The sequence below is a fragment of the Fundicoccus sp. Sow4_H7 genome, from assembly GCF_052115865.1.
Lineage (GTDB): Bacteria > Bacillota > Bacilli > Lactobacillales > Aerococcaceae > Fundicoccus_A.
In genome coordinates, this window is sequence record NZ_JBQKME010000004.1 from 1 (window position 1) to 57,671 (window position 57,671).

At 37.8% G+C, this 57,671-nt stretch carries 53 protein-coding genes, 21 tRNA genes, 1 rRNA gene, 1 other RNA gene and 1 other annotated feature (1 of these 77 running past the window's edge); of the genes, 62 read left to right on the plus strand and 14 right to left on the minus strand.

The genetic code is table 11. The annotated features are described in order from the left end of the window. The 26 genes from rrf to ACTQ54_RS05230 all read left to right on the plus strand — a co-directional run. Window positions 1-105 (plus strand): 5S ribosomal RNA (gene rrf, locus ACTQ54_RS05105); the annotation flags it as partial. Between the two features lie 17 nt (window positions 106-122). Continuing rightward, window positions 123-195, plus strand: a tRNA-Val gene (locus ACTQ54_RS05110). A gap of 4 nt (window positions 196-199) precedes the next feature. Further along, window positions 200-272, plus strand: a tRNA-Lys gene (locus ACTQ54_RS05115). Window positions 273-296: 24 nt separating this feature from the next. Continuing rightward, window positions 297-378, plus strand: a tRNA-Leu gene (locus tag ACTQ54_RS05120). Window positions 379-409: 31 nt separating this feature from the next. Continuing rightward, window positions 410-482 (plus strand) — tRNA-Thr (locus ACTQ54_RS05125). Between the two features lie 4 nt (window positions 483-486). Continuing rightward, window positions 487-558, plus strand: a tRNA-Gly gene (locus ACTQ54_RS05130). A gap of 29 nt (window positions 559-587) precedes the next feature. Then, window positions 588-673: transfer RNA gene (locus ACTQ54_RS05135), tRNA-Leu, on the plus strand. Between the two features lie 30 nt (window positions 674-703). Next, a tRNA-Arg gene (locus ACTQ54_RS05140) sits at window positions 704-777 on the plus strand. Window positions 778-788: 11 nt separating this feature from the next. Continuing rightward, window positions 789-862 (plus strand) — tRNA-Pro (locus tag ACTQ54_RS05145). A gap of 16 nt (window positions 863-878) precedes the next feature. Beyond that, window positions 879-951, plus strand: a tRNA-Ala gene (locus tag ACTQ54_RS05150). 14 nt (window positions 952-965) lie between these two features. Then, window positions 966-1,039: transfer RNA gene (locus ACTQ54_RS05155), tRNA-Met, on the plus strand. A 20-nt stretch (window positions 1,040-1,059) separates the two neighbouring features. Further along, window positions 1,060-1,133: transfer RNA gene (locus ACTQ54_RS05160), tRNA-Ile, on the plus strand. Window positions 1,134-1,147: 14 nt separating this feature from the next. Further along, window positions 1,148-1,237: transfer RNA gene (locus ACTQ54_RS05165), tRNA-Ser, on the plus strand. Window positions 1,238-1,257: 20 nt separating this feature from the next. After that, window positions 1,258-1,330 (plus strand) — tRNA-Met (locus tag ACTQ54_RS05170). A 19-nt stretch (window positions 1,331-1,349) separates the two neighbouring features. Then, window positions 1,350-1,420: transfer RNA gene (locus tag ACTQ54_RS05175), tRNA-Gly, on the plus strand. Between the two features lie 12 nt (window positions 1,421-1,432). Continuing rightward, a tRNA-Ile gene (locus ACTQ54_RS05180) sits at window positions 1,433-1,506 on the plus strand. 29 nt (window positions 1,507-1,535) lie between these two features. Continuing rightward, a tRNA-Ser gene (locus ACTQ54_RS05185) sits at window positions 1,536-1,624 on the plus strand. 16 nt (window positions 1,625-1,640) lie between these two features. Next, window positions 1,641-1,712 (plus strand) — tRNA-Glu (locus tag ACTQ54_RS05190). 28 nt (window positions 1,713-1,740) lie between these two features. Beyond that, a tRNA-Ser gene (locus ACTQ54_RS05195) sits at window positions 1,741-1,830 on the plus strand. 21 nt (window positions 1,831-1,851) lie between these two features. Next, window positions 1,852-1,924, plus strand: a tRNA-Met gene (locus tag ACTQ54_RS05200). 10 nt (window positions 1,925-1,934) lie between these two features. Beyond that, a tRNA-Asp gene (locus ACTQ54_RS05205) sits at window positions 1,935-2,007 on the plus strand. 6 nt (window positions 2,008-2,013) lie between these two features. Further along, a tRNA-Gly gene (locus ACTQ54_RS05210) sits at window positions 2,014-2,084 on the plus strand. 450 nt (window positions 2,085-2,534) lie between these two features. Next, entirely contained in the window at window positions 2,535-2,717 is a 183-nt protein-coding gene (locus ACTQ54_RS05215; protein ID WP_441755253.1) for a helix-turn-helix domain-containing protein, read from the plus strand. After that, window positions 2,695-3,177 (plus strand): hypothetical protein, encoded by a 483-nt coding sequence (locus ACTQ54_RS05220; RefSeq protein ID WP_441755085.1) that lies wholly within the window; start codon window positions 2,695-2,697, stop codon window positions 3,175-3,177. The genes ACTQ54_RS05215 and ACTQ54_RS05220 overlap by 23 nt, the downstream gene beginning before the upstream one ends. Before the next feature lie 289 nt (window positions 3,178-3,466). Then, complete coding sequence (locus ACTQ54_RS05225) at window positions 3,467-4,735, plus strand: Y-family DNA polymerase (protein ID WP_441755086.1); 1,269 nt, start codon at window positions 3,467-3,469, stop codon at window positions 4,733-4,735. Window positions 4,736-4,750: 15 nt separating this feature from the next. Beyond that, the gene (locus ACTQ54_RS05230; protein WP_441755087.1) at window positions 4,751-5,101 is read left to right on the plus strand and encodes a hypothetical protein; all 351 of its coding nucleotides are present in this window, start codon (window positions 4,751-4,753) and stop codon (window positions 5,099-5,101) included. 58 nt (window positions 5,102-5,159) lie between these two features. Here ACTQ54_RS05230 and ACTQ54_RS05235 read toward each other — a convergent pair whose 3' ends face one another. Together ACTQ54_RS05235 and trhO are read right to left on the minus strand one after the other, a co-directional pair. Continuing rightward, window positions 5,160-9,566 (minus strand): transglycosylase domain-containing protein, encoded by a 4,407-nt coding sequence (locus tag ACTQ54_RS05235; RefSeq protein ID WP_441755088.1) that lies wholly within the window; start codon window positions 9,564-9,566, stop codon window positions 5,160-5,162. A 35-nt stretch (window positions 9,567-9,601) separates the two neighbouring features. Next, window positions 9,602-10,573: an oxygen-dependent tRNA uridine(34) hydroxylase TrhO gene (trhO, locus tag ACTQ54_RS05240; RefSeq protein ID WP_441755089.1), complete on the minus strand. Its 972-nt coding sequence runs from the start codon at window positions 10,571-10,573 to the stop codon at window positions 9,602-9,604. Between the two features lie 227 nt (window positions 10,574-10,800). On the opposite strand from trhO, the gene ACTQ54_RS05245 reads away from it, so the two are divergent. Beyond that, window positions 10,801-11,691 carry a diacylglycerol/lipid kinase family protein gene (locus ACTQ54_RS05245; protein ID WP_441755254.1) on the plus strand — a complete coding sequence of 297 codons (891 nt, stop codon included), beginning with the start codon at window positions 10,801-10,803 and terminating at the stop codon, window positions 11,689-11,691. 97 nt (window positions 11,692-11,788) lie between these two features. Further along, entirely contained in the window at window positions 11,789-12,163 is a 375-nt protein-coding gene (locus tag ACTQ54_RS05250; RefSeq protein ID WP_441755090.1) for a DUF2187 family protein, read from the plus strand. Window positions 12,164-12,197: 34 nt separating this feature from the next. Here the strand turns inward: ACTQ54_RS05250 and ACTQ54_RS05255 are convergent, their stop codons facing one another. Then, window positions 12,198-13,166, minus strand: coding sequence for a hypothetical protein (locus ACTQ54_RS05255; protein WP_441755091.1), 969 nt, complete (start codon window positions 13,164-13,166; stop codon window positions 12,198-12,200). Between the two features lie 35 nt (window positions 13,167-13,201). Here ACTQ54_RS05255 and ACTQ54_RS05260 point away from each other — a divergent pair, with 35 nt between their 5' ends. Beyond that, complete coding sequence (locus ACTQ54_RS05260; protein WP_441755092.1) at window positions 13,202-13,597, plus strand: ribonuclease HI family protein; 396 nt, start codon at window positions 13,202-13,204, stop codon at window positions 13,595-13,597. Window positions 13,598-13,654: 57 nt separating this feature from the next. Here the strand turns inward: ACTQ54_RS05260 and ACTQ54_RS05265 are convergent, their stop codons facing one another. From ACTQ54_RS05265 to gpsB, 3 genes are all read right to left on the minus strand, one after another. Further along, window positions 13,655-14,782, minus strand: a complete 1,128-nt coding sequence (locus ACTQ54_RS05265) for a THUMP domain-containing class I SAM-dependent RNA methyltransferase (protein ID WP_441755093.1) — start codon at window positions 14,780-14,782, stop codon at window positions 13,655-13,657. 72 nt (window positions 14,783-14,854) lie between these two features. Further along, window positions 14,855-15,222, minus strand: an RNA gene (gene rnpB, locus ACTQ54_RS05270) — RNase P RNA component class B. A gap of 13 nt (window positions 15,223-15,235) precedes the next feature. Next, the gene (gpsB, locus tag ACTQ54_RS05275) at window positions 15,236-15,589 is read right to left on the minus strand and encodes a cell division regulator GpsB (protein ID WP_441755094.1); all 354 of its coding nucleotides are present in this window, start codon (window positions 15,587-15,589) and stop codon (window positions 15,236-15,238) included. Between the two features lie 292 nt (window positions 15,590-15,881). On the opposite strand from gpsB, the gene ACTQ54_RS05280 reads away from it, so the two are divergent. The 6 genes from ACTQ54_RS05280 (at window position 15,882) to dtd (ending at window position 21,567) form a co-directional block, all read left to right on the plus strand. Further along, window positions 15,882-16,397 (plus strand): DUF3013 family protein, encoded by a 516-nt coding sequence (locus ACTQ54_RS05280; protein WP_441755095.1) that lies wholly within the window; start codon window positions 15,882-15,884, stop codon window positions 16,395-16,397. Continuing rightward, window positions 16,397-17,344, plus strand: a complete 948-nt coding sequence (prmA, locus tag ACTQ54_RS05285; RefSeq protein WP_441755096.1) for a 50S ribosomal protein L11 methyltransferase — start codon at window positions 16,397-16,399, stop codon at window positions 17,342-17,344. Before ACTQ54_RS05280 ends, prmA begins: the two co-directional genes overlap by 1 nt. Continuing rightward, window positions 17,344-18,108 (plus strand): 16S rRNA (uracil(1498)-N(3))-methyltransferase, encoded by a 765-nt coding sequence (locus ACTQ54_RS05290; RefSeq protein WP_441755097.1) that lies wholly within the window; start codon window positions 17,344-17,346, stop codon window positions 18,106-18,108. Before prmA ends, ACTQ54_RS05290 begins: the two co-directional genes overlap by 1 nt. 15 nt (window positions 18,109-18,123) lie before the next feature. Further along, a complete protein-coding gene (gene deoC / locus ACTQ54_RS05295; RefSeq protein WP_441755098.1) occupies window positions 18,124-18,783 on the plus strand; it encodes a deoxyribose-phosphate aldolase in 660 nt (219 codons plus the stop codon). Window positions 18,784-18,876: 93 nt separating this feature from the next. Then, the gene (locus tag ACTQ54_RS05300; protein WP_441755099.1) at window positions 18,877-21,075 is read left to right on the plus strand and encodes a RelA/SpoT family protein; all 2,199 of its coding nucleotides are present in this window, start codon (window positions 18,877-18,879) and stop codon (window positions 21,073-21,075) included. Between the two features lie 45 nt (window positions 21,076-21,120). Then, complete coding sequence (gene dtd, locus ACTQ54_RS05305; RefSeq protein ID WP_441755100.1) at window positions 21,121-21,567, plus strand: D-aminoacyl-tRNA deacylase; 447 nt, start codon at window positions 21,121-21,123, stop codon at window positions 21,565-21,567. 506 nt (window positions 21,568-22,073) lie between these two features. On the opposite strand, the gene ACTQ54_RS05310 is transcribed toward dtd, so the two are convergent. After that, window positions 22,074-23,435: an N-acetylmuramoyl-L-alanine amidase gene (locus ACTQ54_RS05310; protein WP_441755101.1), complete on the minus strand. Its 1,362-nt coding sequence runs from the start codon at window positions 23,433-23,435 to the stop codon at window positions 22,074-22,076. A gap of 213 nt (window positions 23,436-23,648) precedes the next feature. Then, window positions 23,649-23,847: a binding site (T-box leader), on the plus strand. Between the two features lie 38 nt (window positions 23,848-23,885). On the opposite strand from ACTQ54_RS05310, the gene hisS reads away from it, so the two are divergent. The 9 genes from hisS to ACTQ54_RS05355 all read left to right on the plus strand — a co-directional run bounded on the left by hisS (window position 23,886) and on the right by ACTQ54_RS05355 (window position 34,225). After that, window positions 23,886-25,211: a histidine--tRNA ligase gene (gene hisS, locus ACTQ54_RS05315; RefSeq protein WP_441755102.1), complete on the plus strand. Its 1,326-nt coding sequence runs from the start codon at window positions 23,886-23,888 to the stop codon at window positions 25,209-25,211. Continuing rightward, window positions 25,208-26,989 (plus strand): aspartate--tRNA ligase, encoded by a 1,782-nt coding sequence (aspS, locus tag ACTQ54_RS05320; RefSeq protein ID WP_441755103.1) that lies wholly within the window; start codon window positions 25,208-25,210, stop codon window positions 26,987-26,989. Before hisS ends, aspS begins: the two co-directional genes overlap by 4 nt. A gap of 16 nt (window positions 26,990-27,005) precedes the next feature. After that, window positions 27,006-27,905, plus strand: a complete 900-nt coding sequence (locus tag ACTQ54_RS05325) for a deoxyribonuclease IV (protein WP_441755255.1) — start codon at window positions 27,006-27,008, stop codon at window positions 27,903-27,905. 281 nt (window positions 27,906-28,186) lie between these two features. After that, window positions 28,187-29,353, plus strand: a complete 1,167-nt coding sequence (gene nagA / locus ACTQ54_RS05330; RefSeq protein ID WP_441755104.1) for an N-acetylglucosamine-6-phosphate deacetylase — start codon at window positions 28,187-28,189, stop codon at window positions 29,351-29,353. Further along, the gene (locus ACTQ54_RS05335; RefSeq protein ID WP_441755105.1) at window positions 29,334-29,936 is read left to right on the plus strand and encodes a 3'-5' exonuclease; all 603 of its coding nucleotides are present in this window, start codon (window positions 29,334-29,336) and stop codon (window positions 29,934-29,936) included. The genes nagA and ACTQ54_RS05335 overlap by 20 nt, the downstream gene beginning before the upstream one ends. A 264-nt stretch (window positions 29,937-30,200) precedes the next feature. Next, entirely contained in the window at window positions 30,201-31,391 is a 1,191-nt protein-coding gene (locus tag ACTQ54_RS05340) for a glycine C-acetyltransferase (RefSeq protein WP_441755106.1), read from the plus strand. 18 nt (window positions 31,392-31,409) lie between these two features. Beyond that, on the plus strand, window positions 31,410-32,369 hold the full coding sequence (locus ACTQ54_RS05345; RefSeq protein ID WP_441755107.1) for an NAD-dependent epimerase/dehydratase family protein: 960 nt from the start codon (window positions 31,410-31,412) through the stop codon (window positions 32,367-32,369). 813 nt (window positions 32,370-33,182) lie between these two features. Continuing rightward, on the plus strand, window positions 33,183-33,332 hold the full coding sequence (locus ACTQ54_RS05350; RefSeq protein ID WP_441755108.1) for a hypothetical protein: 150 nt from the start codon (window positions 33,183-33,185) through the stop codon (window positions 33,330-33,332). 17 nt (window positions 33,333-33,349) lie between these two features. Then, window positions 33,350-34,225 (plus strand): hypothetical protein, encoded by an 876-nt coding sequence (locus tag ACTQ54_RS05355; protein WP_441755109.1) that lies wholly within the window; start codon window positions 33,350-33,352, stop codon window positions 34,223-34,225. 390 nt (window positions 34,226-34,615) lie between these two features. Here the strand turns inward: ACTQ54_RS05355 and gcvPB are convergent, their stop codons facing one another. From gcvPB to ACTQ54_RS05380, 5 genes are all read right to left on the minus strand, one after another. Beyond that, entirely contained in the window at window positions 34,616-36,079 is a 1,464-nt protein-coding gene (gcvPB, locus tag ACTQ54_RS05360) for an aminomethyl-transferring glycine dehydrogenase subunit GcvPB (RefSeq protein ID WP_441755110.1), read from the minus strand. Beyond that, a complete protein-coding gene (gcvPA, locus tag ACTQ54_RS05365) occupies window positions 36,076-37,422 on the minus strand; it encodes an aminomethyl-transferring glycine dehydrogenase subunit GcvPA (RefSeq protein ID WP_441755111.1) in 1,347 nt (448 codons plus the stop codon). Before gcvPA ends, gcvPB begins: the two co-directional genes overlap by 4 nt. A gap of 37 nt (window positions 37,423-37,459) precedes the next feature. Next, window positions 37,460-37,846 (minus strand): glycine cleavage system protein GcvH, encoded by a 387-nt coding sequence (gene gcvH, locus ACTQ54_RS05370; protein ID WP_441755112.1) that lies wholly within the window; start codon window positions 37,844-37,846, stop codon window positions 37,460-37,462. A gap of 14 nt (window positions 37,847-37,860) precedes the next feature. Next, window positions 37,861-38,964 carry a glycine cleavage system aminomethyltransferase GcvT gene (gene gcvT, locus ACTQ54_RS05375; protein ID WP_441755113.1) on the minus strand — a complete coding sequence of 368 codons (1,104 nt, stop codon included), beginning with the start codon at window positions 38,962-38,964 and terminating at the stop codon, window positions 37,861-37,863. A gap of 72 nt (window positions 38,965-39,036) precedes the next feature. Then, window positions 39,037-39,849, minus strand: a complete 813-nt coding sequence (locus ACTQ54_RS05380) for a pyruvate, water dikinase regulatory protein (protein WP_441755114.1) — start codon at window positions 39,847-39,849, stop codon at window positions 39,037-39,039. A gap of 56 nt (window positions 39,850-39,905) precedes the next feature. On the opposite strand from ACTQ54_RS05380, the gene ACTQ54_RS05385 reads away from it, so the two are divergent. The 14 genes from ACTQ54_RS05385 (at window position 39,906) to ACTQ54_RS05450 (ending at window position 53,823) form a co-directional block, all read left to right on the plus strand. Next, window positions 39,906-40,400 carry a Fur family transcriptional regulator gene (locus ACTQ54_RS05385; RefSeq protein ID WP_441755115.1) on the plus strand — a complete coding sequence of 165 codons (495 nt, stop codon included), beginning with the start codon at window positions 39,906-39,908 and terminating at the stop codon, window positions 40,398-40,400. A gap of 145 nt (window positions 40,401-40,545) precedes the next feature. Then, window positions 40,546-40,719 carry a 30S ribosomal protein S21 gene (rpsU, locus tag ACTQ54_RS05390; protein ID WP_313793855.1) on the plus strand — a complete coding sequence of 58 codons (174 nt, stop codon included), beginning with the start codon at window positions 40,546-40,548 and terminating at the stop codon, window positions 40,717-40,719. 99 nt (window positions 40,720-40,818) lie between these two features. Beyond that, complete coding sequence (locus ACTQ54_RS05395) at window positions 40,819-40,950, plus strand: hypothetical protein (RefSeq protein WP_441755116.1); 132 nt, start codon at window positions 40,819-40,821, stop codon at window positions 40,948-40,950. A 1,010-nt stretch (window positions 40,951-41,960) separates the two neighbouring features. Further along, window positions 41,961-42,920, plus strand: coding sequence for a PhoH family protein (locus ACTQ54_RS05400; protein WP_441755117.1), 960 nt, complete (start codon window positions 41,961-41,963; stop codon window positions 42,918-42,920). Window positions 42,921-42,943: 23 nt separating this feature from the next. Continuing rightward, complete coding sequence (locus tag ACTQ54_RS05405; protein ID WP_441755118.1) at window positions 42,944-45,145, plus strand: HD family phosphohydrolase; 2,202 nt, start codon at window positions 42,944-42,946, stop codon at window positions 45,143-45,145. Between the two features lie 20 nt (window positions 45,146-45,165). Further along, window positions 45,166-45,654: an rRNA maturation RNase YbeY gene (gene ybeY / locus ACTQ54_RS05410; RefSeq protein WP_441755119.1), complete on the plus strand. Its 489-nt coding sequence runs from the start codon at window positions 45,166-45,168 to the stop codon at window positions 45,652-45,654. Continuing rightward, window positions 45,638-46,051 carry a diacylglycerol kinase family protein gene (locus ACTQ54_RS05415; protein WP_441755120.1) on the plus strand — a complete coding sequence of 138 codons (414 nt, stop codon included), beginning with the start codon at window positions 45,638-45,640 and terminating at the stop codon, window positions 46,049-46,051. The genes ybeY and ACTQ54_RS05415 overlap by 17 nt, the downstream gene beginning before the upstream one ends. 12 nt (window positions 46,052-46,063) lie before the next feature. Further along, on the plus strand, window positions 46,064-46,972 hold the full coding sequence (era, locus tag ACTQ54_RS05420) for a GTPase Era (RefSeq protein WP_441755121.1): 909 nt from the start codon (window positions 46,064-46,066) through the stop codon (window positions 46,970-46,972). A gap of 15 nt (window positions 46,973-46,987) precedes the next feature. After that, window positions 46,988-47,782, plus strand: a complete 795-nt coding sequence (gene recO, locus ACTQ54_RS05425) for a DNA repair protein RecO (RefSeq protein WP_441755122.1) — start codon at window positions 46,988-46,990, stop codon at window positions 47,780-47,782. A gap of 95 nt (window positions 47,783-47,877) precedes the next feature. Continuing rightward, a complete protein-coding gene (locus ACTQ54_RS05430) occupies window positions 47,878-48,198 on the plus strand; it encodes a hypothetical protein (RefSeq protein WP_441755123.1) in 321 nt (106 codons plus the stop codon). A 73-nt stretch (window positions 48,199-48,271) separates the two neighbouring features. After that, complete coding sequence (locus ACTQ54_RS05435; RefSeq protein WP_441755124.1) at window positions 48,272-49,867, plus strand: ABC1 kinase family protein; 1,596 nt, start codon at window positions 48,272-48,274, stop codon at window positions 49,865-49,867. Window positions 49,868-49,895: 28 nt separating this feature from the next. Then, window positions 49,896-51,548 carry a hypothetical protein gene (locus tag ACTQ54_RS05440; protein WP_441755125.1) on the plus strand — a complete coding sequence of 551 codons (1,653 nt, stop codon included), beginning with the start codon at window positions 49,896-49,898 and terminating at the stop codon, window positions 51,546-51,548. A 90-nt stretch (window positions 51,549-51,638) separates the two neighbouring features. Then, window positions 51,639-52,547 carry an ABC transporter ATP-binding protein gene (locus tag ACTQ54_RS05445; protein WP_441755126.1) on the plus strand — a complete coding sequence of 303 codons (909 nt, stop codon included), beginning with the start codon at window positions 51,639-51,641 and terminating at the stop codon, window positions 52,545-52,547. Further along, window positions 52,540-53,823, plus strand: coding sequence for an ABC transporter permease (locus ACTQ54_RS05450; RefSeq protein ID WP_441755127.1), 1,284 nt, complete (start codon window positions 52,540-52,542; stop codon window positions 53,821-53,823). The genes ACTQ54_RS05445 and ACTQ54_RS05450 overlap by 8 nt, the downstream gene beginning before the upstream one ends. Window positions 53,824-53,977: 154 nt before the next feature. On the opposite strand, the gene ACTQ54_RS05455 is transcribed toward ACTQ54_RS05450, so the two are convergent. Next, the gene (locus tag ACTQ54_RS05455) at window positions 53,978-54,469 is read right to left on the minus strand and encodes a hypothetical protein (protein WP_441755128.1); all 492 of its coding nucleotides are present in this window, start codon (window positions 54,467-54,469) and stop codon (window positions 53,978-53,980) included. Between the two features lie 7 nt (window positions 54,470-54,476). Next, window positions 54,477-55,379 (minus strand): nuclease-related domain-containing protein, encoded by a 903-nt coding sequence (locus ACTQ54_RS05460; protein ID WP_441755129.1) that lies wholly within the window; start codon window positions 55,377-55,379, stop codon window positions 54,477-54,479. A 325-nt stretch (window positions 55,380-55,704) separates the two neighbouring features. Here ACTQ54_RS05460 and racE point away from each other — a divergent pair, with 325 nt between their 5' ends. The 4 genes in view from racE to cbpB are tightly spaced (at most 14 nt apart) and all read left to right on the plus strand, a layout consistent with a single transcriptional unit that may run on beyond the window. Next, complete coding sequence (gene racE / locus ACTQ54_RS05465) at window positions 55,705-56,553, plus strand: glutamate racemase (RefSeq protein WP_441755130.1); 849 nt, start codon at window positions 55,705-55,707, stop codon at window positions 56,551-56,553. Next, window positions 56,528-57,151: an XTP/dITP diphosphatase gene (locus tag ACTQ54_RS05470; protein ID WP_441755131.1), complete on the plus strand. Its 624-nt coding sequence runs from the start codon at window positions 56,528-56,530 to the stop codon at window positions 57,149-57,151. Before racE ends, ACTQ54_RS05470 begins: the two co-directional genes overlap by 26 nt. Then, window positions 57,129-57,644 (plus strand): YfcE family phosphodiesterase, encoded by a 516-nt coding sequence (locus ACTQ54_RS05475; protein ID WP_441755132.1) that lies wholly within the window; start codon window positions 57,129-57,131, stop codon window positions 57,642-57,644. Before ACTQ54_RS05470 ends, ACTQ54_RS05475 begins: the two co-directional genes overlap by 23 nt. Before the next feature lie 14 nt (window positions 57,645-57,658). Then, a protein-coding gene (gene cbpB, locus ACTQ54_RS05480) for a cyclic-di-AMP-binding protein CbpB (RefSeq protein ID WP_441755133.1) crosses the window boundary here: on the plus strand, window positions 57,659-57,671 show its beginning. 482 nt of this gene lie beyond the right edge of the window; 13 of the gene's 495 nt are visible here — the first part of the coding sequence; it begins with the start codon at window positions 57,659-57,661; its stop codon lies beyond the right edge, outside the window.

The following is a 57,671-nucleotide window of genomic DNA, read 5'->3' on the forward strand; positions in this document are numbered from 1 at the left end:
TAGCAAGAAGGACACACCTGTTCCCATTCCGAACACAGCCGTTAAGCTTCTTAGCGCCGATGGTAGTTGGACCTTTGGTCCTGTGAGAGTAGGTCATTGCCACGCCGTGTGAATAATGTTCTGGAGGTTTAGCTCAGCTGGGAGAGCATCTGCCTTACAAGCAGAGGGTCAGCGGTTCGATCCCGTTAACCTCCATCATGACTCGTTAGCTCAGTTGGTAGAGCAACTGACTTTTAATCAGTGGGTCACAGGTTCGAATCCTGTACGGGTCATATTCTCTTAGGAGAATTAAATAAGCGGGTGTGGCGGAATTGGCAGACGCACTAGATTTAGGATCTAGCGTTTTACGACGTGGGGGTTCAAGTCCCTTCACCCGCATAGCTTTAGCTTATACATATTATATTATTACGCCGGCTTAGCTCAGTTGGTAGAGCATCTGATTTGTAATCAGAGGGTCGAGGGTTCAAGTCCTTTAGCCGGCATATTGCGGAAATAGTTCAGTGGTAGAACACCACCTTGCCAAGGTGGGGGTCGCGGGTTCGAATCCCGTTTTCCGCTTTGACAATTTAAAGTCATAATAGTTCCATGCCGGGGTGGCGGAACTGGCAGACGCACAGGACTTAAAATCCTGCGGTGAGTGATCACCGTACCGGTTCGATTCCGGTCCTCGGCATCATACATGGTATGAGTTTTACAAAAAATAGCACCCGTAGTTCAATTGGATAGAATACTTGACTACGAATCAAGCGGTTGCAGGTTCGAGTCCTGCCGGGTGCATTGGATATTAACGGGAAGTAGCTCAGCTTGGTAGAGCACTTGGTTTGGGACCAAGGGGTCGCAGGTTCGAATCCTGTCTTCCCGATTTTATTGATTTTAATGGGGGATTAGCTCAGCTGGGAGAGCGCCTGCTTTGCACGCAGGAGGTCAGCGGTTCGATCCCGCTATTCTCCATTTTTTTGTTTTTTGGCGGTGTAGCTCAGCTGGCTAGAGCGTCCGGTTCATACCCGGGAGGTCATGGGTTCGATCCCCTTCGCCGCTATTCTTTAAATATCTTAGGCCGGACCTTTAGCTCAGCTGGTTAGAGCAGACGGCTCATAACCGTCCGGTCGTAGGTTCGAGTCCTACAAGGTCCATATTTAATTAACATGGAGGATTACCCAAGCCCGGCTGAAGGGAACGGTCTTGAAAACCGTCAGGCGTGTAAAAGCGTGCGTGGGTTCGAATCCCACATCCTCCTTTAACACAATATATTATTACCGCGGGGTGGAGAAGCTGGCATCTCGTCGGGCTCATAACCCGAAGGTCGTAGGTTCGAATCCTACCCCCGCAATTTGCCTGTCATTCTTTCTGCGGGTGTAGTTTAGTGGTAAAACTACAGCCTTCCAAGCTGTTGTCGCGAGTTCGATTCTCGTCACCCGCTTTATAAGAATAAGGGCCTATAGCTCAGCTGGTTAGAGCGCACCCCTGATAAGGGTGAGGTCGGTGGTTCGAGTCCACTTAGGCCCATTAACATGATATTTACTTTGGATTATTTTGGGGAAGTACTCAAGAGGCTGAAGAGGCGCCCCTGCTAAGGGTGTAGGTCGGTTTTGCCGGCGCGAGGGTTCAAATCCCTCCTTCTCCGTTGGTTTTGTTTTACTGGCCCGTTGGTCAAGCGGTTAAGACACCGCCCTTTCACGGCGGTAACACGGGTTCGAGTCCCGTACGGGTCATTAATTGAATGTTTTTATATATTTTCATGGAGGATTACCCAAGCCCGGCTGAAGGGAACGGTCTTGAAAACCGTCAGGCGTGTAAAAGCGTGCGTGGGTTCGAATCCCACATCCTCCTTTTAACTCAATATTTTATTATCGCGGGGTGGAGAAGCTGGCATCTCGTCGGGCTCATAACCCGAAGGTCGTAGGTTCGAATCCTACCCCCGCAATTTTACTAATGGTTCCGTGGTGTAGGGGTTAACATGCCTGCCTGTCACGCAGGAGATCGCGGGTTCAAATCCCGTCGGGACCGTTTTATGCGGGTGTAGTTTAGTGGTAAAACTACAGCCTTCCAAGCTGTTGTCGCGAGTTCGATTCTCGTCACCCGCTTATATGTATCATTTAAAATCGTAAGAACTTCTATAAACAGAGTTGTTACGATTTTTTGTTTTGATCTTATTTTGATTAATAGTTAAAGTGATAAGGACTATTTTTGATACTCGTCGTGTAAACGAGGCAAAAGAGTTAAACTCGTTTCATCACATCAACGTATACATAAGTTGCCACAAAGCAGCCCACTATTCAACTGCATTTAGTCGAATAGTGGGCCATTTTTAATTTGCAACAAATATCCTTAATACTCAGTATTGATCATATTACTTTTTCTAAAACCTTTAATAATCAAATAAAAGGCTAAACTTACATCATTAATACCAATGGGTCATGAAATCACGCCTTTAAGCGTTGACTATTGAAGAAGTTTTAACACTTGATGATGGTGCTTAATTTTTTAATTATTCCAAATTCTATTTTCATCGCTTATTTACAGCTGTCACCGGAATTCGTTTCAGTGATTATTTGTTAAGCCGTCGTTTAAATAAAGCAGTTGCCTTAATTCAAAATACAGATTGGAATATTAGCTTTATTGTTTCTGAACTTAACTTTTCTACGCCATCTGCCTTTACACGTGCATTCAAACAATACTATAAGATTACACCGAGTGAATTACAATCTAGATCCTAGTCAGTTAAAACTGATGGATATTCCTAAATTAATTCGTCGGCCTCTAAAAAATATCAACGGTGATATCGTATCTAATTTTACAATTAATAAAATCAAAGCTTTTAAAGTAAGTGGATTAGTTTTCCAGGTAGATTTAGCCGTAGATGTTTACTGTTTAAAAATAACACAACATGCGAATCCATTTTTAGCATTACTTGATCCAAATATTCAAAGCCCAGCTTATGTTATATTTTCTGAGTGCTTGCCTAATTCTACTAAATTTAATGTTATTATTGGCATCGATCGAATCATCACCGTTAATTTACCTTATTTCTTTACAGTAGATGTTGCTGATATGTTAATGGCTTCATTTGATTACACAGGAAATTTATTAGAAATGGAAACTGTGCTCCAGTCGGATTATGCCCGCTTTTTTTATAAATTGCTAAACAAGATGCAGATCAGTCGGAGATTAATATGATTCAACGATTTGAAAGTGTTCATGACCTGTATCAACCATTTAAACTGTTTTTGCCAATCAAGGTTAGCGAGTTAGATTCCGAGTTTTGAAATTAATACTAAAATGCAATTTTATAGATTATAGATGGTGTTATTTAATCATTTTAAATCTCTTAGCTTGTAATAAATAAGCAAGCTAAGAGATTTTTTTGCGTTTAAGTTCAAATGTTTGAACTTAACTCTTGACAAATCGAACATATGTTCGTATATTTTTGTTAGGGGATTAATTTAAATGAAAGAAGGGGAGCATTGTGTTAGATTATACACAATTTCCAAGACAATCCATCCTATGTATTGACAGCAAGTCGTTTTTTGCAAGTGTCGAATGTGCAGAACGCGGTTATCATCCGATGACAAAAGAGCTGGTTGTCATGTCGCGTGGCAATTCTCAAGGTGGACTTGTGCTTGCTGCTTCACCTGCAGTTAAAGCCAAGTATGGGATTAAAACTGGGAGTCGTCGCTTTCAGTTTCCGCATTACCATAACATTGAAATTGTACCACCCCAGATGGGCTTATATATTAAACGTAATCGTCAAATTAATGCTATTTTTAAGCGTTATGTAGCCGAAACAGATATTCATACCTATAGTATTGATGAAAGCTTCTTAGATGTCAGTTATAGCCATACTTTGTTTGGGAGCAATTATCAAATTGCAGGAAAAATACAAAATGAGATTTGGAAAACTTATCGCATACCAACCAGTGTTGGTATTGGTGATAATATGTTACTGGCTAAGTTAGCTCTAGACAATGATGCAAAATATACGTCGCCTTATATTGCCTATTGGTCTTATGAAAATGTGGCTGAAACGGTTTGGAAAATCGATAAATTGAGTGATTTTTGGGGCATCGGTTCAAAAATGGAAAAGCGCCTCAACCATATAGGTATTTATTCGATTTATGATCTTGCACATACAAGTATTGAGAAACTTAAAAAATATTTTGGTGTGATTGGTGAAGAACTCTATTACCATGCTAATGGGGTTGATTTAAGTCAACTTCAAAATAAGTATCAGCCTAAAAGCAATTCGCTCTCGCTCAATCAAGTGTTGCCACGTAATTACCATCTGCAACGTGAAGTGGAAATTGTTTTGTTGGAGATGGTGGATCAATTATCGACCCGCTTGCGCAAGCAACAACAAGTAACCGGGCAAATTAGTTTATCCGTTAGTCATGGTGAAGAAGCCTTATTTCAAAATTTTTCACATCAATTAAAAATTCATGAGACCGACCAACGACGGGTATTGAAGAATTTATTTATTCAATTGTTTCGAAAGTATTATCAAGGAGGCCCTGTACGGGTGATAGGTGTAGCGGTTGGAAAATTGAGTCCTAAGCAGGGGATGCAGTTAAATTTGTTTGAAGATCCGCATGAGATTGAAAATCGTGAGCAACTAGATTTGATTATTGATTCAATTCGCGACAATTATGGCTATGAAAGTTTAATTTATGCTAATAGTTTACAAAGAGGATCGACAGCGATTGAACGTTCAAAATTGATTGGTGGGCATCATGCTTAGAAAGGATAGAACAAAATGAAATATGAAGAATACCACGATCGTGGCATGATGAAATGGCAAGGAATGATTTTATCAGACCATCGGGCGGTTTTAGAAAGTGAGAGTAGTGTTTATCGCGAAAGCTATCAAGCACCTATTCAACAGGAGCCAGATGAGATAGAGGCAACCTTAAAACGGGCCTATAAGAGCCGTTACCGAGTTTGGCTAGCCTTGAATCAACTTGATAGTAACCAAGAGTATATCGAGCGAAAAGGGCGTGTTTTAGGCTTTAGTAAGGGACTCGTACTGATTGAAAAGAAAGGCATTCCTTTTGATGCCATTCGTTGTGTCGAGTTCATTGATTCAATGCCTTTTTGGAAACAATAAAAAATCAAGCAGCCTCCCAATTATCGGAAGACTGCTTGATTCATTTTCTAATTGCAAATTACTGAGGTGGAGTTTCTTCGGTTTGTGATTCATCTGGGCTTGTTTCATCTTCTGAGTTAGAGGATGTTTCATCACTAGAAGAACTTTCACCATTTTCATTGCTACTACTACTATTTTGTTGTTGACGTTGGATGGATTCCTGTCTTTGACGTTCACGTTCTTCTGCAATATAGCTATTCCAGAAGTTGGCATGTGTTTCGTCATTTCCACCTATCATAAAGTTATACTCTAGGTTAGGCGCAGGGGATGATGTTTTGAATAGCTCAGTGGTGACGGGTTGCGAAATATTAAGTGAAACCCCACCAACGGTTATATTACCAGGTAAGGTACCTGTTCGGCTTAATATGGTTTGCTCTTGAACAGATGCCGGTTGTTGGAAGCTTTGATCCACCCCAAAAATTTCAGGGCGTAGCGCATATAAATCATTGACAACACGAGCCCAGTAACGTTGACTTCTGACACTTTCACGGTCATAGCCATCATTAACATCAATGGTGTATTCGTAATAACGGCTGTCATAGCCAATCCAAGAACCAATGGTAATGGCAGGTGTAGAAGCTATATACCAGACATCTTTTGAGTATTCACTAATACCTGATTTAGCAATCCAATCGCCGCCCATAGCCATTTCTGAACCAGCTGTTCGACCAGTTCCTTCAACATTTGTATCACGAAGCATGTCAACGATTAGGTAGTTCGTATCTTCACTAAAGACTTCAATCGGTTCGTTATCATGTTGATAGACGATATTGCCATATGAATCTTCAATTCGTTCAATGTAGTAACCATCAATATACTGTCCATTATTGGCAAAGGTTGTAAAGGCTCTTGTTTCTTCAAATACAGTCGGACCATTTGATACCCCACCTAATGAGAATGAAAGGTTCTGTGTATCTGTCTCAGTATAAGAGTCAACGGTATCAAAGCCCATACGATTTAAGTAATCAATGATTGGAATGCCACGATTTAGTAATTCTTCGTAAATACGAACCGCCGGAATATTATCTGAGCGGTAAAGTGCAGTGCGAGCTGTCATCGTTTCGCCACTTACAACAGAACCATAATTGGTTGGTGTCCATATACTTCCATCTGGATAGGTTACTTCGTAAGCCGTATCTGGAATCACAGATGCAGGGGTAATGATATTATGTTGAATGGCTGGTCCGTATACTGCTAACGGTTTGATTGTTGAACCAGGAGAACGATGCATACCAAAGGCATGGTCAATTTGATTATTTTCATAGTCTGTACCAGCAACAAACCCAAGGACACGACCCGTTTTATTATCAATAACAACAAGTCCATTTTGTATATCTTCAATATAATAGGTTTGTTCGCCAGTTTCAGGATCTTCATAAACACCGTCATAACTTACAGCGACATCATTAATATATTCTTGAGCTGAGATTTGTAGCTGATCATAAATTTCGCGATCAATGGTAGAATATACGCGATATCCACCGGTACGCAACTGTTCCTCAGCTTCTAAATAATATTCATTATAACGATCAACATCAGCATTAACGTCGTTCCAAATAGCGCTATCGTCTTGTACATTTAAACGCATTAATTGTTCAATAGCACCATTCATAATGGCTTGGTAAAGATAGGTTTGACGTTCTTCCTCACGTGGTTCAGTCGGTAAGAAATCCTTTGTGATGTCATAAGCCATGGCTTCTTCGTATTGTGCTTTTGAAATTTTTTGATCACGGTACATACGGAATAGTACTTCATGCATTCGGTCAATTCCAGCCTGTAAATTATCTCGAATCGTTCCATATTGATCATATGGGGTGTAATTATAAGGGTCTTGGGGTAAACCAATTAAGAATGCCGCTTGCGGTAAATTCACTTCATCTGGGTTAATGCCGAAAATACCTTCAGAAGCTTTGTCGATACCGGCAACATTATCGCCATTATTATTACGTCCAAATGGTGAAACATTGAGATAGGCAGCTAAAATTTCGTCTTTATCAAAATAATTTTCTAACCTTAAGGACAGCAATATCTCATTCGCTTTTCTAAAAAAAGTAACATCGTGACTCAGCATTTGTTGCTTAACTAATTGCTGGGTAAGCGTAGACCCACCAGTTCCTGTTCCAGGAGCCAGTACTTCTTGTAAGGCAGCACGAATAATGGCTTTTGGCATAATACCAGGATGCTCATAGAAATGTTCATCTTCTGTCGCAATTAAACCATCGATAATATAGGGAGAAATATCCTCTAATTCAACCGCTGTTCTTACCACATCTGAACGAATGCTTGCAATAGGTTCGCCATTACCATAATAGAGCACACTTTGTTGCTCTAAGCGGTGGAGATCTTCTGCCATTTCAGTTTCTGTAGGAGGTGTTGTATTTGATACTAGATAAGCAAAATATCCCGCAGCAGCCCCTACAGCCCCCGCACCTGCAAATAATAGGAGTAAAACTAAATAAAATGCAAGTCGTCTTAAAACATTAAAGAAAACATTGAAACTAAATATCGCCTTTTCTTTACCATCTAAATGGGATAGGGAGTAACGCTCTTTTTTCTCTTCTTTTTTCTTTAATTTTTCTTTTTCTTTAGCAGATAATATCGTTTGATCTTGGTCTGTTGCATTAATGATTGAACTTCCATTAAAGCTTAAGTCTTCATTTTTAGCAGATGCTACAACAACATCTTGAGCACTTACAGGCTCACCAGTTTGTGGCACTTCGACAATAAGTGGTGTAACTGTTGCAGTGGTATCACTAATCTGTGCATCTTTCGAACTAATATCGACAATGTTATCAGATGATTTTTCCGTTACAATCGCCTTTGCTTGTGTGACCATGACATCATCACTATGCGTGACACGTCGTTTAAACGGCCAAAATTTAAATCGATTAGGTGAGGGGAGAGCTTTTACGCTTTCAGATCGTAAAGCAGGTTCAGAATCAATGATAGCTTCTTCAGCAGAATTATTTATTTTTTTTGAAATATTTTTTGTTGAAGCTAGCATGGCTTCTTTTAATTCTGACGTATCAAGATAAACGGTATTGTCCGTTAACTTCCCTTTACGTGTCAGGGCTTTTCGCGAAATAATTTTGGTAGTCGCATGCTTGTCATCATTAGCTGTTTCAGCTTCATGTGAAATGGCTGGAATAACCTTAGTGGTTTCAAGATCATCCTCGTTCAGAATAAGGGGTTGATCCACCTGTTTTTGCTTTGCAGCGCTTTGTTTTTCATTAGATAAGGCTTCTTTACGGAAATTAGACTGATAGGTCCGTTTAATATCTTCTTCGGAATGTAAGTTTTCCAATTGGGCAATCCGAGCTTTACGACGTCGCTCTCTTTCAAAGGCTATATCTTCTGGTGAAGGGAGGTCAGCTTTTCGTTTACTTGATTGTTCTATATTTTTAGGCGGTGAACTGACTTGTTCTGTCTTTTTTGAATCCTTAGCTGATTCAATCATTGGTTGGCTAAATCGTTCTTCTTTGCTTGAATTGTCAACCGAGTCCGTTGAATCCACTTTTAGAAGCTGCTTTATCTGTTTGACTTGCTTAGTCGCTTCTGTAGCTGCTGCAAACTCTTGAGTCGCTTCATCTGCAGCAGGACCAGACCTTGTTATTGATCGTTCTTTTATAGTGTCATGTCTAATTTCTTTTTCTTTACGATCTACCGTTGCAGCTTGTTCAGTTGAAGTTACTTTTGTTTTTTCAGTATCAGCTGTTTCAGCTTTATCCTTTTGATATTGATTGCTAAAAGAGCTGCTTTGCTTAATAAACTCATCTAAGCGATGTTTATGTTCTTCATTTTTTAAGTTTTGAAGATAAGTCGCTTCATCTTCCTTACGTTTAAAGTAATCATCCACTACATCGTCTTTATAAGGATTATGTGTGGGGGTTGTATTCTCTTCAATTAAGGAATTGAATAACTTACGCGCATGCCGAATCGATCGATCTAACATCACAGACGTTTTTGGCGTCATCTTCGGTAATGGACGGCTTGCTTGGTTTTGTTCATTTTTTTGTCTGTTTTGATTCGTCAGCTTTTCTTCAGCTGCCAGGTCTTTCTTAGATTGATTTATATTTATTTTATTCGCTGTGTCTCTAGGAGGGAGTGAACGGCTAACTTTTTGTGAAAGTTTAACATCTTCCTTCTTAGAACTGTTTTCTTGCCTATGTTTGTCTTCACCTACAACAGCTTGACTTTGTTTTTGGCTTACTTGATATTCTTGTTCTTGCTTTTCTTTGAATTCATCGTAAAAATTATCCCATTTAAAGGATGTCGAAATGGTCGCTGGTTCTTTTGGCGATTCAAGCCGGTCTGAATGACCTTCTTGATTTGTATTTCCTGGGTAATCAAATGAGACATCATAATAATTAGAATCAGATGTTTGCTTTCTTGTATCTGGATTGTTTTTATGATTGTCCTTTGTCATTCATTCACCTACTTTCCAAATAGTTTTAATCTATCTTATGCTGTTTCTGATACATTAAGTGTTTCGCCAATTGCGTTTAAACGACTTTCCCATTCAGCAGTGGATAGACCATTTTCAGCAACATAACGGTTACGAGGGTGACAACGACATTTTGCTGAACAACCACGAACATATTTTGCTTCATTTTCTTCAGAAGCTAAAATTTGTTCGTTACATTCAGGGTTAGCACAGTTTACATAACGTTCACATGGTGTCCCGTCGTACCAATCTTTACCGATAACAGTCGGGTTAACACGGTTGATATCAACAGCAATGCGTTCATCAAACACATACATTTTACCTTCCCATAAATCCCCAAGTACTTCTGGATCTTTACCATAAGTATCAATACCACCATGTAATTGGGCAACATCCGAAAAGCCTTCTCTTAACATCCAACCAGAGAATTTTTCACAACGAACCCCACCTGTACAGTATACCACCACGCGTTTATCCATAAATTTCTCTTTGTTTTCACGAACCCAGTCTGGTAATTCACGGAAATTACGGATGTCTGGACGGATGGCCCCTTTGAAGTGACCTAAATCATATTCATAGTCATTACGTGTATCTAAAACAATGGTATCATCACTTAATAATGCTTCTTTAAATTCAGCAGGTTTTAAATATTTACCTGTCAGTTCTAATGGGTTGATATCATCTTCTAAATTTAAAGCAACGATTTCTTCACGGTGGCGCACAAACATTTTTTTGTGGGCATAATCGTCAGCTTCGTCTTCTTTAAACCATAGATCTTCAAAACCTTCTATGCTATGAATATAGTCTTTATATTTTTCTGTTTGTTCAATGGTTCCAGAAACCGTACCGTTAATTCCTTCTGAACCAACTAATACACGTCCTTTTAAACCGATTGATTTACAAAAGGCTAAGTGCTCACTCACAAAACGTTCAACATCGTTAATATGTTGATATTTATAAAATAATAAAACTCTAAATTCTTTTTCCAATATATTTCCTCCTTGTAGTTGCAAGCTACTATCTTTCATTATAACTATACATATTATACGAATTAATGAAAAAAAACTCAATATGATGATAAAATTCACAAAAACTTAAAGAGCCATTAACGTGATGGGTATCTTATTTCAATCTGATGACAAAGATTCGCACAAGCAAATGTCGTATGTTAAAATAAATTGAAAAGGGGGGAATAGAACTGGAAACTATATTATTAATTGCAAACCCTGGTTCAGGGCGCGGTTTAGCAGAAGACTATGCGAAACAATTGAGATATTTATTAGAAGAGAAGTATCAAGCTCGTGTCGAGATTTTCTTAACTGAAAAAGCAGGAGACGCCTTTAGGTTTGCGGCAGAGGCTAACAAAAACAATTTCGATACGGTCATTTGCTTAGGAGGGGACGGAACTGTCAATGAGACGATCAACGGTGTGTTTGAGAATGAACACTTACCCGTTTTTGGTTTCTTACCACTTGGAACGGTCAATGATTATGGACGGGTGTTAGGTTTTTCGCAAAACCCAGATGAGGCGATTCAACAATTTAAGGATATTGAAATTATTCAAAGTGATATTGCACAAATAAATGATCAAAAGTTTATCAATGTGGTCGCTATGGGTTCAATTTCTGAATCAGTTATGAATACTGATTCGGAGGATAAAAACCAGTTAGGCTTCTTAGCCTATTTAAAAGATGGTTTTTCTGCCTTTTTCCAACAACAAAGCTTACCTTTAGTAATTACAAATGCTGAAGGTGAAACTAAAAATCTACAAACCAGTTTGATTTTAATTGGTTTAACAGAATCTATTGCTAGTTTTGGCAACATGATGCCAAATGCAAGCTATGACGATGGTTTGTTGCATCTCATTGCAGTAAAAGGTGATACCCCTCTTGATGTCATTCGGGCGGTTTTGATGGGAGGCGACCGTACATCAGAATCAGACTATTTATATATCGCTTCTAGTCCATCTTTTGACATTGAAATTCAAAAAGAAGCTATCAACGACCTGGATGAAGTTTTGACCAACGTTGATGGCGACGAAGGACCCGCCTTACCGATACGATTAAAAACGTTAGCGCGTGCTTTAAACGTCATAAAACCTAAATAAATATCAGAAAAATCCTCATCTGATTTCTTTTTGAAAATATGTTATAATAGATAATGTAGAATGTTTACTGGGCCATTATTGAGAAAGAAGGGTTTCAATGGACGTTAAAGTAACAGGAACTAATCGTAGTATTATTGAGCAAGAGTTGCGCAGAGGTACGAGTAAGTCACGGATTGCGAATATTCTTGAAGTAGGTTATGCTGAAGGCTTAGACATGATTGAAAAAGTAAAAGAATCCATTCGACCGGATATCGGCGATAAGATTACTTTTACATTTCGAAATAGTCAAATGAAGGGGATTATTACTAAGTTATTAAGTAATAGTGCGGTTGTAGATATTTATTGGGAAGAATCCGATGAATTGATGCGCGATATTTGTGAGGATAAAACAATTGTAAATTTCAAAGACATTCAAAGTTTTATTACATTACCGCCACAAAAAGAAGATGCGGATATCAAATTTGAAGAATAGGAAAAAGCGACGTGATATAACATCCGTCGCTTTTTTAAATCGTTAAAATCTTTTCTAATTCATTCACGGCTTTTTGAAAATAAAATTCTGCTAGTTCAGATTCGGGCATAACCAATAGGTTGTCCATTTGGTTTTGCTGTAAAAATAAGACAAGCCAATCATTAGGCGTCGCAAATATTTGGGTCATATATGGATAGTAGATCATCGCGTGCAAATTGAAATGTTGCATGATTTCTGTTTCCAAATGAGGATTTTTTTGCTGACTATAGTCTTGAATCGCTTTGAGAGTATCTTTGTAGAAATTTTGCTGATAATAAGTTTGTAATTCGCTCATCGATAGCGTCGATTCTACACCGAACCAATTATAAGCTAGGTCACCCTTGTAGCCTATATTCAGCAAATAATGCAAGATATCATTTTTAACAAAATTTTCTAAACCAACTTCTTTTAATAAATATCTCAGCAGACCTTTGCTTTCCTCAATCGGCAAGTCGTAGATTTTCTTTAATTGGACTAAACACCCAAGAGGACCATCCTGGCTCATGGTCTGCGCAAGTTGTATGAGCTTATCTTCAGAAGGCGCTTGAGCGATAACATCACGTATTTCTTTGGTTTTTTGCCATTCATTCAATAGTTGAATGTAGTGGTCAGTGTCCTGATTATGTTCAAGTGTATAATCACGCAATTGATATAATTCAATGATAGCGTGATCTAGAGAGTATAAATAAGGAACGCTGATGGCATATAAGAAACGCACCATTTCATCTTGAAAACGATCGTTTTTATTGGGAAAATATTCTTGCCAAAGTTGGCCCAGCTGTTCATATTGTTTTAAAAAGAGAAATAACTTAACTAATTCATCAAATGCTGTTACACTGAAAGTAATCGCTAAGCTTTTTTTAAGCGCATCAATAGCTTCTTCATAGCGTTGACGTTGTAAAAAAGCAATGGCTTTTTGATAGAAGTTCTCAGCATTATTGGGTAATTCAATACGGTCTGACATTAATTTCACATCCTAGCAATTATTGAGGTGTTAACTTGATAAAAATTTATTGTGATGGAGCCTACCAGCTTTCAACAAAAAAAGCAGGTATTGGTATCCACTTTTACTTTGACGACGAACATGTTATTTATCGAAAATCATTTGACAATTTGCATGATAACCATGAAGCAGAGTTTTTAGCTGTTATTCATGCCTTAGAAGAGTTGAATCAGCGTCAAGTAGATAAGCAACAGTTAATTGTCATTCATACCGACAGTAAAATTGTTGCGTCATCCCTTGAGAAACAATTCGTCAAAAAACAACTTTATCATAACTTATTGATGCAAATCATTCAATTAATGCAAGCTTACCCCTTGGCATTTGTCAAATGGATTCCGGAAAAAGAAAATCTAGGTGCAGATGCCTTAGCGAGGCAGGCATTAAGGTTGTAGTTGAAAATCACCTCAAATCCAATTGGTTTTGAGGTGATTTTATATAAAAATGAGTGTTTATTTTTTCTTACCCCAATATTGATAAAAATCTACTTTTAAGGCACCATTATATAATTTACGTTTCTTAGTTGCTTTTTCACCATAAAAAGTTTCAAAACCTTCGTGGCTACTAAGAATGTATTTACTCCAAGTGGGCATTTGATTGTATACCTTACCCATTTGTTGGTATAGGGCTTCCACTTCTTCTTGATCCAACAGGCGGTCTCCATAAGGCGGATTACAGATTAAAATACCAAATTCTTTGTCCGTACGGAAGTCACTGAGTTGCATTTGTTTAAATTCAATACTATTGCCGACACCAGCAGCTTCGGCATTACGTTTTGCAATTTCAATCATGCGACCATCGATATCTGTTCCTAAAATATCTAATTCAATATCGTGATTAATAGCAGCTTTAGCTTCTTGACGTACTTCACTCCAAACTTCTGGATGTAAATTATCCCAACTTTCCGCCGCAAAACTACGATTTAAGCCTGGCGCAATATTATGGCCAATCATAGCGGCTTCAATTAGGATGGTGCCTGAACCACAAGTAGGGTCGTATAAAGGTCGGTCTGGATACCAAGTCGTTAACATTACCAATGCTGCTGCCATATTTTCTTTTAAAGGAGCGCCACCTTTTTCGGTACGATAACCTCGTTTAAACATACTTGATCCACTAGTGTCAATTGTTAACAAGACATGGTCTTTTAAAATAGCTACTTCAATTGGATATAAAGATCCCGTTTCACTTAAAGGGTTTTTACGATGGTAATAATCCATCATCTTTTTTGCGATAGCTTTTTTTACTATTCTTTGGACATTTGGGACACTGTGTAATTGTGATTTAATGGATTTACCGCTGACAGGAAATTCTGCATTTAAAGGTAGGACTTCTTCCCAGGGAAGGGCATAAGTTTGGTCAAATAAGCTTTCAAATGATTTGGCATTAAATTCACCAAAAATAATTTTAATGCGATCAGCTGTTCGTAACTGAATATTCGTTTTAGCAATATCTTTTGCTGTCCCTTCAAAGCGGACACGGCCGTTTTCCACTTGGGTGTGATAACCAAGATTTTTTAATTCATTATTGACTAAAGACTCGATACCTGCAGCAGCAGTAGCGATTAAAGGATATGTTTTCATAGAGACTCCTTTGCGTTATTTATTATAAAAAAAGACTCTTTTACAAGAGTCTAGGTTACCTATTTAGTAAATTTCGATAAGCCATGTTCTGTAAAAATGGATTTGATAGGTGCCCATCCATTTTTGGTAATCATCTATCTACATTATAAATGTCTTTTGTCCCGTTGAATTCCAGTCAAAAAGCGCCCCTACCAATGTTTGGGTTGCTCGCTCGAGGGGTTTACCGCGTTCCACCTTCATGTTTCCATGAAGTATCGTCACTGTGGCACTTTACAGCTTACTAATTCATAGCCTAGAGGCCTTAGAATGTTTAGCCGCCGTTAGTTTAAAAAACTACCTTAGCTTATTGTTTGGCTAAGCACGAACACTACAAGCATCTCAGCTTGTGCGAGTATGGACTTTCCTCAGCTAATAAATATTAACTGCGATTACCTAAAATTTACTATGTGTGAATTATTTAGTTGATTGGGTGAAATTGGTTGTATTATCTGTGTTATTGATTCTAGAACCAAACACATGTTTTTCAAGATTTGATAAGCGTTTTAAAATATCAAAATTTGTTACACCACTACCAGGAGATGCCGGAACATTTTTCTTCGTTAAGGCTAACTGTTTCGTTAAGTCATCCACTTTACTTACTAAACGTTCGTTTTCGTTTTTTAAATAAGCGACATCTTTTTGGTAAGAGTCATAATCTCGAATAATACTATCTAAATATTCATCCACTTCTGCAACATTGTAACCACGCATTGCTTTATTGAATTCTTTCTTAAATATATCTTTTGCGGTCAGGTTTTTTTCCGCCATTATAATCACCTCTATATTGAATTATCTTTTTACGAAACTAAGTTTATATGTAAAAATAAATATCGGTCCAAGTTACGCATAGTATGTTACTATTTTACCACAGCTATTTCAAAAGAAATCGTGTATCTTTATAACTTTTTAATAAAAAATTGTGACAAACTACCGTATAAATCATTATCTATCTTAAGGCTAGTAAAAGTCAAGTAAAGTTTAAAGTTCTTGTCAGCTTATGATAAAGATTGAAAAAATGCCTTCTCTCGGTCATAATAAGATAAAAGTAGGTGAAAGGTCAATGGGAAAAAGTAATATTTTAGCTGTTTTAGAACAATTAATTCAAGGCCAGCATTTTCAATGTGAATGGGGGATTGAATGGAACGAGCAACAGCACTATTTTGAAGTGATATTTCAATTTAGTTTACCCAATCCAGATGGCAAAATATTTAATGATGCATTAGGAAATAGTATACAATTTACAAATATTCCATACGAAACGAGTATACTATTTTACAATCAAGATTATTTAAATGTAGAGCAAAGTAATTATATTGCAAGTATCCCGATTAGTCATACACAGGGGATTGCTTATGGGGAATTATTTGCGATTATTAAATACTTAAAGTACTTAACTAGCGGCGTTCGTGTTGAATGGCTAGATTATTTAGATGAAGCAGGCGATGGCGAAATGTTTGAAGTTGCTTGGAGTGATCATGACTTTAATCAAATTAAGAAAGGTTTGATTGAAACCAATCGCTATAATGATGCGCCAGTATTTTTCCCACACAATGAAATTCAAGGAGGGTTTTTTTAATGGCGGAAGATTATTTTCAAATAACCGTTATATCATCAGTGAAGGAAGCTGACCAAATTGATTTAATTAATCATGTCTTATTTGAAGCGGGTGCATTAGGTACACAAGTCAGTTATGCAGCAGGTTACTTGGAAAACCATCCTGATTTGTTTGGAGAAATACCATTAGAATTACCGGACTGGTATTTAAAACATGCAACTGAGGTTGAAGGTTATTTTGATACATTGCCGAATAAAACAGATATTCAAGGTGAATTAGAACGCATGTTTCCTTCGACTGAATTTACCATTACTGATGGCAAAATTGATCATGAAAATTGGCAAAAGAACTGGATGAAATATTATCAGCCTGAATTTATTTCACGCTTTATTACCATTGTGCCACATTGGGAGACTTATGAAGCTAAGGAAGGCGAGAAAGTTATTTATTTGGATCCGGGTCTGGCTTTTGGAACGGGAAATCATCCGACGACGCGCTTGAGTATTCAAGCACTAGAGTTGTATATGCGGGCTAAAGATGAAGTGGTCATCGATGTGGGAACTGGGTCAGGTATTTTAGTCTTTGTGGCAGACCTGCTTGGAGCCAGCCAAGTGCTAGGTTTAGACTTAGACCCGCAAGCGGTGGATAGTGCTAATAATAATTTGGAGCTACAAAGGTCTGTCAAGGGTAGTATCACCTTCAAAGTCAATAATTTACTAGAAGGTGTTGATTTAAAGGCTGATATTATTGTGGCGAATATTTTACCTCATATTTTAGTGGACTTGTTGGATGATGCGATTAGGTTACTCAACCCTGCAGGCTTCCTCATTTTAGGTGGCATTTTAGTTGAAAAGGCTAATGAATTATTAGCAGTTGTTGAAAAACATGATGAGCTTGAATTAATCCAACGGATGGAATACAAAAATTGGGTGAATTTTGTGGTTCAATTGAAAGATGGGCAGGACTAATGCAGAGATATTTTGTTGAAGAATTAACAATAAATATTGGCGATATTATTCGTTTAAATAGCGATGATAGTCACCATTTGATTCGTGTCATGCGGGCGCGGCAAGGGATGGAAGTTTTTGTTGTGACGCAAGAAAAAGATGTTTTCATTGCTGCCTTTCAACAAACAGGACCTGATGGTCTAGCAGCAGTCAAAATTATTGCGGCGCATCCACAAAAAGTTGAATTGCCGGTTAGTGTAACGATTGCTTGTGGTTTGTCTAAAAATGATAAAATAGATTTGATTGTTCAAAAAACGACAGAATGCGGTATGGCTGCTTTTATTCCTTTAGCTTTGGAACGGGATGTCGTACAATGGACAAGCGCTAAAAGTATTAGTAAACAAGAGAGGCTGGCAAAAATTGCTAAAGAGGCAGCAGAGCAAAGTCACCGCCAGTACATTCCTGCTATACAGGATCTGATGAATCTTAAGCAACTGATGTCAATTCGAAATGATTATGATGTTTGTTTGGTTGCTTACGAAGAAGATGCCCGTTCGACAGAACATTCACAGCTGCGTCAAGTATTTAATGAGCTTGAGGAAGGTCAAAAAATATTAATTGTGTTTGGTTCTGAAGGTGGTATTAGTCCTAATGAAATCGAGCTGTTGAAAGACAATGGGTTTATTAGTTGTAGTTTAGGACCGCGAATTTTACGTGCTGAAACGGCGCCGATTTATTTTTTAAGTGCTTTAAGTTATAAAATGGAATTAGTAAATACTTTTTGAAAGAAGGAATATTAAATGCGTTTAGCTAAATATATTGATCACACTTTATTAAAGGCCGATGCGACTCAAGAAATGATTGAAAAACTATGTCAAGAAGCGATTGACTATGACTTTATGTCTGTTTGTGTGAATCCAGTTTGGGTTAAATATGCTAGTAAATTATTAGATGGAACTGATGTTAAAGTTTGTACTGTTATTGGTTTCCCTCTAGGAGCTAATGCGACAGAAACGAAAGTCTTTGAAACCAAACAAGCGATTGCTGACGGAGCACATGAAATTGATATGGTGATGAATATTGGAGCGGCTAAATCAGGTGACTGGGACCGAGTGAAACATGATATTCAAGCGGTAGTGGAAGTGACTGAAAGACCAGCCATTTTAAAAGTGATTTTAGAAACATCTTTACTAACTACGGATGAGATTGTGCATGCTTCAAAAATTTCAAAAGAAGCAGGCGCTGATTATGTTAAAACTTCAACTGGTTTTTCAACAGCTGGAGCTACCGTCGAAAATGTAAAATTAATGCGTGAAACGGTTGGAAATAACATGGGGGTTAAAGCCAGCGGTGGTATTTCTTCTTATGAAGATGCTCAAACAATGATTGAAGCTGGTGCCAGCCGCCTAGGGGCTTCCAAAGGTATCCAAATTGTTTCGCAAGCAAATGAAGCTAAATAGCAGTGATATTTATTAGAGGGATTAGACAGAAACTTTGTATTATGAGTGTTTTTAGCGTATAATAGGAATATTAAACATAAAGAAGGTGAAACTATGGCAAGAGGACAAGAATTATCCGCATCAGAAGTGTTGGACATTTGTAGAACGTATATGAATGATTCGAATGTGGCATTTGTCGAAAAAGCATTGAATTTTGCAACAAAAGCCCATGAAGATCAAAGGCGACTATCTGGTGAGCCTTATATAGTTCACCCAATCCAAGTCGCAGGTATTTTAGCTAAAATTCAATTAGACCCTGCAACGGTTGCGACGGGTTTTTTACATGATGTTGTTGAAGATACGGATTATACACTTGAAGATATCAAGCAAAACTTTTCTGAAACGGTCGCTTTTTTAGTCGATGGGGTAACGAAATTAGGGAAAGTGCGCTTCCAGAGTAAAGAAGAGGCTTTAGCGGAAAACCACCGTAAGATGTTATTGGCGATGGCGAAAGATATTCGAATTGTGATGGTGAAACTAGCTGACCGCTTGCATAATATGCAAACATTGAAGTTTCAAAAACCTGAAAAACAAATTGAAAAGTCTCAAGAAGCGATTGAAATTTATGCTCCCTTAGCTGACCGTATTGGTATGAACTTAATCAAGTGGGAATTAGAAGATATTGCTTTGCGGTATATTAATCCTACCGAGTACTATCGGATTGTAAAACTGATGGCTAGTAAGCGGGATGAACGTGAAAAATATATTCAAGAAGCCATCGTGGATATTAATGAGGCTGTTCAAGAGTTAGAAATTACGGCTGATGTTTATGGTCGACCGAAGCATATTTATTCAATTTACCGTAAAATGACGGATCAAAATAAGGATTTTAATCATATTTATGACTTGTTGGCAATTCGTGTCTTAGTGGATACTATCAAGGATTGTTATGCGGTTTTAGGAGCAATCCATACCAAATGGAAGCCGATGCCTGGCCGTTTTAAAGATTACATTGCGATGCCAAAGGCGAATATGTATCAGTCGATTCATACGACTGTTATTGGTCCTTATGGAAAGCCTGTTGAAATTCAAATTCGGACACATGATATGCATGAAGTAGCTGAATACGGGGTAGCGGCTCACTGGGCCTATAAAGAAGGTAAAACAGAAAAAAATGAACCTTCGGATAATATCCAAAAACAATTGGATTGGTTTAGAGATTTAGTTGAATTACAAGATGAAGCTCGTGATGCGAGTGAGTTTATGGACTTTGTTAAGGAAGATATTTTCAAAGACCAAGTTTACATCTTTTCACCTAAAGGCGATGTGTTTGAATTACCTAAAGGTAGTGGACCGATTGACTTTGCTTACCATGTCCATACGGAAATTGGTAACAAAATTATCGGGGCTAAGATTAACGGGAATATTGTTCCCTTAAACTATACCTTGAATAATGGAGACATTGTTGAAATACTGACGAACCCTAATTCAAATGGTCCTAGCCGTGACTGGTTGAAATTAACGCATACATCTAAAGCGCGTAATCGGATAAAACGTTATTTCAAACTGTTAGACCGCGACCGCAACAAAGATATTGGCATTCAAATGATGGAAAAAGAACTCAAGGAATTGGGTTACAGCACGAAAGATTTGACACGGAAAAATCGTGAAAAAGAACTCTTAGATCGTTTTAATTTCAACAATTTGGATGATTTATATGCAGCCATCGCACTCAATGAAATATCACCACAAACGATTATTAACTATTTAAATCTGCGCCAAAATAAGGTCACGGAACTTCCTAAACAAGCAAACACCAAGGAAAGTACCGCTCATACTAAACCTTTGCGCACAATTCACGAAAGTGGCGTAGTCGTTAACGGGATGGATAACCTGATGATTCGTCTGAGTCGCTGCTGTAATCCCGTTCCGGGCGATGATATTGTCGGTTATATTACACGTGGACGCGGGGTGTCCATTCACCGCAAAGATTGTCCTAACTTTATTAATGAACCCGAGTTGTTGAATCGTACCATCGATGTTGAATGGGAAAACACCGCAGAACTCGTTGACGACTACGAATCTGAAATCAGAATTATTGGTTTTGACCGCTCAGGTCTCATCAACGACGTCTTGCATGTTGTCAACCATACCGTTAAAAATTTACGTAATGTCAACGGAAAAGTCGACAAAGACAGCAACGCCACTGTCACCATCAAAGTGGCCCTAGCCAACACCTCGCAACTGAATGATCTCATGTTGAAATTACGCAACATTCCCGATGTCTATAACGTTGAGCGTGTCACATCCTAATAAATATCTCTGCCTTAAGCATTTTAAAATGAAAGTGAGTTTTTTATGCGTGTATTGATTCAAAAAAGTTTAGCAAGTTCAGTAAGTGTTGATGGAGAAATTATTGGTGTCATTAACAATGGTTTTGTCATTTTAGTCGGTGTCACACACTCAGACACCATGGAAGATGTGGATTACTGCGCACGTAAAATTAGCCAAATGCGTTTGTTTGAAGATGAAGAAGGAAAGATGAATCTGGATTTAAAGGCTGTTGGCGGACAAATTTTATCCATCAGCCAATTTACCTTGCAAGCTAATACCAAAAAAGGCAATCGTCCCAGTTTCATTGAAGCGGCTAAACCAGACTACGCCAACGAACTATACATGGCTTTAAATCAGCAACTGCGAGAATTAGGCTTTGTCGTTGAAACAGGTGAGTTTGGAGCGATGATGCAAGTCAATATCACCAACGATGGTCCCGTAACCATCATGCTCGATTCAAAAAATAAATAATGATGCCAAATGCTTTGAAGATTGGTCCTGTCAATCTCCAAAGCCTTTTTGATGTGTGGAATTGTGTTGGGAAGAATACAACTGAGGTGAAATGGTGTTGTCGGAGTCAAGAAAGGGGGGATGGAAATAGACAGTTGGAGGTGTTGGAATTGTCTATTTACTATGATCAGACGAACAGAAGCCGCCAAACCGTCTGTTCGTCCAGCAGTCAGACGAATCGGAGACCTTAAACCGTCTATTCACCTAGCGATCAGACGAAACGAGCACCTGAAATCGTCTAATCTCCTAGCGATCAGACGAAACGAGCACCTTAAACCGTTTAATCACCTAGCGATCAGACGAAACGAGCACCTGAAACCGTCTAATCACCTACCGATCAGACGAAAAGAAGCTCCCAAACCGTCTATTCGCCCATCGATCTGACACTTATAACCACAAAAACCGTCTGATCCCAACAATCAGACGGTTCCATCTCCCAACACCAAACACCCAACAAACTTTCAACTCTACTCAGCCACCGCATTAAAGTAGTTCGTTAAGCCTTCTACAATGGCTTCTGCCACTTCATGATAATAACTTTCAGAACGAATGGAAATCAGGTCATGAGGATTACTCATATACCCAAGCTCTAGCAACAAAGCTGGGCGCATATTTTCGCGGATGACATGATAGTTACCAAACATCGTATCATTATTGACCATATCCAATTTCGCTAATTCATTATTAATAGACTTGGCTAAGTTAAAGTCCGCTTCATGATAATAGTAAGTGGTCGTACCTGTCGAATCAGAATAATAAGAGTCATCATAATGCAAACTAATAAAGGCATCTGCATTTGAAGCATTACTTGCTTCAGCAATTTGATCTAAAGACAGGTATTCATCGGTGTTACGGGTCAAAATTACTTCAGCTCCAGCAGCTTCAAGATGCTCACGAATGACTTGTGCCGTTGCTAAAGTGGCATTTTTTTCGTAAGTCAACTCATCCTGGCTAATCGCACCAGGGTCTTCGCCACCATGACCAGGATCAATCATGATCACAGCATTTTCAATCGAACCAGGATTCGTTGAACCAATATGACCAACCGTGTCAGCTAAATAAGCGACTAAGCGGTCTTCAACATAGCCGCGAATACCATTTTGATCTTCTACAAACGCAAATTCATTGCCCAGCTCGTCTTCAACAATATCGACCACAGTAAATTTCTGCTGACGGTCAATCTCATAAATAATATCAGCGTAGGCAGATGGTGCATCGTACAAAGCTTGGTAGTCCGCTCGAATGACCGCAATATTTTCTAAAGCTTGACGTTCTGCTTCTAAACTCTCTTCATCAAGCAACTCCTCCTCCACTTCAGCAAGAGGGACCGCATCTTCACTAACGAGTCCAACTAAACGCGTCCTAAAGAATCCCACACCATCTGAAAGCGCGGCAGTTATCCAGCCGTTACTTTCATAATTAATCGGGACATACTGACCAGATTCAAGCTGGGTAATAATCGCTGAATCTTCATCCGGACTTTCATAGACAGGAGTATTGACTAGAATTTGGGCATAGATATTTTGATCAGACACGAGCTCGTCATTTTCTATTTGCCATTGTGGAAACCAACCATCATATGAACGATAACGGGCATGGTTCCAACCATTTTCGGTCGAAATAATCGAGACGGTATCACCTTCGGTTAATTCAATAACCGCCGTTGCGTTCGTTGCTGGATTCTCTCTTAAAATAATGCCATCGCGTTCAATCGTTAAAGTGGTATCACTTAACAAATTCGCAATCGCTAAAGACCCGATTAATAACACTAGAATGGTTAAGAAAGGGGGGAAATACTTCTTGGAAAAGATTTTCTTTACAATATTCATGAAATTTATCAACTCATCTCATTTTACTCTTTTAAGTAAATATCTCTGCTAACAAACTGTTAGGCATCAACAAAAAAATTATAACATAACTGAAAGTAAATGATAGAGCTTTTTCGTGCTATCGAACAATAATATTTCTTTTGATAATGAGAAAAGATTTAGAATCTACTTGACATTTGTTGATTTAATTTGTAAGCTAAATCTAATTTAATAGTTTTATCGATGAAGTAGCCAAGTAGTTGATTAACCAAAAGAGAGCTAACCAATAGGCTGAAAGTTAGCAACAATCAATGAAGACACTACGGAGAAGAATAATGTAAAGTTATTCCGCTAGTCACGTTCCGACATAAAGGTAGTTATTTATTTAACTACGAATTTTAGGTGGTACCACGTTATCAATTACGTCCTATGACATTTGTCATAGGCTTTTTTTATTATTGGAGGAATTATATGATACAGAAAATGAAAGGGACAGAAGATATTCTGCCTCAAAATATAGAAGCTTGGCATTTTATTGAAGATACAGCACGGGATGTATTTGAGAGTTATTTATTTAAAGAAATAAGAACGCCTTTCTTTGAATCCTTTGATTTATTCAAACGATCAGTGGGGGAGGACACCGATGTTGTCTCTAAAGAAATGTACGATTTTTACGACAAAGGCGACCGGCATTTAGCCTTAAGACCGGAAGGGACAGCGGGCATTGCGCGGGCATACATTGAAAACAAATTATTTGGACCAGAACATGCGCAACCTTTAAAAGTATATTACATGGGGCCAATGTTTAGATATGAGCGTCCACAAGCAGGGAGACAACGTCAGTTTAACCAAATTGGGATTGAGGTATTAGGCAGTATGAATCCAGCAACGGATGTTGAAGGAATAGCGTTGGCGTGGGATTATTTTATTGAATTAGGGATTGAAAAAATCAGTTTGCAAATCAATTCATTAGGTAAAACCCAAGACCGTAAAGCTTATTTGGATGCTTTAGTTGCTTACTTTGAACCTTTATCAGACCAGTTGAGTGAAGATTCTAAGAAACGGCTCAAGACTAATCCGCTTCGCATCATTGACAGCAAAGATCCAAAAGATCAAGACTTGGTGAAAGATGCGCCTGTTATTTTGGATTATTTAAGCCAAGAAAGTCAAGAACACTTTGAAGCGGTTAAGTCCTTACTAGAAGCTTTAAATATCCCCTTTGAAGTAAACCCCTATGTCGTACGTGGTTTAGACTATTATCAAGATACTATTTTCGAAATAATGGTCGATGATGATACGATTGGAGCACAATCGACGATTTGTGGTGGCGGTCGCTATGATGGCCTGATTGAACAATTGGGTGGACCAGCTACGCCAGGTTTCGGCTTTGGGATTGGGGTTGAGCGCTTATTGATTTTACTAGAAGACCAAAAAGTAGAGATTCCAGAAGCTGAACCGGTTGATGTGTTCGTTATGGGCCTAGGTGAAGCTAGTAATCAATTATCGCTGCAAGTGGTACAAGCAGCAAGGGCAGCAGGTTTTATTGCTGACAGAGATTATTTATTCCGCAGTATGAAATCGCAATTTAAAACAGCAGGTAAATTAAATAGCAAGCTGATTATTACGATTGGTGATAAAGAGGTTGAAGAAGGTGTCGCGCAAATAAAAAATCAAGAAGATGGTAAGCGTGCTACCGTTCCAATCGATGAATTATTAAATGATTTTGAAACATATTATCTTCAAATGACAGTCGACACGTCGGCCATTGACAAATACTTTAGAGGTGAATTTGAATGACACAAAGAACAGTATATGCTGGTAAAGTAAATAACGCCTTAGTTAACGAAAAAATTGTCTTAAAAGGTTGGGTACAAAAACGCCGTGACTTAGGTGGTGTGATATTTATTGATTTAAGAGACCGTGAAGGTTTTTGTCAGGTTGTTTTTAATGCAGAGAATTTGACGGTGGAAGAGATGCATCAAGCCGATCGTTTAAGAAATGAGTATGTGGTTGAAGTGTCTGGGACACTGCAACACCGTGCGCCGGAACAAATTAACCCGAAAATTCCGACAGGTGAATTTGAGCTGATGGCAGACCGTTTAACGGTTTTAGCTACGTCCAAAACACCACCAATTTATATTGAAGAAGATGTTGAAGTGGATGAAGAAGTTCGTTTACGTCACCGCTTTTTGGATTTACGTCGTCCGAATATGTTCAATAATTTACGTTTGCGTCATCAAGTGAGTCAATCCATTCGTCAATACTTAAATGACTTAGATTTTATTGATGTCGAAACACCTTATTTAACGCGTTCAACACCTGAAGGAGCACGCGATTATTTGGTGCCAACACGCCGTGAACCAGGTTCGTTTTATGCGCTACCGCAATCACCACAGATATTTAAACAATTATTAATGGGGGCAGGTTTAGACCGTTATTATCAAATTGTTAGATGTTTCCGTGACGAAGATTTACGGGGTGACCGCCAACCGGAATTTACCCAAGTGGATATTGAAACCAGCTTTTTAACACAGGCTGAAATCCAAGCTTTAACTGAGGAAATGTTGAAGAAAGTGGTCAAAGATACCTTGGCTATTGAATTGACCGATGCTTTCCCAACGATGACTTACGAAAAAGCGATGGCTGAATATGGTAGTGATAAACCTGATATACGTTTTGAAATGAAATTAGTTGACTTGTCTTCATTTGCGAGTCAATCGGAATTTGGTGTCTTTAAATCTGCCGTTGAAAAAGGTGGAATGGTTAAAGCAATTAACCTTAAAGGCTTAGCCGATTCTTATACCCGTAAAACAGCCGATGAATTAATTAACATCATTAAACCATATGGTGCTAAAGGTCTTGCTTGGTTAAAAATTACCGATGAAGGTTTTAATGGCCCGATTGCTAAATTCTTTAAGGAAGAGAACGACTATAAGGCAATCGTAGAACCGTTAAACGGTGAAGTTGGCGACATTATTTTCTTTGTTGCAGATTCGCAAGAAATCGTCGAAACTTCTTTAGGTGAACTTCGATTACATTTAGGTAAAAAACATCAACTATTTGATCCAGATGCACTGGCATTTTTATGGGTGACAGACTGGCCATTAGTTGAGTATGATGAAGAAGCAGGCCGTTATGTAGCCATGCACCATCCATTTACAGCGCCACGAAATATGGATGTCGAAGCATTGAAAAACCATCCAGCAGAAGCATTAGCACAGGCTTATGATATTGTCTTAAATGGTTATGAAATTGGTGGCGGTAGTTTAAGAATTTATACACGCGCCATGCAAGAGCAAATGTTTGAATTACTTGGCTTTACGCCCGCTCAAGCGGAAGAACAATTTGGTTTCTTACTCAGTGCCTTTGACTATGGATTCCCACCACATGGCGGTATTGCATTAGGTCTCGACCGATTAGTCATGTTACTGGCTAAAGAACCAAACATTCGCGAAGTCATTGCCTTTCCAAAAACAGGCCGTGGTGTTGACTTATTAATGAAAGCACCTGGTTTTGTTGATAACAGTCAATTACGCGAACTACATTTATCTGTAAAAGAAGACAAAAAAGCTTAGTAGAAAGGATGCGATCATTTTGTTTTTAGGATCACACGTTTCGCTTAGTGGAAAAGATATGCTATTAGGATCAGTAAAAGAAGCTGCTTCCTATGGAGCTAATATTTTCATGATTTACACGGGAGCCCCTCAAAATACACGACGAAAAGCCATTGATACCTTTAGAATTGAAGAAGCGAAAGCTCTTATGGCAGAAAATGGGATAGAATTTTTTACAGTCCATGCCCCTTATATTATTAACTTAGCCAATACCACTAAAGAAGGCTATTTTGATTTCGCTGTCGAATTTTTAAGAGATGAAATTAGTCGCGTGGAAGCACTCGGCGCAACCCAAGTTACCTTACATCCAGGTTCCCATGTTGGAGCAGGAGTAGAAGTGGGGATTCAACAAATTATCAAAGGATTAAATAGCGTCATTAACAAAGACCAAAATGTTCAAATCGCCTTGGAGACAATGGCCGGCAAGGGAACTGAGTTAGGACGAACCTTTGAAGAATTGGCTGAAATGATTAGTGGCGTGACCCATAATGAGAAACTATCGATTACATTTGATACTTGCCATACATATGATGCGGGTTATGATATTGTGACGGATTTTGATGAGGTATTAAACCAATTTGATAAAATCATTGGCCTAGACCGCTTGAAAGTCTTACACATTAATGACTCTAAAAACCCCTTCCATTCAAATAAAGATCGCCATGCCAACATTGGTGAAGGAAGTATTGGTTTTGACGTCTTAAATAAAATTATCCATCACCCACAACTCACAAGGATTCCAAAGATTTTAGAAACCCCTTGGGTAAAAATTAATGATAAAGATAAAGTAGCGCCTTACAAGCACGAAATTGACATGTTTAAAAAGCAAGTCTACAATCCGAATTTAATGGAAGATATTGTTGAAGGTAAAAAGTGATATTTATTAGATAAATAAACTAGCTTTTAAAGTCAGTGGAAATTGCTTTAAAAGCTGGTTTTTGTATGTTTTGCTTAAATAAAATAGGTGTCGCTAACTATAAGTTTATATTGATAGCGATAGGTCAGGTATGACAAGCAATTGGAGGTAATAGTTAGCGATAGGTCGGGTATGACAAACAATTGGAGGTAATAGTTAGCGAGAAACACCTATCTTTAATTGTTAATAACTAAAGATAATAGTAAAATAGACATGAAAGAGTTTTAAGGAGGAGTCATTAAATGGAACAAATCATCAAAGCAAAATATATCGTGTTAGAAAATGAAGTTTTAGAAGATCATTATTTAGTCATTGAAGATGGGAAATTTAAACAGACAACAGACCATATTCCAGAAAACAGCCAAGTCATTGATTATGGCGATGCCTATATTTCTGCCGGCTTAGTGGATACGCACATTCATGGCTATAAAAACGCAGATGTGATGGATGCAGACGCGGAAGCTATCCAAACAATTGCCAATGGTATTGTTGAAAATGGAGTTACTTCATGGTTGCCGACAACCTTAACAGCCAGTGTGGAACAATTGGATGCAGCTTGCCAGGTGATTGGTGAAAATGCGGATAAAATAACAGGCGCAAAAATCCAAGGTATTTTCTTAGAAGGACCATATTTTACTGAAAAATATAAAGGCGCCCAAAACAAAGATTATATGAGTGACCCTTCCATTGAACAATTACTAAAATGGCAAGAACTTGCGAACGGACTTGTTAAGAAAATCGCTATCGCCCCAGAACGCCAAGGTGTCAAAGAATTTATCAAAGTGGCTAAAGAAAATGGTATTTATGTGGCCTTAGGGCACAGTGATGCCACTTACCACCAAGCTGCTCTGGCCGTCCAAGATGGGGCCAATATTTTTGTCCACACTTTTAATGGGATGCGTGGAATACACCACCGCGAACCAGGTATGGTCGGAGCAGCCTTAAATCTAAAAGACGTCTATGCAGAAGTGATTGCCGACGGATTCCATGTTCATCCAGCTGCCATTGAACTCATCGTTAAATCAAGAGGTACCGACGAAACAGCCTTAGTTACCGACTGCATGCGTGCTGGTGGAATGCCAGATGGCCGTTCGACTTTAGGCGAATTTGAAGTCATGGTCCAAGACGGAATGGCACGCCTCGTTTCAGATGGCAACCTAGCCGGCTCCATCTTGAAAATGATTGACGGCGTGAAAAATATGGTGAACTGGGGAATCGTATCGCTTCCAGACGCCTTAAGAATGGCTTCTTTAAATCCAGCCAAATCAGTGGGAATCGATGATATTTGTGGGAAAATCGAAGCCGGCTATGCCGCCGACTTTATTGTTGTGACACCTAATGCAGAACTCGTTGTGACTTATATTGACGGCGAGATGAAGTATCAAAAAGATGAAAAACAAGCGAAATAACGACTTCGTTGCTCTAGATGTTGAAACCGCCAATGCGAATGCCCACAGCATTTGTTCCATAGGTATCGCAAAATTTTCCAACGACCAACTCATCGATCAATATTATCAACTCATTAACCCTGAAGAAACCTTTCGTCAAATAAATATCTCCATCCATGGCATTCGCCCAAGCGATGTTCAATCGCAGCCGACGTTTGATAGGATTAAAAACGACATGCTGCATTTTATTGATGATTTACCAGTGATTGCCCACAATGCGTCTTTTGATATGGGGGCCTTGAAGGCTGACTACATCCGCTATCAGTTGCCTTATGACAAAATTCAGTACATGTGTTCAGCCATCTTATCCCGCGCCTTAGTTAAATCCGTTCCCAATCACAAACTAAGCACCATGGCAGATTACTACCAAATTGAACTAAATCACCACCACGCCTTATCCGATGCCATAGCCTCAGGAGCCATACTTATTAACCTAATGGCAGACCTACAAGAAAGTGATCTATACAGCTTTTTAACCAAAGTCCAATACCCAAAATTTGGTGTATTAGGCGGCCAAGGGTTCAAAAAATCCAAATCTAAATAAATATCACTGCAAAAAGTTTGTTCGTTATGGAGACGAACAAACTTTTTTTATGATGTTGGTGAATTGGATGAAACTTAGGTTATGAATAGTTGGCGCAACAAACTCTCACGGGCGTATAACTTTAGAAGGCGGACTCCTTGGCATATAATTTCAGTTATATGCCAATAAATTCCTCATCAAGCCCCAAAAATCCACCAGCTTAATTGAAGTAAGCGGATACATCAGATATAATATATTTGAAATATAATATATAGAGGTGAAATAATGGTTTCTAAATTAACAGCATTTTTACAAGAGTCAATTCAAAACAAGAAAGATCAAGGCTTGTATAATGAAGTGGATATTTTATCAAGCGAAAATGGATTTATTATTGAAATCAATGGTCAAAAATTGATCAATTTAGCATCCAATAATTATTTAGGTTTAGCTACAGACGAAAAACTAAAAGCAGCAGCAACAGAAGCAATACAAAATTTTGGAGTAGGGTCAGGAGCAGTTCGTTCCATTAATGGGACACTGACATTACACCAACAATTAGAAGAAACCTTAGCACAATTTAAGGGAACCCAAGCTGCACTTGCATTTCAGTCAGGCTTTAATTGTAATATGGGAGTGATCAGTGCCGTTGTTAACAAAAATGATGTGATATTTTCAGATGCCCTTAATCATGCCTCCATCATCGATGGTTGTCGCTTATCTGGTGCAAAAATTATCCGTTATAACCATTCCGACATGGATGACTTTTATCAAAAAGTTAAAGCTGCTAAAGAAAGCAATCAATATAATAAAATGATGGTCATTACTGATGGTGTCTTTTCAATGGATGGCGATGTAGCCTTATTACCTGAAATCGTAAAAATAGCAAAAGAATTTGATTTAATTACTTATGTCGATGATGCGCACGGCTCAGGTGTGATGGGACAAGGGGCTGGAACAGTTAAACACTTTGGCCTTCAAGATAAAGTCGATATTCAAATGGGAACTTTATCTAAAGCAGTGGGGGTTGTCGGTGGTTACGTTGCCGGTACATCTTTATTAATCGATTGGTTAAAAGTTGCGGCTAGACCCTTCTTGTTTTCAACAGCCAGTACACCAGCAGATACGGCTGCAGCACTGGCAGCCATTGAAAAACTGAGTGACTCCAGTGAACTTCAAGCCCAACTATGGGAGAATGCGCGATATTTACAGGAGGGGTTAAAAGAATTAGGTTTTGAATTGTCCCCAACTGAAACTCCTATCACGCCAGTGATTATTGGCGACGAACAAATCGCCCAAAAATTCTCAAAACGTCTGATGGAAGAGGGCGTCTACGCCAAAGCCATTGTATTTCCAACAGTCCCACTCGGAACTGGTCGAATTCGCAACATGCCAACCGCGGCACATCAAAAAGATCAACTCGACCAAACCATCGCAAGCTATCATAAAATTGGTAAAGAATTAGGGATTTTATCTTAAGATACGAGGAGATCGTTTATGAAGAAAATACTAGTGACAGGCGCCCTTGGCCAAATCGGTTCAGAACTCGTCCATGCCCTTCGGAAAAAATATGGTGATGATAACGTCATTGCATCAGATATTCGACCGCTTGAAAATCATCCTATCAGCCAAGACGAAAATTTTGAAATCGTTGATGTGATGGACTACCACCGCTTTTTATATGTTGCCAAACGCCATGAAGTTGACACGATTATTCACCTTGCAGCCTTACTTTCAGCCGTAGCTGAAGCATTTCCTAAACGTGCATGGGAAATTAATATGACCGGACTCGTTCACGCCCTCGAAATTGCGCGTGAACTCAAACTACAATTTTTCACACCGTCATCCATCGGTGCGTTTGGTCCAACCACCCCTAAAATAAATACCCCACAAGTAACCATTCAAAGACCCAGTTCCATGTATGGCATTACAAAAGTCTCTGGCGAATTGCTTTGTGATTACTACTTTAATACCTTTGGCGTTGATACCCGTAGCATGCGGTTTCCAGGTCTCATTAGCCACGTTTCCTTACCCGGTGGGGGAACAACCGATTATGCCGTTGATATTTATTATGATGCTCTTAGAAAAGGGAGCTATGAGTGCTTTTTAAGTGAAGATACGTTTATGGACATGATGTATATGGATGATGCGATTGACGCCATTATTCAGCTAAATGAAGCCCAAGCTGAAAATTTACACCACCGAAACGCCTATAATGTGTCTTCCATGAGCATTAGCCCGCGCGTATTGGCCGAGGCGATCCAAAAGGAAATACCGGATTTTGAAATATCCTACCAAATTGATCCCATCCGCCAAAATATTGCTAATTCCTGGCCAGACCAAATTGACTGCCAAGCCGCAAAAGACGACTGGGGTTTTAGCCCCAAATACGATTTAACCGCCATGACAAAAGAAATGTTAACCCAACTCAGCAACAAACTGCTCATAAAACCCTAAATAAATATCACTGCTAACACCATGTTGGATTTGTGTTAATACAGCTGCTTGAATTGCTGGTGTTATATCAATCAAACAGCTGTATTTTAATGCAAAAAAGTGTATGTATTCAAAAAACTATTCTGGCAGAACAACGAGTATAAATTATTAGTCTCGTTTTCTCGACGAGTTAAGAAAGTTTAACTCGAAATCCAAACGAGTACCCAAAGTGTCCCTCGTTTTTTGAACGAGTACCCAAAGTGTGCCTCGTTTTATTAACGAGTACTCAAAGTGTGCCCCGTTTTTTGAACGAGTACCTAAAGTGTCCCTCGTTTTATTAACGAGTACTCAAAGTGTGCCTCGTTTTTTGAACGAGTACCCAAAGTGTGCCTCGTTTTTTGAACGAGTACCCAAAGTGTGCCTCGTTTTTTTAACGAGTACCTAAAGTGTCCCTCGTTTTATTAACGAGTACCCAAAGTGTGCCTCGTATTTTTAACGAGTACCCAAAGTGTCCCTCATTTTATTAACGAGTACCTAAAGTGTGCCTCGTTTTTCCGACGAGTTTAAATTATTAGCCTCGTAACCACAACATTAACAGTTTGCAAATTAAAAATAGACCAATATTCAACTGCAACATGTTGAATATTGGTCCACTTATTTTGCTGCTAATGATACAAACAATTTGGAAAAAGGCTGAACCAGTCTTGGCTACATAGCAGAACAAACGTCAGTAATCCATACTACTTATAACCGAAATCAACCAGCCATAAAAGCCGTATTGCCCGACAAATTGGATTGTGATAATATTAATATAATTAGCCTCGGAGGTGTGACATGAGTAGTTTTGAAATAATCTTTCCTATAAATAATGAGTTCTCCATAGATGTTACGAGTCCAGATTTATACAATTATGATTTTGCGTCTCATGCATTAGTACCACTGCAAAAAGCTGCAGGAAACATATTAACAGATAATATAAAATAATTTCCAATATTTCTCAAATGAACTTAATCAAGGAATTATTAAAAGATGACAAAACTGAATATGTTGCAAGATTAACAGATGAAACCAAAGAAAAACTTAATTCCGGGGAATGGTCGCTAGGGATTCGAAAAGAAACAGACGAAACCTATGCGGTCATTAAAGATACAGTTACTGGTAAAAATTTGAGTATGGTTACACTAGACGAGAAAGTAGTAGATAAGATAGGTAATTTACCGGAACTTTCAGCCATTCAAAATCAACTAGCAGATATTTCAAAACAAATTGAAAGTCTCAATCAACTTGTAGAAAGAGTCGAGCAAGGGCAATACAATGATCGATATGCAGGATTCTTTAGTGCTCGACAAATGGTCGTTGAAGCATTAGCATCTACTAATGAAGACCTTAAAAAAAGTTTGTTGACCGCAGCAATCCAATCCAATAATGAAACTATCGCCAAACTGATGCTGGCAATATATGTTGATGCAAAGGCATTTATTGATACAAAAACAAAACCAAAAGAGGCCAAACGAATTGATAACTTACTTCACAGTTCAATCGGTTACCTGAATGCTTCTGTACAATTAAATATCATTGCATATACTACTTTAGGCGAGCAACAATCATTAATCGCTACATTATCAAACTATCAAGCATTTATTAATCAGACGCTACTAAAGGAAATTGGTGAAGAAAACAGAACAATTGCTTGGAAAATTGACAATGCCCAACATGGAGTTGATGGCAAATTTACCGAAATATCAACTGGTCTGACTGATAATATTTTAGTGCTAATTGATGATGTAAAAAATAATAGAATTGGAGCGTTAGATTATGGAAAAAACGAAACCAAAAGTTTGCAAAATGCCCAAATGTCAGAAAGAGACATACAGTAAACGATCACTTTTTTGTGGAGAACATGAAAGACAATTTAAGCATTTTCTGGCCAATACAGGAAAAATGGCAGTTGTTCCTTTAGTTGCAGCTGCAAAATTCGTCCTTGAAAACCAAACAGAAGATAAAAATAATAAGTCATAAAATTTTGGTTTCCCATATAATATCAACACAAAGAACCTTCCTCACTAACTTTGCATGAGGGAGGTTTTATAGCTATATGAAAATCACCGACTGATCGCTTTTCTTTTGTTAAACAATTGATTTTCAATTGTAGCACAACTTGCCCCTAAAACGGAATCGTTTTTAAATAAATACTCACATCCAATAAACCCATTTTTTACCAAGTCAAAAAACCCTCTATAAATCAATGATTATAGAGGGAGTGATATTTATTCAAAATCAAAAATGACTTTTGGTTTGCGGGCGGCGAGTGTTTCGTCTAAACGCCGGACAGATGTTTCATGGGGCGCGGATGTTACCAATTCAGGATTCGTTTCAATGGTTTGAGCAATTTCAATCATGGCATCGCAGAAAGCATCTAAGGTTTCTTTTGATTCCGTTTCGGTCGGTTCGATCATCAAGCTTTCTTCAACAATTAAGGGGAAGTAGACCGTTGGTGCGTAGAAACCGTAGTCCAACAGACGTTTGGCTATGTCGCGGGTGCTAGCTCCTAACTTTTTCTGTCGCTTGCCACTCAAGACAAATTCGTGTTTACAAATTTGTGGGTAAGGAGTATCGAAATGGTCTTCAAGGCGTGCTTTCATATAATTCGCATTTAAAACTGCATCTTCAGATACTTGTTTCAAGCCTTTAGGTCCCATCGTCCGGATGTATGCATAAGCTCGGACATTGACACCAAAGTTGCCATAATAACCTTTTACGCGTCCGATACTTTCAGGGTAATCTTTTGAGAGAATATATTGATCGCCAGCTTTTTCAACTTGTGGGACTGGTAAGTAAGGCGCTAGGAAATCTTTCACACCCACAGGACCTGAACCTGGTCCACCCCCACCGTGAGGGGTACTAAAGGTTTTATGTAAGTTTAAATGTACAGCATCAAATTCCATTAAACCAGGTGTGACTTTACTTAAGATAGCATTAGAGTTTGCGCCGTCATAGTACAATAAACCACCTGCATCATGGACGATTTGAGAAATTTCTAAAATATCATTCTCGAATAAACCGAGTGTATTAGGATTGGTTAACATCAAGCCAGCGGTGTCTGGACCAACGGCCTCACGTAGAGCATCGACACTGATGGTGCCATTTTCATTCGATTTGATTTCAACGATATCAAAACCACAAATAGCAGCTGTAGCAGGGTTGGTTCCATGTGCAGAGTCTGGAATTAACATCTTTTTACGTTCATCACCTTGACCATTGGCTTCATGGTGAGCTTTAAAAATCAATAAGGCAGTCCATTCGCCTTGAGCACCAGCTGCTGATTGTAAAGATACTGCATCCATACCAGTTATTTCTTTTAAATATTCCTGCAATTCAAACATCAACTTTAAAGCTCCTTGGGCAGTTTCAGCTGGTTGTAGCGGATGAATCGCTGAGAAACCTTCCAAACGGGCAATATCTTCATTTATCTTTGGATTATACTTCATCGTACAAGAGCCAAGGGGATAGAAGCCAGTTTCTAAACCAAAGTTTCGATTAGCAAGAGCAGTATAATGCCGCATTAAATCCAATTCAGACACTTCAGGTAATCTAGCTGCTTCTTGGCGTTTTAGATGGGGCGCCAGTTCTTCAGCCAAATCATATGTTGGCACTCCAAAATCAGCTAGACTATAAGCTTTTCGACCTGATTTCGACCGTTCAAAAATCAAAGGAATCGTTTGCTCACTCATTGATTAGCCTCCTTTAACAACGAAACAAATTGATCAATTTCTTCTTTGCTTCTTTTTTCAGTAGCACATAAAAGTAGGGCAGGCTCATCAAAGTATGTGCTAACATCAAAGCCACTCATAAAACCATTGTCAAACATAAATTGATTGACTTGATCGACCGGTTGCTTGAGCTTCAAAATAAATTCATGGAAGAAAGGGGCGTCTCCAATACGTTCAAAGCCATTAACTTCTAACTGTTGATGTAAATAATGAGCAGCGTTAATATTTTTTTGTGCCATTTCTTGCATACCTACTTTACCTAAAGCAGACATGAAAACAGATGAAGCTAAAGCAAATAAAGCTTGGTTGGAACTCATATTACTGGTCGCTTTTTCGCGGCGAATATGCTGTTCGCGTGTCTGCAGAGTCATAACAAAACCACGCTTTCCTTCAGCATCCACCGTTTCACCTACGATACGACTAGGCATTTTCCGCATATATTGCTTAGTAGTCGCAAAATAGCCACAGTGCGGTCCACCAAATGACATTGGAATCCCTAAAGGTTGCGTATCTCCGACAACAATATCCGCACCTAATTTGCCAGGAGCTTCCAAGACAGCTAAAGCTAGCGGATTTGCTACGACAATTAATAAAGATTTTGTGTCAACTAGTAAATCTTTTACAGCTTGCAAATCTTCAATCGAACCAAAGAAATTTGGGTATTGAACGACGACCGCAGCTGTTTCATCATCAATTAACCCCTTTAAAGCTTCCAAATCGGTAACTGTACCGCTTAATGGACTAACTGCGACATCATACTCCATCCCATAAGCATAGGTTTTAACGACATCCACCCCTTGTTGGTGGACTCCAGCAGACAAAATTACTTTAGATTTTCTCGTGACACCAACGGCTAAATTACAAGCTTCACCAAGTGAAGTAAAGCCATCGTATAAACTCGAATTCGCTGCATCCATGCCTGTTAACTCACAAATCATCGATTGAAACTCAAACAAAGCCTGTAATTCACCTTGACTAGCTTCAGCTTGATAGGGCACATAAGCCGTCATAAACTCTGATTTTAAAATTACATGATTCACAACTGATGGAATAAAATGATCATACGTTCCAGCTCCTAAAAAATACGGCATTTGATTGGCAGTCGTATTTTGAGCAGCTAATTGCTTCATCAGTTCCATTAAGCGATGTTCATCGAGTGAAGCAGGGATATTTAATTCGTCCTTCGTGCGGACCGAAGCAGGGATATCCGAAAATAACTCTTCAATACTATCAACTCCAATGACCTTCAGCATCTCTGCGCGGTCTTCAGCCGTGATAGGTAAATAACGATGCGAAAATGACATTTACAACCCTCCTCAATAAATATCTGATATTTAACTCTTAGTCTTCTGCAGTGAAAACTTCATAAGCTTGTAAGTCCATTAATGCGCTTGTATCAGCCGCATCATCAAGTGTGACTTCGATTAGCCAACCTTTTTCATATGGATCTTCATTCAATAATTCAGGTTCATCCACAAGACTTTCGTTAATCGCCGTAACCGTTCCAGGAAAAGGTGTATAAATTCCAGATGTTGATTTAACAGACTCCACAATAGCAAATTCATCATCAAAACGATAAGTTGATTCTAATTCAGGTAACTCAACGTAAACAATATCCCCCAGTGAATCGACGGCAAATTGTGTAATGCCTATCCGCACTTTATTGTCTTCAAGTAGGTCTACCCATTCATGTTCCTCTGTATAAAATAATTTTTGAATATCTACCATCTTAAATCCTCCTATTATTTATTTATTTGATTTTTGTTGGTGATTTTTGCTTCTACTTTTTTGTTACGAATGATTAAATTAAGAGTATCGAGATCTGCTTTTGCTTTATCAATATAGGCCATTCCTATCGCATGGTCTTGCGTTGGCACCATCGTTCCAGAAGTCACAATTCCTATTGGATTCCCCTCTAAATCTTCTATTGGCGTTCCTTCACGGGCAATCCCACGCCCAGTCAATTGAAAACCAATGAGTTGCTTTTGAAGACCAACGTCTTTTGCTTTGACTAAAGCGTCTCGTCCAATAAATACCACTGCCTTTTTCAATTTAATAGCGAAACCAAGGCCAGCTTCTAATGGATTGTGTGCTTCAGAAAGTTCATTGCCGTATAAAACTAAACCTGCTTCAAGCCGTAAAGTATCGCGTGCCCCTAAGCCACAGGGGATTAAGCCATATGCTGCACCTTTTTCTAAAAGTAGTGTAAATAAGGCTTCGGCTTTGTCCCAAGCTAAATAAATTTCAAAACCATCTTCGCCTGTGTAACCTGTTCGTGAAATAATTGTCGTTGGAATTGAGTTTATCTCTTGGTCCGTTACAAAATAAAATGATTTTAAAGTGGACAACTCAAACGACAGCAATGATTGCAAAATAGCTTCCGCATTTTTACCTTGCAAAGCGATTAAAGCTATTTGATTTGAAATATCTTCAATCCTTACATCGGAATCTACTTGATGTTGTTCTAACCAATTTAAAATCTTATCTGTATTCGATGCATTAGGTGTTAACATAAATGAAGAGTCTGAAAGCTTATAAATAATTAAATCATCTAAAACAAAACCTTCATCATTTAAGATCAGATTATATTGGGCTTGGTTAACATTTAGTTTTTCTAAATCATTACTGACGAGTCTATTTAACCAATCCAGTGCATCATTTCCACTAACTAATATTTCACCCATATGTGACGTTTCAAATAAACCAGCTTTTTCTCTAACAGCTAAATGTTCATCTTGAATTTTACTGAATTGGATGGGTAAAGCCCATCCATTAAAGTCCACTAGCTTGATGCCTTGACCTTTGTAATAATCATAGAGTGGTGTTTGTTTTAATGTCTCTGTCATCGAATTCCTCCTTTTAAATGTCAATACAATTCTATCATGTAAGCGATTAAATTGCATTTTGTTTTTAAGATATTAATGCCAAACATCGAGTTGTTGCATGATCAAACCAGCCGTTTCTTCAATACTTCGCTCAGAAACATTAATCACGAAACAATTTAATTCAGAATAGATTTTTTTCGCAAAAACTAACTCATCATTGACTCGGTCCATCGATGCATAACGTGATTGGCTCATGCCATAGGATTCCATTCGAATGGCACGATGACGGTTAATGACAGACGCATCATTGGTTAAACCAATAATTTTTTTATGGCTAATTCGATAAATTTCTTCTGGCAATTCTTTTTCAGGAATTAAAGGAATATTCACTACTTTAAAACCATTCATGGCTAAATACATACTTAAAGGGGTTTTACTTGTCCGGCTAATACCAAGTAGAACAATATCTGCTTCTAAAATAGCTGAAGGGTCTTTCCCGTCATCATAGGCAATACAAAACTCCATCGCATGCACGCGTTTAAAATAATCGTCCGATAATTCATGTTGTGCACCAACCTTCCATGACGCTTGAACGCCTAAGCGGCGTTGGATTTCTAAAGTAAAAGGCTGAATTAAGTTATAACAAATTAAACCTGTTTTAATGCAAAAGCGTTCAACATAATTTGCCATGACCGCATTGGCAATCGTCATAAAGATTAAACCATCCACTTCCAAGGCTTCATTCAATATCACATCGAGATCTTCAATATTTGAAATAAAGATATATTTGTGCAATACTGTTGTTGCATCAGGGAACTGAGCGAGAGCTGCATTAGCAACTTTTTGAGCTGTTTCCCCAATGGAATCAGATAAGATATAATAATGTAGAGTAGGTTGTTCTTTCATTGAAAACACCTCCGTTTTTGTAAATAGTTTAACATAGAAAGTGAGTGACATAAAATATGAAAGTAGAAAATAAAAATGTCATTTTCGAATCCGAGCATTTATCACAGCAGCAAAAAACGAACACATTAAATAATAGCTTAGAACGCTTAAAAGAAGCTGGTTTTAAAATGACAAAGAAACGCAAGGAAATATTGGAGATATTTATTGAAGAGGGAAAGTATTTAAGGGCTAAGGATATTCATGAAGAACTGACGAATAAATATCCCTCTATGAGCTACAATACAACTTATCGAAATATTTATGATTTTATCGAAATTGGTATTTTAGAATCAACGGAGTATAATCAAGAACAGCTATTCAAAATCAACTGTATTGACTCGGCAGAGGATGCCGACCATCATCACCATCATTTTATTTGTCGCATGTGTGGAAAGAGTATTCCCTTAAAAGCCTGTCCGATGGACAATATTTCAACGGATCTTTCCGGTATTTTAATTGAAAGCCATCGTTTTGAAGTCTTCGGCTTATGTGAAGTTTGCCGGTTTAAATAATTGCAATGAACAGGGATTATTTGAAAAAAATTAGTTGAATTGTATTGTAAATTCTATAGAGTTTGCTATAATAACGAAAGAACTTTGTTTAGATAATCTTTTATCTAAAGAAAGGTTACTAAAAGCTCGGAGGGAGGGAAATCAAATGTCTAAAACAGTCGTTAAAGATAACGAATCTTTAGATGATGCTCTTCGTCGCTTTAAGCGTAATGTTTCTAAAACCGGTACTTTAAGAGAAGCCCGCAAACGTGAGTTTTATGAGAAACCTAGTGTTAAGCGTAAAAAGAAATCAGAAGCAGCTCGTAAAAGAAAGTTCTAATTCTGCTAGATAAGTAGGGTGCTCTTTTTGACACTTACACAGCAAATTAACCAGGACGTTAAGCAAGCGATGAAAGCTAAAGATAAGGATACTTAAAAGGTGGTTCGAATGTTATTAGCTCTTTGTCAGTTAAAACAAATCGAAGAAGTTAAGCCTTTATCTTCTGAACAGGAGATTTCCATCAATACGCATGATTGTAGACAGCGTAAAGATTCTTTAGCAGAATTTTAAAAAGCAGGTCGTAATGATTTAGTCGCTGAATTGATCAAAAAAATCAAAATAAGTACAATGAACGTTTTAGCACTGTTATGATCTAGATCATGGCTAAATTAAAAGGCAAGCTGACGGACAAACAGTCAATCGTTGATTAAAGAAATTATTGCCTTAAATAAATATTTGAAAACACTTCGCAAGAAGTGTTTTTTTATGCTATTAAATTATTGGGGATTATGGGTAATGATAGGCTTAAGTATATGGTAGCATGACGTTGGCTTTGGTTAATGTTAGTCAGATAGAGGGGTAAGCAGCAATAGATGGCTTTAATATCGGTGAACTGAGTGGTTCACATACAATAACGGTGTTTAATGTCAGTGAACTGAGCTGTTCACATACAATACCGGCTCTTAATGACGGTGAACTGAGTTGATGACATACAATACCGGCTCTTAATGACGGTGAACTGAGTCGGTGACATACAATAACGGTGTTTAATGTCAGTGAACTGAGTTGATGACATACAATACCGGCTCTTAATGACGGTGAACTGAGGCGTTCACATACAATACCGGCTCTTAATGACGGTGAACCGAGTCGTTCACATACAATAACAGCTTTTAATGACGGTGAACTGAGTCGGTGACATACAATAACGGTGTTTAATGTCAGTGAACTGAGCCGTTCACATACAATACCGGCTCTTAATGACGGTGAACTGAGGCGTTCACATACAATAACCATCTTTAAGGTTAGTGAACGAAATACTTGACCGACAATAACACTATCTACGGTCACTCAAAACTCAAACAAATCTACACATAACGCATATACATTCCTCAAAATTACAATTTCTGAATGCTAATCAAATCACTCACTTAACTCAACACCAACCTAAGAATCCCATCTCTTAAAAATTCCCATCATCCATAAACTATTTATTTATTAAAATATTTAACTAAAGTACATTTTTTTTACAAATTGTGTTACTCTTACTATATTGAAAATATATAAAAGGAGCTTATTATTTGAATTCATCCTATAATTATTCAGAAATAATAATAATTTCAAATCCTGATTGGTTAATTGCTATTTTAGGCAGCCAAGATCAAAATTCATATTTATATGAATCAAATTTTGGTATAAGAATTGCGAACCGTGGCGAGACGATTACCATTAGCGGTGATGATGAGTCCCAAGTCCTACTAGTTAAAGACTTGATTTTGAAACTTGTGGATTTATTAGAACGTAAAATTTCACTCAAGAAAATGGATATCATGACAGCCATAAAAATGGCGCAAAATGGTCAATTGGAATATTTAGTTAATATTTATGAAGAAATTGTTGGACGCGCTGCCGATGGTAGTGCCATTCGTGTTAAAAACTTCGGTCAACTAGAATATGTCAAAGCTGTAGCAAAACATGATGTTGTTTTTGGAATCGGGCCTGCAGGGACTGGTAAAACCTTTTTAGCAGTTGTGATGGCTGTCCAAGCGTTAAAAGAAGGCAGGGTAAAACGAATTATTTTAACACGTCCTGCGGTTGAAGCCGGTGAAAACTTAGGGTTCTTACCGGGTGACCTGAAAGAAAAAGTAGATCCATATTTACGTCCTGTTTATGATGCCTTAAATACTATTTATGGAAATGAGCATATGAATCGCTTAATGGAACGTGGCATTATAGAAATTGCCCCCTTAGCATATATGCGTGGGCGCACATTAGACGATGCCTTTGTCATCCTAGATGAGGCTCAAAATACAACCATAGCTCAGATGAAAATGTTTTTAACGCGTTTAGGTTTTGGTTCAAAAATGATTATTAATGGCGACCAAACACAAATTGACTTACCTAAAGGTGTAAAATCGGGATTAATTGATGCTGAAATGAAATTAAGAGACATCCAACGCATTCGCTTTGTCACTTTTGATGAGTTTGATGTCGTAAGACATCCAGTCGTTGCCGATATCATTAGAGCCTATTCCGAATAAATAAAGCTCGTTAGGAGGTTATGATGAATTTTCAATTGCAAAAGATAATTAAACGAATAGGTGATTATTATCGTCCTATAGTGATTAGTATTTTAACCTTAATTATTTTTGTTTTTGTCTTTCCAAGTTTAGAAGCAAAGCAATATGACATTAGCTTAAATCAAGTAGCAAACGAAACAATTCGTGCCCCTTATACTATTGAAGATGAAGAACAAACGCAAAATAATATTGACCGAGCACGCGATGCGGTTCCTGATGTGTTTTTATACCATCCAGATATTCGAGAAGAACAGTTAAATTTAATCGAACGTTATTTTAGTGAAATTCGAACGATTCGTTCCTTAGAGTATACGACAGAAGAGTTATTAGAAATTGTTGAGGAAAATGAAACAGCCAGTCAATTAGCTGATCAAATTGATTTAGAAAATAGACCAGCCTCCCAAGCTGTCAGTTTTGGTCAATTAAATAACGCTGAGCGTATGCTTGTTTACCTTTCAGCTATTTCAGATTTTCCTGAAAATTTATTTAATTTAGCCGAAAATATTAATCAATCAGCTATCTTATATGTCCTAACGATTAATGATGCGGATTTAACACAGTTTCAAACCTTGTTAACCAATGTTGTGTCACAAACGTTAAGCAGTGATATTTATTCAAATGAAATTAGTGTATCATTGCAGGAATTAAGTCGTGAGTTCAGTTCTAATTTCCAAGTAACGGCTCAACAACAGGCGATTCAATCCTTTTTACAACAACTGATTGTTCCGACCATGGTGTTTAGCGAAGAAGAAACAGAAGCCAATCGTGAAGAGGTCGCAGCAGAAGTCCCGCCAACCTATATTTTACAAGGGCAAGTTATTATTCAAGAAGGCCATATTGTCGATGCTAATTCGATGCATCAATTAGAATTGTTCAATATTTTAGACAATAATAAGCCCCTTTATATCTTGTATATTTTTATCATCATATTAGTAGTTCATGCTGTCGTTTTATATCTACTTTTGGGCGAATTAGACATTATGGAAGCGGGAGTTACCATAACAGCTTATGCAATCATCCTTGCATCGTCTGTGATTACTTTAAGCGGAATGTTCATTATTCAAGAAAATGGGACAGATTTTTTCACGCTCCTATTTCCTGCCATCCTCATTCCCTTATTATCCATGAAATATGTCCGATTAAGATTTAGCTTTTTATCCTTTTTAATGTTTATGATTTTTAGTTTATTCTTATTCAATAATACGGATAACTTAATGTCATTAATGATCCCTGTTATTTATTATTCATTAAGTGCACTTACTGCTTTTATTATGTATAAAATCAAGCATCAGTTAGCCTATCATCATGAGTTTATGCTGAATCTTGCGGTACACTTTTTATTTGCTATCTCACTCGTCACTATTTTTAGCATTGATCTTTTTTCAAATACCTCGTATTTGTTAATCATTTATATGCTATTAAATATCACTGCCGGATACGGCATTCATTTGTTAATCATGCCGTATTGGGAACAATTATTAAGTGAAAGAGCTGCGCTAACTTTAAATCAACTTGGAAACTTGAACCATCCATTACTTAAAAAACTAATAGAAGTAGCACCTGGAACCTATAATCATAGTATTTTAGTTGGAAACTTGAGTGCGAATGCTGTAGAAGCAATTGGAGGCGATAGTCTGTTAACGCGGGTGGCATCTTATTACCACGATGTGGGGAAAACTTTACATCCACTATTCTTTATTGAGAATTTACCTTCAAGTATGGAGTCGCCACATCAAATGGTAGCACCACAAGAGAGTGCGCAAATTATAATTGGCCATGTTAATGAAGGTGTCAAACTGTTAGAAAAATATAAGTTGCCGAAAAGTGTGATTGATATTTGTAAGCAACACCACGGAACAACCACCGTCCAATATTTTTATCATAAAGCCAAGCAAGAAAACCCTACCGTTGATATTAAAGACTTTACTTATCCAGGTCCAGTTCCACTAAGTAAAGAAGCAACGGTAATTATGCTAGCTGACTCAATCGAAGCCGCTTCAAGAACGCTAAAAACTCATACCCAAGAGTCCATTGAGGAATTAGTTACCAAAATTATTGATGGAAAAATGAATGAAAACCAATTCGTTGATAGCCCATTAACCGTACATGAACTCAAAAAAATTAAGGCTTCATTAATTTTAGGTGTTGGAAGTATGTATCACACCCGTATTCAATACCCCGATTAATTTTAAATAGGAGTTGACCTATGCTAATCGAAATTATAGATGATGAACAATTTGTAGATGATGAAAAACGAGCGATGTTGGAAGAAGTCTTAGATCTTGCCGCAAAAAAATTAACTCTAAGCCAAAAAGCAGAGCTAGATCTATCGTTAGTGACCAATGAAGACATCCATGCCATGAATAAAATGTATCGGCAAATCGATCGTCCGACCGATGTTTTAAGTTTCCCATTGAACGAATCCATTGACGAATCCGATGAATTTTTTACTCGAATGTTCGAAGAAGATGGTAGCTTTGATTTACCCATCCACCTAGGAGACATTGTTATTTCCTATCCGAAGGCTGTAGAGCAAGCGGAAGATTATGGGCATTCCATTGAACGTGAACTTGCTTTTTTAGCTGTCCATGGTTTTTTACACTTAAATGGTTATGATCATCAGACAGAAGAAGAATCAGCGGAAATGTTTGGAATTCAAGAAGAGGTGTTGCAAGAATATGGCCTTACCAGATAGACATTCTAAGGAGAAGATCACCCTAAAAAGTGAACTTATTGGTTTAGTCAATTCATTTAAATATGCCTTTCAAGGCCTCAAGCACGTATGGCTTCATGAGCGTAACTTTAGAATCCATACCTTAGTATCAATTGTCGTCATCATTTGCAATATCATTTTTAAAATAAATAACGCTGAATGGTTTGCGATCATCTTTTGTATTGCCTTTGTATTGGTGACAGAACTCATTAATACATCCATAGAAGTTACCATCGATTTAGTCACTCAAGGTAAATATCACCCTTTAGCAAAAATTGCTAAAGATGTTGCTGCGGCAGCCGTTGTCATCGCAACGGTTGTTTCCGTATCCATCGGGTTAATTATTTATTTACCTTATCTGAGTGCATGGTTATTTTAGTAAGGAGAATGTATGTCAAATCAAGAAAAATTTAAATCAGGCTTTATTGCCATTATTGGTCGTCCAAATGTAGGAAAATCAACTTTATTGAATCGATTTGTTGGTCAAAAAGTCGCTATTATGTCAGATAAAGCCCAGACGACCCGTAACCGAATTCAAGGTGTTTATACCGATAATGAGGCGCAAGTTGTCTTTATTGATACCCCAGGAATTCATAAACCCAAACACGCACTCGGTGACTTTATGCTAAAAACAGCCTTTAGTGCCTTAAGTGGTGTGGATGTTGTCCTTTTTGTTGTGAATGCCACAGAAAAAATCGGACCTGGTGATCGCTTAATTATTGAACGAATCAAAAATGTGGAAGTGCCTGTCATCTTATTAATCAATAAAATTGATTTAATCGAAAAAGAAGAATTGTTATCAATTATTGCTAGCTATCAAGATGAAATCGATTTTGAGGCGGTATTCCCAATTAGTGCAACTGAAGGGGACAATGTGCCTGAATTAGTGCAGCATATTAAAGACATAATACCAGAAGGTCCACAATATTATCCTGCCAACCAAGTCACTGATCATCCAGAATATTTTATTGTGGCAGAATTTATCCGTGAACAAATTCTACATTTAACACGCGAAGAAATTCCACATTCTGTAGCCGTTCAAGTCCAAAGTATGCAGCGGAATGAAGATGATAAAGTAGAAGTTCAAGCGACCATCATTGTTGAACGTAAAAGTCAAAAAGGAATTATTATTGGAGCACAAGGGTCAATGATTAAACGCATAGGTCAAAATGCCCGTAGAGAAATCGAACGCTTGTTGGATGATAAAGTGTATTTAGACCTGTGGGTGAAAGTTCAAAAAGATTGGCGTGACCATCAGTTTCAGTTAAATGAATTTGGCTATAAGCGCGACGATTATTAATAAGGATTGTTGTGAATGAAAAATGTAAGCTTTGAAGGCATTGTGTTATTTAAACGTCCTCATCGTGAAAAAGATAGTTTGGTAAAGATTTTTACCCAAGCTTATGGGACAAAAATGTTTTTTGTTAAGGGATTACAAAAACCGAACCATAAATTAACTAGCACAACCTTACCGATGACGCTTAACAGCTATATTGGTGCGATTAATGAAGATGGTTTATCCTTTTTAACAGAAGCAACATCCCTTTCGATTTTTCGTAATTTGCAAGAAGATTTCTTAGCCCAAGCCTATGCTGCCTATATCATCCAATTAGTCGATGCAGCTGTCGAAGACAACACACCCGATCCTAAAAGTTATGACTGGTTAAAAGTAGCCCTCTTAGCCTTAGATAACCAACAAGTTCCTGAAATTGTCACAACTATAATGGAATTGGATTTACTCGCAAACTTTGGTGTTGGACTTGTCTGGCATCGTTGTCGTATTTGCAGAAACACACAGGAACCTTTTAAATTCAGCATGCGCCATCAAGGCGTCCTTTGTCAAAATCATTGGCAGGAAGATCCTTATCTTTTACCCACTTCCCCAAGAGCTATTCATATCGTAAAAATTTTAAATCAAACGTCGATTAACAACATCAACCAAGTAAATATCAGTGCTACGACCTTAAGTGAAATCCGCCATTTAATGGAAGAAATCTACAAAGAGTTTGTTGGACTTAATTTAAAAAGTTATAGTTATTTAAAAAAGATGGCCAATATGGAACCATCCATCACACGTCTAATGAAGCACCGCAAGCAATCAGATTCATAAAAAGATTGCAAATGTTAGAGTTTTCTAGCTATAATTTACTTATAGAATAATTGCTTAGTTTTGTGTCATTATTATTCATTTGGGAGGAACGAAAGATGGAAAAAGTTGAAAAAAGTTTGAAAAATATTTTCTTAGCCGCTGTTGGTGGAACAGCTTTATCTTACGAAAAAGCTGAAGAGTTAGTAACGAAGATGATTGATAAAGGTCAGGTAACTGTTAAAGAAGGTAAAGAATTAACCAACGACTTGACGCGAACCCTTAAAGGCGAAGATAAAATTTCTAGTGATAATGAAGAAGCAAAAGTGGAATTAGCCCAAGAGTTAATGAACTTACGCTTAGATATTAATGATATTAAACGTGAATTAGCTGATTTACGTAAAAGTATGAGTGAGTCTGACGAATTATCAGATATTTAATGAGATAAACAAACGGACATTTTTGCCTTAAGATTAAGGATAAAATGTCCGTTTTTGTTAGAGGGGGAGGATTATGGCAACCAATGCGGAACGTTTACGCGAAATAATTAATGTTTTTGCTTCATATGGTTTTTCGGAATTGTATCGGCGTAACTTTAAGAAACAAACCGTGGAAGAGAGCGCGAAAAATTTACGACTGGCTTTTGAAGAATTAGGACCCAGTTTTATTAAAATTGGCCAGACTTTGGCGACCCGTAATGATATTTTGTCAGAAACCTATATTAATGAATTACAAAAACTGCAAAATAGTTCGCCTAGTTTTCCCTTTGCTGAAGCGGATCAAGTTTTTACCAATGAGTTTGGTCAATCAATGAAAACGGCGTTTAAAAATGTTGTCGAAAAACCTGTTGCAACAGGGTCAATTGCCCAAGTTCATTATGCAGAATTAGAGGATGGCACGCCTGTTGTCATCAAAGTTCAACGCCCACATATTCAAGCTAAGCTAATTAGAGATATTGATTTATTTATTCGGGTGATTAATCGCATTCCTGCTGTATTTACTGAAATTATTACGGATCCTGTATTGATTTTGCAAGATATTCGTAAACAAAGTTTGATTGAGTTAAATTTCATTTTGGAAGCCCAAGCTTTATTAAAGTTTAAACAATATCATCAGGAGCGGACAACGATTAAAACACCTGATATTTATTTGCACTATGTCAGTGAAAAGGTTTTGGTTCAGTCTTACATTGAAGGTTATGATTTGACCCAGTTAGAAGCCATAAGAGAAGCAGGGTATGACTTGGATGAGATTGCGGAGACAATTGTGATGACCTTTTTGTATCAAGTATTTACAGATGGCTATTATCATGCGGACCCGCATCCGGGCAATATTTTAGTCGATAATGGCAAGTTAGTTTATATCGATTTTGGTATTATGGGTGAAATCCCTACTATGTTCCAAAATATGTTAATGGGCTTACTAGAAGCACTTGTGTTGCAAGATATTGATCAATTAATGCAAATTATTTTGATTGTTTGTGAAGCGCATGGGGATATTAATGAAGTAGATTTTCATCGTGATTTAAAATTGTTGTATAACCGTTATTTGACCAGCGGTTTTTGGAAGATGGATTTAAACAATATGTTTCGCGATCTAATGAAAATCGCTTTAACCTATAAATTGACCTTTCCGCATGAATTTGTGCAACTAGCTAAAACAGTGGTCATTGTTCAAGGAATTGCACAGAATTTAAGTCCTGAGATGGATTTCATGAAACTATTTGAATGGTATATTACACATAACGATAAAATTTCAGTCGAAAAATATTTTAATCGTGAGACACTATTGCGACAAGGGGGCCGTACCATTCGGGCTGCCCTCCATTTTCCAATGAAATTGGATCAATTGTTGGATAACTTAAATAATGAGCGACTCGGAATTAATTTGCAGGTCCCTAAAGTTGATTCCTACATTCGTGAATTGAACCAAATGTTAAACCGTTTAGTTATTGGAATTTTGTTAGCATCGATTATTATTTCATCCGGTTTGATTGCGTCAAGTGCTACAAGCGAAAGATTAGTCAATATTGGCATCCTATTTTTCACAATTGGCATTATTATGGCCGGATACTTGCTTTATTCTTTTGTAAGATCTCGCCATAAATAAACATCAGAAATTTGAAAGGGGAAAAAAGATGAAAGATGTCACAGATAGTCTTAAAAGATCAAAGAAAACACAAGAAAAGAAAAAAGGAAAGTTTAACTTTCGTTGGTTATACCTTGTTTTATTAGTTGTGGTTGCTATTTATTATTACATTACCTTGCCTCCAATCCATTATGCATCCGGTCAATTTTGGCTTTTCTTAGCATTAATTTCGATAGGAATTATAACCATTGAATTATTGAGCGATGGTTTAGAAATGTTTACGGATCGAAGTCAATTTTCCATTAAGAAAATTGGTTGGAAATATAAATACATGGCAATATTTTGGTTAGCGGTTATGGTTGTTGGATTTGTTAGTCGGTTGATTTTCTCTCCGTTTTTCTTTTCAAAATCTTATAGTGAAATGATTACGGTAGAAGTGGCAGATTTTACATCGGATTTTCCGGAAACAGATGTCAATCAAATTCCACTAATTGATCGCGATACAGCTATGCGCTTGGGTAACCGTCGCCTAGGTGCATTAACAGACTTGGTCTCACAATTTGAAGTGGCGGATGATTACACTCAAATAAATATCAATGATTATCCCTACCGAGTCTCACCTTTGGAATACGCTGGTTTCTTCAGATGGTTGAATAATTTTAGGGATGGCATCCCACATTATGTAAAAGTGGATAATGTTACTGGCGATGTGACCTTAGAAACACCTGAGCAACCTATTAAATACAGTCATTCTGATTTATTTAACCGTGATGTAATGCGTAAATTACGCTTTAGTAACCCATTTTCCTTGTTTAATCAGCCGTCTTTTGAGGTAGATGATGAAGGAACACCTTATTATATTGCGTCAACTTATTCACGCAATTTCTTCTTGTATGAACCTGAAGCGAATGGTGTGATCACTTTAAATGCTTTAACTGGAGAATCAACACGCTATGGTTTGGATGAAATTCCAACTTGGATTGATCGTGTCCATCCTTCAGAATTAATATTACACCAATTAGAAATGAATGGGATGTATAGCAATGGTTTTTGGAACTCCATGTTTTCTCAAGAAGGCGTTACCCAACCAACGGCGGGCTATAACTATTTACCAATTAATGATGACTTGTATCTTTATACAGGGATTACATCAGTAGCGGCGGATGAATCGAATATCGGATTTGTTCTCGTTAACTTAAGAACCAAAGAAGCAACTATGTATCCTTTAGATGCAGCAGAAGAATTTTCTGCCATGCGTTCTGCTGAAGGTAGTGTCCAAGAAACAGGCTATATGGCGACATTCCCACTATTAATTAACTTAGAAGGACGCCCAATGTATATTTTATCCTTGAAAGACAGTTCTGGTTTGATTAAAGAATATGCATTAATTGATGTTCAAAACTACCAACGCGTGTATGTAGAGCCAACTGTTGAGCGCTTGCTACTTTCATATGCGGAAGAAAATCCATTGAAAGTTGATGAAATTGAAACAGAAGAGGATTTACAAGAATTAAGTGGTCAAGTTGAAGATATTGAAGCCGTAGTTGTCGAAGGCAACACCGTTTACTATTTCTTGCTTGATGGTCAAGTTTATCGTGCAAATATTTCCATTAATGAAGCCTTACCTTTCCTAGATGAAGGAACCGAAGTTGAAATTATGACCACTAAAGATGGCGTGATTCGCCAAATCGATTGGCAGTAGTGATATTTATTTTAAGCTTTAAATAAATACCTTTTCATTTTACATAGGGTTTATGAGAATGTTATGATTTTGCAGAGAGGTGATGCATAGATGTTAGAAGTTAAACATTTAACGAAAACGTTTGGAACTTTAAAAGCGGTAGACGACGTGTCGTTTACAATCGAAGCTGGGACCATTCTGGGGATTATCGGCCAGAATGGTTCGGGTAAAACGACCATATTTCGTATGATATTGGATTTCTTAACACCTGAGGGAAATGGTCAAATTTTATGGGATGACAAACCGATAAGAAAACATATTTATAATTTGGTAGGTTATTTACCTGAGGAACGCGGTTTGTATGAAAAGATGACGATTCAACAACAAATTACTTATTTTGCCGAGTTACGTGGCATGGATAAGCAGGAAATTAATAGCAGAATTGATGATTGGATGGATCGTTTTCAAGTTAAAGGGAAAAAGACAGATAAAATCAATACGCTTTCTAAAGGGAATCAACAAAAAGTTCAGCTCATTGCAACGCTAATTCATGAACCTAAATTAGTTATTTTAGATGAGCCTTTTAGTGGCTTGGATCCTGTTAATGCCGAACTTTTAATGGCAGGGATTTTGGATTTAAAAGCAAAAGGTAGCTCGATTATTTTCTCCAGTCATAATATGAATAATGTCGAAGATATTTGCGATAAACTGATCATGGTTCATTTTGGTAAGCCTGTTTTGTATGGCACGGTCCACGAAGTACGGAGCAGTTTTGGACGGGTGAAGATATTTATTGAAACGAAAGATTGGAATAAGGAAAGTTTGTCGCAGCTAGAAGGGGTTGAACATGTGGTAGACCAAGGTTTTGACAATTATGTCTTACATCTGAAGGATGAAAGTTTTGGTCGAGATTTGTTTAACCAAATTAGCCAAGGGAATTATTTGCCGAAGTTTAGCCAACAACCACCGACGCTCGAGGAGATTTTCAAAATGAAAGTGGGTGAAAGAGCCCATGCGTAATTTATGGATTATCGTTAAAGAAGTCTATTTTAAAAATATTAAATCGTGGTCATTTGTATTTATGGTTCTGAGTCCGATTTTAATTTTTGCTGTGATTGCTTTGATTAGCTTTTTTATCACACAAAATGAGGAGCAAGCTCGTATAGGGGATGTGGCGGTGATTGAAGCGCCGGCTGACATGCAAACGCAAATTGAAGCGATGCCGGATAATAACACCTTCCATTTTGATATGAATTTGGATGAGGCTAAGCAAGCATTAACCGACGACGAGATAGACGGTTACTTGTTGATTGAAGGAGAGTCTGATGCTTTGACCTCTACTTACTTCCGTAAGCCAACCAGTCGTGATATTAACTTAGCTGGTTTAGAGCAATTAATCAATAGCTATCAATTAAATGCCATTGCTGGAAAGATCGGCTTAAATTCCGAACAGTTAACCCAAATTCAGTCGTCCAATGTTGCGATTGAAACTGTCAATGTCATCGTGGATGATACAGGTACCGTTCGTGAAGAATCCACTGATGATCCAAGTAGCTTTGCACGCATTATGATTGCTTATGTCGTATCCTTTATGGTTTTCTTTTTCATCATGACTTATGTTGGAATTATTTCTCAGGAAATCGCTGCTGAAAAAGGGTCTCGTATCATGGAAATTGTGCTATCAAGTGTTTCAGCATCCACGCATTTCTTTGGTAAAATGCTCGGCATTGGTTTAGTTATTTTAACGCAGCTGTTAGCTTATCTTGTGCTGTTCTTAATCGCACGTACGGTATTCTTTAACCTAGATGCTTTTAGTTTCTTAAACGACATTGACTTGAACCAAATATTTGCTGGCAGCATGCCTGTTGTCTGGTTAGGTCTTGTATTCGCGTTGATTGGAATTATGATTTACTCTTCATTAGCTGGCTTTCTAGGTTCTTTGGTTTCAAAAACAGAAGACGTCAGCAAATCCATCACCCCAATTATATTTATCGCTTTAGCTGGTTTTTATATTGGGATGTATGCTTTGAATTCAACAAATAATCCGTTGGTTCGTATCGGATCGCAAATTCCATTCTTCACGCCATTTATCATGCCATTTAGAATCGCCGCCGAAACTGTTGGCAGCTCAGAAATCATTCTCGCCATTGTCATTTCAATTGCCTTCATGATTTTCTGCCTATGGTTTTCCGTCGTCTTTTACAAGAGTAACGTGCTGGTCTATACCGACAAAGGTATCATCCAAGCCATGAAAGATTCCTGGACCTTATGGCGAAGCGAAAGAGAATCAAAATAAATAACTTAAAATTTTAAGAAATTAAAGAAGAGTGCGCATGCTTAATGCGCACTTTTTGCGTTGTGATAGATAGGAGAGATAAGGAAAGGGTGGTTGCAGGTTGACGATAAGGGGAAATGACAGTCGAAATTGTGCTCGGCCGATATTAGGGCTTTTATAATGTCGGTGAATAGAGCCATTGACCTACAATAAGCGAGTTTAATGTCGGTGAACCAAGCTGTTGACCTACAATAAGCGAGTTTATTGTCTGTGAACGTATCCGATGACCTACAATAAATGAGTTTAATGTCGGTGAACCAAGCTGTTGACCTACAATAAGCGAGTTTAATGTCGGTGAACCAAGCTGTTGACCTACAATAAGCGAGTTTATTGTCTGTGAACCAAGCTGTTGACCTACAATAACCGAGTTTAATGTCGGTGAACCAAGCTGTTGACCTACAATAAATGAGTTTATTGTCTGTGAACCAGGCTGATGACCTACAATAAGCGAGTTTAATGTCGGTGAACGTATCCGATGACCTACAATATATGAGTTTATTGTCTGTGAACTAAGCTGATGACCTACAATAACCAACTTTAATGTCAGTGAACTCAGCAGGCCACCGACAATAGCACCCTTATCTTCAATCAGAACCCACTCAACCAACATCAAATCACCTAACTTTATAGTAACAATTCTTCCTCATGCCCACGACTTTAAATTCCTCTTTCAAATATTTTTGAACCGTACGTTTCGTAATTTGTCCCCCCATCAATGCATGGACATTCTTTGTCGTTACAATTTTGGGATAGTAATAAAAGAGGTAACTCAATTCAATCGCATGCCGAGAAACAACACTCTTAAAAGTCTCTTTTGTTCCACAAACTTTACAAGTAATCCATCGATTATCTGTAGAGAAATCATTATGTCCACAACCATCTAATTGAATCCCTTTCAATAATTCACTAAATTGTTCAGGCGCTAAAGCTATATCCGGTGGGCGTTCTTTTGTTCGATATTCATTCAGTTTATCCACAATTTTACGCGTCATCCAATCCGTCATCGGATTAGCATACTCAAGCCCTGTAATAAAACTCATCAATTCATTCCGCATAACCACCTGAGCCATCGGGACACAATCCAATTCAACCTGGCAATGTTCCCCAATAAATATCATTGCTGAATCCACTCGAATATTACTGTTGATATCAGCGACAAGTCGCCGGATTTTCTTTGTCTTTGTTTCCAAAGAATCAAAGATATCAGTTTTCATTAACTTGTTATTTAAAATACAGTTGCCATTGATATACTGAAACTTCCCCCAATAATGCTTCACATCTACGACAATCCATTTTTGACTACTAATCAAAAGGTCATCAATTTGTTTTAGTCCATCCATATCAAACCAGTAATCAGTTTCCAACGTCCAATGACTTTTATTGTATTTCCCAAACCACTGGATAAATTCTAACTCACCTTCAAAACCATTTTTAAGCCGGTACAACAAACTCTTGTCTTTTATCATACCGCGACGATTCATCAATTCTAAAATGATGAGTTGTTCATTTTTTTTCATATTCATCACTCCTCCTAAACATATATACGTAAAAAAAGCCGAATTCCATTTTTCTTTTAATAAATATTTCTGCTTTAACCATTTTTTAGAAATTCCCCGCCAATTATAAATATACTATTCAATATAAGAGATTATTTTATAACTACCTACTAGATGGTGTATAATTGGAGTATACAAGAATTCACTAATTGACCTTGAGAAGGTTTTCAAACTTGTTTATAATTAAAGTAATGCTTGCATGAATCAATCGATCCAAGCAAGTTTTTATATGGTTGCAATGGTGATATTTATTTAGATAAAAATTATGAGTGAAGAAGGTCGCGATATGAAGAATTTACCGATTGGTTTTATTGATTCTGGTTTTGGGGGATTGACGGTGGCGCGTCAGAGTTTGAGGCAGCTTCCGAATGAGTCGATTTTATATTTCGGCGATAGTGCTCGAGTTCCCTATGGGCCGCGACCGTTGGATGAGGTCAAAGAGTATATTTGGCAGATGACAGATTTTTTGATGGCTAAAGGGATTAAGATGTTGGTGATTGCTTGTAATACTGGAACGGCAGCCGCTTTAGATGAAATTCGAGCGGAGCTATCTATTCCAGTTATCGGAGTGATTCATCCTGGAACGAGAGCGGCAATCAAACAGACGCACAATAAGAGAATCGGCGTGATCGCAACAGAGGGGACGATTAAGAGTGGCGTTTATAAAAATGCTCTCTTGGAAAAGGTCGATTATTTAGATGTTTTTTCGATTGCTTGTCCTGAATTTGTTACGATTGTTGAAGAAAATAGGATTGGCGATTACGAGACACAAGGTATTGTTGACCAACGATTAAAGCCTTTTGTAGACTATGGCGTTGATGCGCTTATTCTTGGTTGCACGCATTTTCCTATCATTAAGGGAGCCATTCAAGAAGCGGTTGGTGAGTCGATTCATTTAATTGATTCAGGCGTTGAAACAGTAAATGAAGTGAGTACATTGTTAGATTATTTTGGCTTAAATCGAAGTGCTAGTGATGCAGAAGAAGCGCCACCAACACAAACATTTTACACAACAGGTGAAGTCGCACATTTTTCAAAGGTTGCAAGAAATTGGCTACATTTAAAAAATATTGACGTGGTTCAATGTGAAGTGAGAGGAAATAGTTTAGTTGAAGTTAATAATCGCGAGTCATAATAAAGGTAAAATTGCTGAGTTTTCACATTATTTAACACCACTAGGTTTTGACGTGAAGTCATTACTTGATTATCCTGAATTAGCTGAAGTAGAAGAAACAGGAACAACTTTTGAAGAAAATGCACGTCTAAAAGCAGAAACCATAGCCGAAACACTCCAAGTTTTTGCTTTAGCAGATGACTCTGGATTAGTAGTACCAGCCTTAAATGGTGAACCCGGTGTCTATAGTGCACGTTACAGTGGTGAAGAGAAAAACGATACTGCCAACAACGAAAAATTAATGCAAAAATTAAAAAATAAAACAGAAGAATTCCGTCAGGCATATTTCGTATCTTGTCTTGTTTTAGCCTATCCAAAGCATGAAAGTTTAGTGGTAGAAGGGCATTTAGATGGACAAATTCTCGAAGAATATCGTGGAACCAATGGTTTTGGTTACGATCCAATTTTTTATGTTGAATCAGAAAATAAAACATTAGCAGAAATGACGTTGGAAGAAAAAAATCAGTTCAGCCACCGCGCCATCGCGCTTAAAAAACTGATTGAAAACTTGCCAACATGGTTAGGGAGGGTAAACGATGAAAGTTTTAGTCATGAGTGACAACCACGGCAGATGGCAAAAAGTACAAGAAGTTATTGATCACAATAGAACGCAAGTTGATTACATCATCCATTGTGGAGATTCAGAATTTCCAGCAGACGATCCAATCTGGGATAAAGTCGATAGAGTTGTCTCGGGAAATATGGATTACGACCCACAATATCGTAAGATTGACACACAAAAAGCAGGAAATGAAAAATTTCTTATCGTTCACGGACACAAACATAACGTAAATCATGCATTGAATGAACTAGCTCAACTCGCTCAGTCCAATCAAGCAAACTTTGTTTTCTATGGTCATACACATAAACTTGGCCATGAATTCATTAACGATTGCTTAATTTTAAATCCCGGCAGCTTGAGCAGTTCACGCGGACCACATAGTGAAAAAACATACGCAATTGTAGAAATTCTTTTAAATCAAATAAATATCACCTATTATGACGATGAACACCGTCCGTTAAACCATTTGAATGCAACCTATCAACGATAGAAAGGCGGAGTAACATGATTGATCCCT

Coding starts and splice junctions, on each gene's coding strand:
- ACTQ54_RS05230 (WP_441755087.1), top strand. CDS start 4,751: ATGAAATATGAAGAATACCACGATCGTGGCATGATGAAATGGCAAGGA.
- ACTQ54_RS05235 (WP_441755088.1), bottom strand. CDS start 9,566: ATGACAAAGGACAATCATAAAAACAATCCAGATACAAGAAAGCAAACA.
- ACTQ54_RS05250 (WP_441755090.1), top strand. CDS start 11,789: ATGGACGTTAAAGTAACAGGAACTAATCGTAGTATTATTGAGCAAGAG.
- ACTQ54_RS05255 (WP_441755091.1), bottom strand. CDS start 13,166: ATGTCAGACCGTATTGAATTACCCAATAATGCTGAGAACTTCTATCAA.
- ACTQ54_RS05265 (WP_441755093.1), bottom strand. CDS start 14,782: ATGAAAACATATCCTTTAATCGCTACTGCTGCTGCAGGTATCGAGTCT.
- gpsB (WP_441755094.1), bottom strand. CDS start 15,589: ATGGCGGAAAAAAACCTGACCGCAAAAGATATATTTAAGAAAGAATTC.
- ACTQ54_RS05280 (WP_441755095.1), top strand. CDS start 15,882: ATGGGAAAAAGTAATATTTTAGCTGTTTTAGAACAATTAATTCAAGGC.
- prmA (WP_441755096.1), top strand. CDS start 16,397: ATGGCGGAAGATTATTTTCAAATAACCGTTATATCATCAGTGAAGGAA.
- ACTQ54_RS05290 (WP_441755097.1), top strand. CDS start 17,344: ATGCAGAGATATTTTGTTGAAGAATTAACAATAAATATTGGCGATATT.
- deoC (WP_441755098.1), top strand. CDS start 18,124: ATGCGTTTAGCTAAATATATTGATCACACTTTATTAAAGGCCGATGCG.
- ACTQ54_RS05300 (WP_441755099.1), top strand. CDS start 18,877: ATGGCAAGAGGACAAGAATTATCCGCATCAGAAGTGTTGGACATTTGT.
- dtd (WP_441755100.1), top strand. CDS start 21,121: ATGCGTGTATTGATTCAAAAAAGTTTAGCAAGTTCAGTAAGTGTTGAT.
- ACTQ54_RS05310 (WP_441755101.1), bottom strand. CDS start 23,435: ATGAATATTGTAAAGAAAATCTTTTCCAAGAAGTATTTCCCCCCTTTC.
- hisS (WP_441755102.1), top strand. CDS start 23,886: ATGATACAGAAAATGAAAGGGACAGAAGATATTCTGCCTCAAAATATA.
- aspS (WP_441755103.1), top strand. CDS start 25,208: ATGACACAAAGAACAGTATATGCTGGTAAAGTAAATAACGCCTTAGTT.
- nagA (WP_441755104.1), top strand. CDS start 28,187: ATGGAACAAATCATCAAAGCAAAATATATCGTGTTAGAAAATGAAGTT.
- ACTQ54_RS05335 (WP_441755105.1), top strand. CDS start 29,334: ATGAAAAACAAGCGAAATAACGACTTCGTTGCTCTAGATGTTGAAACC.
- ACTQ54_RS05340 (WP_441755106.1), top strand. CDS start 30,201: ATGGTTTCTAAATTAACAGCATTTTTACAAGAGTCAATTCAAAACAAG.
- ACTQ54_RS05345 (WP_441755107.1), top strand. CDS start 31,410: ATGAAGAAAATACTAGTGACAGGCGCCCTTGGCCAAATCGGTTCAGAA.
- ACTQ54_RS05350 (WP_441755108.1), top strand. CDS start 33,183: ATGAGTAGTTTTGAAATAATCTTTCCTATAAATAATGAGTTCTCCATA.
- ACTQ54_RS05355 (WP_441755109.1), top strand. CDS start 33,350: ATGAACTTAATCAAGGAATTATTAAAAGATGACAAAACTGAATATGTT.
- gcvPB (WP_441755110.1), bottom strand. CDS start 36,079: ATGAGTGAGCAAACGATTCCTTTGATTTTTGAACGGTCGAAATCAGGT.
- gcvPA (WP_441755111.1), bottom strand. CDS start 37,422: ATGTCATTTTCGCATCGTTATTTACCTATCACGGCTGAAGACCGCGCA.
- gcvH (WP_441755112.1), bottom strand. CDS start 37,846: ATGGTAGATATTCAAAAATTATTTTATACAGAGGAACATGAATGGGTA.
- gcvT (WP_441755113.1), bottom strand. CDS start 38,964: ATGACAGAGACATTAAAACAAACACCACTCTATGATTATTACAAAGGT.
- ACTQ54_RS05380 (WP_441755114.1), bottom strand. CDS start 39,849: ATGAAAGAACAACCTACTCTACATTATTATATCTTATCTGATTCCATT.
- ACTQ54_RS05385 (WP_441755115.1), top strand. CDS start 39,906: ATGAAAGTAGAAAATAAAAATGTCATTTTCGAATCCGAGCATTTATCA.
- rpsU (WP_313793855.1), top strand. CDS start 40,546: ATGTCTAAAACAGTCGTTAAAGATAACGAATCTTTAGATGATGCTCTT.
- ACTQ54_RS05405 (WP_441755118.1), top strand. CDS start 42,944: ATGAATTTTCAATTGCAAAAGATAATTAAACGAATAGGTGATTATTAT.
- ybeY (WP_441755119.1), top strand. CDS start 45,166: ATGCTAATCGAAATTATAGATGATGAACAATTTGTAGATGATGAAAAA.
- ACTQ54_RS05415 (WP_441755120.1), top strand. CDS start 45,638: ATGGCCTTACCAGATAGACATTCTAAGGAGAAGATCACCCTAAAAAGT.
- era (WP_441755121.1), top strand. CDS start 46,064: ATGTCAAATCAAGAAAAATTTAAATCAGGCTTTATTGCCATTATTGGT.
- recO (WP_441755122.1), top strand. CDS start 46,988: ATGAAAAATGTAAGCTTTGAAGGCATTGTGTTATTTAAACGTCCTCAT.
- ACTQ54_RS05430 (WP_441755123.1), top strand. CDS start 47,878: ATGGAAAAAGTTGAAAAAAGTTTGAAAAATATTTTCTTAGCCGCTGTT.
- ACTQ54_RS05435 (WP_441755124.1), top strand. CDS start 48,272: ATGGCAACCAATGCGGAACGTTTACGCGAAATAATTAATGTTTTTGCT.
- ACTQ54_RS05440 (WP_441755125.1), top strand. CDS start 49,896: ATGAAAGATGTCACAGATAGTCTTAAAAGATCAAAGAAAACACAAGAA.
- ACTQ54_RS05445 (WP_441755126.1), top strand. CDS start 51,639: ATGTTAGAAGTTAAACATTTAACGAAAACGTTTGGAACTTTAAAAGCG.
- ACTQ54_RS05450 (WP_441755127.1), top strand. CDS start 52,540: ATGCGTAATTTATGGATTATCGTTAAAGAAGTCTATTTTAAAAATATT.
- ACTQ54_RS05460 (WP_441755129.1), bottom strand. CDS start 55,379: ATGAAAAAAAATGAACAACTCATCATTTTAGAATTGATGAATCGTCGC.
- racE (WP_441755130.1), top strand. CDS start 55,705: ATGAAGAATTTACCGATTGGTTTTATTGATTCTGGTTTTGGGGGATTG.
- ACTQ54_RS05475 (WP_441755132.1), top strand. CDS start 57,129: ATGAAAGTTTTAGTCATGAGTGACAACCACGGCAGATGGCAAAAAGTA.